The sequence below is a fragment of the Occallatibacter sp. genome, assembly GCF_049510455.1.
GTDB lineage: Bacteria > Acidobacteriota > Terriglobia > Terriglobales > Acidobacteriaceae > Telmatobacter.
On record NZ_JBEKYX010000017.1, the window covers coordinates 1 to 50,958 of the forward strand.

A 50,958-nucleotide genomic window follows, 5' to 3' on the forward strand; every position below is an offset into this window, starting at 1 on the left:
ACCATTGTGGGCACGGTGGAGAAGCCGGTCTTTGTGGTGGATACAAAGGCTGCTGCGCACATCCTGGTCAAGCAGACGGCAAAAGGCGTTGTCTCCGCAACCGGGAATGCGATCAGCGGGCTCTTCAAGAAGAAGAAGAAGGATGCGGACGAGCCGAAGTAGAGGGCTGAGCCTGTCCTGAGTTGATGGCATCGCAAGCATTGCAGCGGTGAAGTTTCGCTGCCTTCTACAGTATAGTATAGGCGTAATTTAGGAGACTCTATGCAACTCCGTTCGCTTGCCCTAGCTGCGATTTGTGTGCTCGCCAGCATCTCCGTTACAGCTCCACAGGTTGTAAGCGATACTGACGAAGCAACTATGCGGCAGCACATTGAGCATAAAGCTGAGCCGGTTTATCCTGCGCTCGCTAAGGCTGCTCGGGTTCAGGGAACAGTAGTGCTGTCCGTGCAGGTCAATACAAGCGGCAAACCAGAAACCGTTACAGTATTGAGTGGCCCTCCAATGTTGCGTCAGGCTGCCATTGATGCATTGCACCAATGGATATTTCAACCTTTTGTACAGAACGGCAACGCGGTTGCCACTAAGGGACAAATTTCAATCGCATTTGACCTGGGCAAAGATGCTCCAACGCCAGACGAGAAGAAGACCGCGCAGGAGTACTTCCCTGTCTCAAACGAATGCATCAAGCTAGCCTCGCAGCATACGGATGTGGCCAAGGCCGCTGATACCTGTAACCATGCAGCGCAGATTGCCGAGCAGTTTGCTTCCGATAGGCGATTCATTGAAAAACGGTCATCATTTACATGGGCGGCATGGGCTGCTGCATACAACAACGACCCCAGCACTTCATTAACCTGGGCAAAGAAGGCCGTCGAAGTTGTTCGGCTTGGGCACGATGACAACTCCGGCAGTAATGCCGCCTATACGGTCCTCGCCCTTGCCGAAGCCAAGACGGGCGATCCGGCTTCGGCTGATAAAGATTTCACGACAGCGGAAGATTTTGGAAGAAAGGCCATTGCCTGGGCCAAACAAGTTGGCTTTAAGCATGGCGATTCTTACAGTCGCAGCCTGGATCAGGATCTGCGTATGCACGCACAAGTGCTTCAGGCGCTGAGCCAGCCCGAAGAGGCACAGAAGAAGCTAGACGAAGCCACAAAGCTTCAGTAAGTGCCGTTTACTTTCGGGCCTCAGTCGTCAGCGCTTCAGCGATGTGTATGGCTTCGCGACGTCCTAGCTGCGCGATCTGTTCGCGGCAACTGAATCCATCGGCTACGATGAGTGTTTCTTGAGTGGCAGACTCGATGGGGCCGAGCAAGCCGAGGTTTGCGATGGTTTTTGAGACTTCGTACCGTGGATGAGCACGCGCTTGCCGGTGAGTTTGCCTGCGACAGATTGCGGCGCTTTGGCGGCTAGCCAGTCGGCGAGAAGCCAGACGTTCTCTCTTAACTTCGCTGCTCGTGGATCGTTGGGGAAGAGCTCGGGTAACTCGTCCTTGAAGACGCTGGCGCAGCTTGGTTCCAGGAAGATAAAAGGTAGGTTAGAGTCGATCTCTGGGGCAAGCCGCGTGAGTACGTCTGACAGGTAATTCTTAGCCGCGTCGAGCAGGCCGAAGTCGTAGAGTGGACGTCCGCAGCAGAAGTGGCCGTGTGGTATTTGTACATTGAAGCCCGCGTCCGACAGTAGTGACTCGGCGGCTGTGAGAGTCTGCGGGTGGTAGTAGTTGTTCCAGGTGTCGGGCCAGAGGGCGACGGTTCCCGCAGAGGCTAAAGCCCCATCCGTTTTATTGCTGCTTTCGGCACGGCTAAAGCCGTGCCTTGACACAAAGCTCTTCTGTGCCAGTCGCGGCAGGTCGCGTTCCTTTGCAATGCCTACGACACGCTTGATGAGTGGGCTTGTGAGCGAGCCATTGAGAATGGCATTGGTCAGGCCGGGTGTGATCGATCCCCACTTTGCGAGCTTGTCTGCGAAGCCGAAGACGTAATGACGCAGCGGGTGCGGTTTGTTTTTATAATGCTGAGCGAGAAACTCGGATTTGTACTGCGCCATGTCTACCTGCACGGGGCATTCGGTCTTGCAGGCTTTGCAGCTCAGGCAGAGGTCGAGCGCTTCATGCACGGCGTGGCTTTCGAAGCCTTCCGAGCGCAGATCGCCGGAAAGCATCTCCCAGAGCAGGCGCGCGCGTCCGCGGGTGGAGTGCTGCTCATCGCCGGTGGCGCGGTAGCTTGGGCACATCACGCCGCCTTCGGCTTTGCGGCATGCGCCGACGCCGACGCAGCGCTCGGTGGCGTGTTCGAGTGATCCGGAATCCTTTGTGAAAGCGAAGTGCGTGGTGAGTGGGGTGTGTGGCTGCAACGGGCTGTGGCGGAGGTTCTCAGCTGGGTCGTAGACGCGGACAGCATCGATGAGCTTGCCGGGATTCATGCGGTTGGCCGGGTCCCAGAGCATTTTGAACTCGCGGAGAGCTTCCATGATCTCGGGGCCAAACATTTTGGGTAGCAATGCTGCGCGGGCCTGCCCATCGCCGTGTTCGCCGCTGATGGAGCCGCCGAAGCTGAGGACGAGATCGGTGGCGCGGTCCAGGAATTCTCTAAAATCGCGAATGCCTTTTTCGCTGCGGAAATCGAAGTTAATGCGGAGGTGGACGCAGCCCTGGCCGAAGTGGCCGTAGAGCGCGCTGCGGTAGCCGTACTCGGCCATGAGGGTGGTGAGTTTGCGCAGGTACGCGCCGAGGTGCTCGGGTGGAATGCCGGCGTCTTCCCAGCCTTCCCAGCCTTCGGGTTCGCCGGGGACAAAGACGGTGGCTCCGAGGGCGGATTCGCGGACGGACCAGACGCGCCTGGCTTCATCGGCGCCGTAGATTCGGGCGGAAGGCACGACGGGCCAGGATTGTGCGGCGCGGACCAGGGCTTCGGCTTTGGATTGCGCTTCTTCCGGAGTCCATGCGCCCATTTCGACTAACAGGAAGCCGCCGCCTTTGGGCAGAAGGCCGACGTTTTCGACGGCTAAATTTTTGCGGCGCATGAAGCTGAGCAGCAGGTCGTCCATGCCTTCGAGGCCGATGGGTGAGTGTTCGAGCGCCTGCGGTACGGCGTCCGCGGCGAGGAATGCGTCGGGGAAACCGAGTGCTGTGAGCACGCGATGTGGCGGGCTGGCTACGAGATTCAGCGTGGCGGAGAGGATGGTGGCGCAGGTGCCTTCTGAGCCGATGAGGGCGCGGGCTACGTGGAAGCCGTTTTCCGGGAGCAACTCGTCCAGGTTGTAGCCGGAGACGCGACGCGGTATGCGTGGAAATTTTTCGCGGATGAGTGGGGCGTAACGGTCGCGAATGCGGGCCAGGCCTGCGTAGATTTCGCCTTCACGGCCGCCGCCGCGGATTTTTGCGGCTAGCTCTTCATCGCTCGTTTTGCCGACCGAGAGTCGGGTGCCGTCGTAGAGAACGATGTCGAGGCGCTCTACGTTGTCGACGGTTTTGCCGCCGAGGAGGCCGTGGACTCCGCAGCTGTTGTTGCCCATCATGCCGCCGAGGGTGCAGCGTGAGTGTGTGGCGGGGTCGGGCGCGTAGGTGAGGTGGTGTTCTTCGGCGGCTTCGCGCAGACGGTCGAGGACGATGCCGGGCTGAACGACGGCTAGCCTGGTCAGCGGGTCAATTGAGGCCAGCCGGTTCATGTGCTTCGAGTAGTCGAAGACTACGGCTACGTTGGTGCATTGGCCGGCGAGGCTGGTTCCACCTCCGCGGGCCAGTACGGCGGCGCCGACGGAGCGGCAGGCTGCGAGCGCGGCCTCGACGTCGGCGGCGTCGAGGGGCAGGATGACGCCGACGGGAAGCTGGCGGTAGTTGGAGGCGTCGGCGGCATAGAGGGCGCGGGAGCCCATGTCGAATTTGACTTCACCTCGAACGACGGCTCTGAGCTGTGACTCAAGCTCCCGGTGGGCGGCGAAGCGCTCGTGGTCCAAAGGCTGCTGGTTGAAGATCGCAAAAGGCGAAGTGCTCACGTAGGCAATCGTAGATGACGGGAGGGCGTTTCGGCTCTGGTTTTTGCAGTCTCACAGCTGCGGGAGCTACCGCTGTGCGGCGGTTAGGCATTGACCGCAGGCGGCGGATTCAGGCGCTCCTTCGCACGCCTGTTGAGCCTGAGGCGGATCCAAGGCACCACAAAGAGGCCCAGGATAAATGTGAGCGGAACAATGATCCACGGGAACTCGACGAACCAGTACCGCAGGTGCTCCCACCAAGGCAGATTGCCTACGTGATAGAAGCGATCGCCCACGCGATAGGACGTAAAGGTAGTCCCATGCAGCACGCTCACCGATTCGCTGATGTCGCTTGCTTCCGACACTTTCCAGAACGCATCCGTAAACGGCGCGGCTGACTCGCTCTGCTTGAGCGTAATCGTCACCACGGATCGGTTATGCGTCCACGGAGACTCTATGCCCTGGATAATTGCATCCGGCAAGCTGCCCACGCTCTCAATCACTCCGCTGCGGCCTTCGTCTTTGCCCAGCTTCCACCACCATTGCGGGCGCAATTCGGCCAATTGCCACCATTCATGTTCAAGGGCGTGAAAGATGCCGCTGGAATCCTGAACGGTGTAGCCGTTTTGATGTACGGCCACAGGCAGCTTGTCATTCAGCTTGTCGAAGGCAGGCTGATCGGTAGCAGTGCCCAGCACAAGGTAGTCCGCATCTTGTCCCAGTTCGGATGGATCAGCCACCTGCACACGCACGGCGGGGTAGCCGGTCCTCTCGCCAAAGTAGCCCATCAGTGAAAGGTAAAGTCCTACTTCCGATCCAGTTGCCTGCGAAGGAAGCACAATCTTTGTCTGCGCAAGATCGGCATAGCGGGTAAAAGGGAAGCCGGCGTTGGAAAAGAGTTCAAGATTCGGCATTGCCGCCCAGTGATAGAGCCCCTTGATGTCCAGATAGGAGTCGCGCAAAATGGCGCCCTGCAAATTGATGGGCGGAGTGTCCTGGCAGTTGCCCTTCTTGACAATCTGGAAATAGAAATTGAAGAGCATGGTGTTGGCGAAGGGCCGCATATTCACCAGAGGTACCGATACCTCGTTGGTGAGCTGCTTGTGCGGATTGTCCTCATGCGGCATGGGGAGTTGCTGCACCATTAAGCTGTTGGCGTCGATGCGCAGCGTAGACTCATTGGCCAGTGCCACGGCGTTATAGCGGTAATTCACGCGCATCGGCAACACTTTTCGGTCGCCGAAGTACAGGTCTGGTGGTACGCGCAGATACACCGCCACGGGAGCGGATCCATCACTCTGCAACTGTGTCGTGCTTGAGTAATCCCAGAAAGGAACGTTGCGGTTCGTCGGCAGCCATAGCGGAGCGTCGTCCGCGCCGCGCGGATCGGGTAACTTGAACTGTCCTATCTGCGCGGTATCTCCCTGCAATGTCAAGCTGCCAGTGGCAAGCGCCTGCGCCGCGATGAGCAATTGCTCCGGACTTGTGCCCGCCACAATCAAAATCTTGCCGTATTGGTCCACCGGGTTGGTCCGCATGGCCAGTACCGGTCCATTTACCTGCAGGTTCAGCCCCGGTGGAAGCGATTGGGCATTCTCCACCAGCAGCACCGCGTTTCCCTTGGGAAAACTCGCGCCAAAGATGACCGGAAAATTCAGTGGCTTGGATTTGATCTGCAGGCCGAACCACGAAGCCACAACGCCCGCCGCATTGAGAGACGGCTTGTCTGGCTGCGAAGCAAAGACCACGGGAATAGTCGCGGTGTCTTTGCCCACCGAGCCGTCGTAGAACGGTAGCGGCAAAATCTTCAGGTCATCGGCCACATCCGTCATCGCGCCGGAGAGCTCAACGCGGCTCGTATTCTCTACCCGGCTCCATAGCGCGGAATGCGACGGGTCTTCGCACTGCATCGTGTAATGAGCAACGGACTGAAACCGCAGCACATTGTCGCGGATGATCATTTCAGCAGGCAGAGGAATCTCCGCGTCGATCTCCTTCTGCATCTGTCCGGTACTCTGTGGAACCGGGAGGGTTGCCACAAGCGTGCCGTTCAGCATGACATTCAGGTGGCTAAGCTGCGGAATGAGGCTGGGAGAAAACGCATAGTGCAGCTTGAGCACGGCTTTACTCACCACGGCAGTTTGCGGCAGTGAGAATGGAATGCTCTGGGAGGCATCCATCCCGCGAAAAATAATCGCCTGCGGCACGCCAACGTCCTTGAGCGTGAAAGAGCTTGAATAGACGCCGCTATTCGCCGTCGAGGCGCCCGGCGCAGTCATCTGTCCAAAAGCCGGCCTCAGCGGAGGGATGTATGGAGCCTGTGCGCTCGCAGTTCCGGCTACCAGCATCAGAAATCCTAGAAGCGCTGCGGCCGCGGCAGCCTGCTTCTTTCTCGGCAACCAGCCAAACAGCGCCCAGTAAACACCGCGAACCGAAAGTTTCATCAGGCGTCCAAAGCTGTGCATGGGCCGGTCTGTTTTGCGATACTCCATGCGGCTCAGCCACGCGTCTGCATCCCCATAAAGCACCAGAGTCAGCAACTCGTTTTCTCCCTCCGAAAGCGATGCAAACGTAACTCGCACATCCTTATCTTTCGCGACTACGACCTGCGCCGGAAATACTGCTTCTCCATCGCGCTGCGGAAACACCAGCTTGACCGGCGTGTCGTCTTCGAATGCGGGCATCTGCGGGACAGTAAGCCGCGCGCCGCCCAGCGATAAATCCACAGTTTCGCCAGCCACTCTGGTGCCGTCTGGCAATTCAATCGCCACCCGCTTGCGGGTATTCACGCGCACATCCCCGCGCGTTTGCTTCGACTCGTACGCCACTGCGTTAGCCGTACCCAGAATCACCATGTTGAAGAGAATCCAGATGATGTTCATCACGATTGTGCCCGGATGGCCTGGATTCAACCAGAAGAAGCGGATGGGCGCCATCAGCAGGCCAAGTACGTTCAGCAAAATCAGAAAGACATACGGCCGCGCAATCACCGAATCGAAGTAGCTCTTGTCGACGATCCCGCCCTTCGCCGTCACGTTGAACTTGCCCAGCTTGGGATTGATCAGCGCCAGCAGCGTAGGCCCGATAATGTACGGCGCCAGAACCGTCTCATACACCTCGTTCCAGAAGGAGTAGCGATACTTGCCCTGCATGCGGAAGTTAGCCAGGTTCGAAAGAAACAAGTGCGGCGCGGCGTAGACCAGAATCGCAGCCCAGTAGCCAGGGATATTGATGCATCCCAGAACCATGTAAATCAAAGGCGATGTAAGAAAGATCAGCCGTGGCCCCGCATACAGAAAGTGAATCATTGCGTTCGTGTAACAGAGCCGCTGTGACGCGGCCAGCCCTTTCTTGAAGAGCGGATTGTCAGTGCGCAGAATCTGAATCATGCCGCGTGCCCAGCGAATGCGCTGCCCCACATGGCCGGCCAGGCTGTCCGTCGCCAGCCCTGCTGCCTGCGGAATGTTGATATACGCCGTGTTCCATCCAAGGGACTGCATCCGCAGCGAAGTGTGCGCATCCTCCGTCACCGTCTCCACAGCAATGCCGCCAATCTCGTCAATCGCTGTGCGTCGCAGAATCGCGCAGGAGCCGCAGAAGAAGGTGGCGTTCCACAGGTCGTTGCCGTCCTGAATCAGGCCGTAAAACAGCTCACCCTCATTCGGAATCTCCAGGAACGAATGAAGATTTCGCTCAAACGGATCAGGCGAGTAAAAAAAGTGCGGCGTCTGCATCATTCCCAGCTTCTGGTCCTTCTGAAACCAGGCAAGCGTCATCTGCAAAAAGCTGCGCGTGGGAATATGGTCGCAGTCGAAGATCGCCGCGTATGGCGAATTCATCGTCTTCAGCGCCGCGTTAATGTTGCCGGCCTTGGCGTGCTTGTTGTCATTGCGCGTAATGTAGCCCACGCCTGCGCTCTCGCAGAACTCCCGGAACGCCTCGCGCCGTCCATCGTCCAGCACAAACACATGCAGCTTGTCATGCGGATAATCTATGTTCATGGCCGCAATCGCCGTAGTGCGGACGATAGTCAGATCCTCGTTATACGTAGGAATCAGCACATCGATATGCGGCCACTCGTCTATATCGTCCGGCATGGCGATAGGCGGGCGGCGCAACGGTCGAATGGTCTGAAAGTAGCCCAGCGTAAGAATGACAAACGCATAGAACTCTGCCGAAAGCAGAATCAGCATGAAGATGATATTGAGGACGCCAATGCCCCGGCCATTCGTCGCTATCGCCACCCACACGGTCGTGACACGCCAATAAGCGTAGCGCGCCGTCGAGATCAGGGAAGCCAGCATCAGCGCAAGCGTAATCGCCTCCGAGCCGGAGATGCGATGAATCAGATAGCCCACAAGAATCGTAGCGATGGCCAGAATCGCCTGCTCCGGCCACAGATACACCATGGAGATGCATTCCCAGGCCAGCCCCAGAAGTGCGCAGTAAATAAGCAGCCTCAGCAGCATGGCCCAGTAGCCGGTCTTCTCGCCTACGGAACCCCACTGGTTCACAAGGCGCGTCGTCGTTGTCGTCATGCTTCGCTCCACCGTCCTGTGGTTCTCGCAAGTTGAGCCACCGGAGCGGCCTTTTTGAGCCATAAGGCAAGTTGCAAAAATTCCTGCGCAATGGCGGATTCTCCGGCATAGTCGGTGACCGTCATACGTTGGGCAATTGCTTCAGAGACCTTCGGGCTGCGGCGTATTGTGATCGGTAAAAGCCGCTCGCCCACTTCGCGTGCAATCAGCTCGCGACCGCTTCGTTCACGCTCGCTCTCTATGTCGAACTTGTTTGAGACATACACCGGCAGCGGCGCCACCACCCCCTGTTTGTCCATCATGCGGTGATAACCCTCAATCCGGGGAATGCTCATGATCGAGTTCAGATCCGTCAGCAGCGGCACTACAACCACCGCGCATAGTGGAAAAATCTCAGGTATCAGGCTGAACGATGCCGGGCCCAGATCGAAGATCGTCCTCTGCACAGTCTGCATGGCGGGCCTCACCTCGTCTTTCAGCCACTCGCTCGTTGGGCTCTCATTCCCAATCACGTACATCGGTTGAGATCCCGGCTCCGGCGAAAGAAAAGTGCGCATGCCACCGCGGGTGTCCTCCGCGCCAAAGTAAAACGGCAGCAGTGTGCTTCCCGAGGTGTCCACCAGCAGCACGCTCTCATGTTGCGCGCTCAGAATGCGTCCGATATTCGCCACAAAGGTAGTCTTGCCCGTTCCCCCCGCAATGGAGCAGATGGCAATCGCCGTCTTTGGTGTGGTCGATGGCTTGCTGCTGCCCTCACTCCACACCGGCCGGGCCGGACTCCGTACCGGCGCGCTCGGGATCGTAACCGGCGCTCTGGACGGCGATGCTGTTCGTACCCGCGGCGCAGGTTCAGCCTGGGGCGCAATCGGCTTGGCCGGTGCGGTCGACAACTGTGGCTCTTTTTTCGCCGCTTCAGGAGCCTCTGCGGCCGCAGCGGTCGAACTCTCGGTTACTTCCGCCAGCGGACGCCCAGCCATCTTGGACGGGCGCGAAAAGCTGCGGTAGTTTCCTTCTTCAATATGCGCATACGAATATAGCTTGGCGACGTCTTTTGCCAGGCCACCCTGCGGAACTCCGCTCAGTACCTCTTCATCAGGTGTCACGGGCCAGCCTCACACTACGGTTTAATTACGCAGAATCATACGAATACAGGCAATCTAATCCGTTGGATGCGAAAAATCCGTCATGTGCAATCCAGAATATACCGCATTCAGTGCCATCCAGGAGCAGGGCTTCTTCCCCGGCTCCGAAAACGATACGATCAATTTGCCACAGTCCGAGCCGCATGAGCCGTAACTCTGCCTGGGAATCACGTCTTGGAACTCAAGCATCTACGGTCGTTCGTAAAGGTCGCGCAGTTTGAAGAAGGAGATAGTTCACATGATTTTCACAACGGAATCGGAAGTCAAAAACCCCGAATTCGAACCCGTTCAGAAGCCCCTTTCACGCCGCTTGTTTGTCGGAGCCGCCGCGCTCGCCGGCGCGGGACTCTTCGGCGCGCCGGTCCTTGCGCAGACCCGCACCGAGCAGCTCGCGGGCCGCAAGGGTGACAACACCAGCGATCCCGGCCCCGAAAACAAAAGCCTGCTTGAGCAGAATCCCAGTGCCAACAATCCGCCCTTCACCGATCACGGCAATCCCGGCCCCATCTGGTACTCGTTTGATCTTGCGCCCAAGCGCATGCAGGGCGGCGGATGGACCCACCAGGTCACCCAGCGCGAGCTGCCGCCATCCCACGATCTGGCAGGCGTGAACATGCGCCTCACCTCCGGCTCCTTCCGCGAGCTGCACTGGCATACCGCCAACGAGTGGGCCATCATGCTCACCGGCAAAGCGCGCATCAGCGTCATGCAGCCCAATGGCAAAATGTTCCTCGAGGATGTCGAAGCCGGCGATCTCTGGTACTTCCCCGCGGGCTATCCGCATTCCATTCAGGGCCTCGGCCAGGACGGCTGCGAATTTCTCCTCGTCTTCGACGAAGGCAATTTCTCTGAAGATGACACCTTCCTGCTCTCCGAGCTCCTCGCGCACACCTCGCCGGAAATCCTTCAGAAAAACACCAGTTGGCCGCGCGCGCAATTCGACAAGCTGCCGCCCACAGAGCTCTATATCTTTGAGGCCTCGCTGCCCGATTCACTTGAAGCTGAAAAGCGCTTCCTCGGCGAGAATCTCGAAACCGAAAACAAGTACACCTTCAAGATGAACGCCATGCAGCCCACAATGAAGACCGCCGGAGGCGAAGCGCGCATCGTCGATTCCACCAACTTTCCCGTCTCCAAAGGCATTGCCGCTGCCATGGTCACCCTCAAGCCCGGTGCCATTCGCGAGATGCACTGGCACCCCAACGTCAGCGAGTGGCAATACTGGATCCGCGGCAAAGGCCGCATGACCGTTGTAACCACCGGCGCCAAAGCCCGCACCATGGACTTCAACGCCAACGATGTCGGCTACGTGCCAAGCATGGCCGGTCACACCATCGAAAACACCGGCACGGAAGACCTGGTCTTCCTCGAAATGTTCAAAACAGCCCGCTACCAGGATGTCTCACTCAACCAATGGATCGCGCGCATGCCAAACAAGATGGCGGAAGCGCACCTCAAACTCGACCGCTCCATCATCCGCCAGGCTCCGCAGGACAAGAACGTCATCCTGCCGCGCTAATCCCGGAGTACACCGGAGTACATGGGTGAAGCGTCACCGCATCAGGTGGCGCTTCGCCTGTTTTACGCCCCGCGATACGGGCTCAGCCTGAAAGTGGTTCATTGACATTTCCGACATCTTGCTCGCTTTGCTTTCGTTAATTGGCCTGATGTGATGTTCTTTCTCTACAAAAGCGCACAGCCGGCCTGGTGGTAGCATCCTGCATGTCGAATGCATCGAGATAGAAATGCATCAGCCGTTTTCCGCCTTTTCCATAACCGCACGGCTTGACATTACACAGTCACTGAGACGCAGCCGTACTTCAGGCGAAGGGAAGAACCTGCGGTCGTTTTTGCTTTTGCTCTTCGCTCGCTATCGCAACAGGTGGGGTAGCGTACCGCACCCTCGCAACAAATCCTTGCCCAAATATGCAGAATTTTATATATTCCATGTGTGGATCGCCCCGTTAAGCGTCTTTTCTTCCGAGGCAGTTCTCATGACGATCTCGGCAGTTTTTCTGAGAGCGCTCGTTCTGAAGCCGGTTATCAGCTTTATCTGGTGCAGCAGGGAACCGACCCCGACGATTGGAAGCCAATGGGTACTGTCGGCTCTGGCGTTCGTGAAATCCGAATTCGCGACAAGAGCGGAGCATTCCGTGTCATGTATGTCGCAACCTTCGCTGAAGCGGTCTATGTTCTTCACTGCTTTCAGAAGAAGACGCAACAGATACGCCGGCAGGACCTGGAACTGGCTCAAAGCCGCTACAAAGAATTGGTCAAGGAGTTACGCGGATGAAAGATGAAGGATTCGACAATGTGTGGGATGCCATCGAACCCGATCCCGCCAAAAGAGAGAACCTGAAGCTGCGCTCGGAGCTGATGTTCAGGCTTACAAATCACATCAAGCGCGAAAAATGGACGCAAGCCGAAGCCGCCAAGCGCCTCAGCGTCACCCAGCCCCGCATCTCCAATCTCATGCGCGGCAAAATCAACTCCTTCGGCCTCGACATGCTGGTAAAAATGGCCACCGCCGCCGGACTCCGCATCACCCTGCGCGTAAAAAAGGCCGCCTGAAAGCCTGCAAAAATTTTAAAATAGTTTGCACAAGATTAACCCCATTTGTGCTCCACACATAATGAGCACAAAAAGGCCCGATGACCCCCCTCTTCGCTTTTCTGGAGGGAGCGTGAGGCTTCAGCCTCACGAATAAGGCCAACGGATTCAAGAGGGCTTCAGCCCCGGGTCCTTCCTTAAAACCGCCAGACTGACTTTGTCGGCAATCTGAGGCTCCGCATCTCTGCGGAGCCTGTTTTTGCGCTTGCTTTTGGAGTGGAGAAGCTAGCGTGCGAGAGCGGCTTCAATGGCGGAGGTAACCGTCTGGGAGTCAGGCGTGATGGCGGGCTCGAAGCGCGCTACTGGCTGGCCGTTGCGGTCGAAGAGAAATTTGGTGAAGTTCCACTTGATGTCGCCGGCGAACTGAGGGTCGGTCGAGGCATCGGTAAGGAAATGGTAGAGCGGGGTCTGGTCGTCGCCTTTGACGGAGACCTTGGACATCATGGGAAAGCTCACGTTGTAGTTGCGTGAGCAGAAGGTCTTGATCTCTTCGTTTGTGCCGGGCTCCTGCTGCGCAAAGTTGTTCGCGGGAATACCGACAATGACCAGGCCTTTGTCCTTGTACTTTTCGTACAGGGCCTCAAGGCCCTTGTATTGCGGGGTATAGCCGCAGCGGCTGGCGACGTTGACCAGCAGTACCACGCTGCCTTTGTAGCTCTCAAGGCTGACGGGCTGGTTGTCAATGGATTTTATGGTGAAGTTGTAAATGCTTTTCTGCTGTGCAGGTAGCGCAACTGAGGCAGCGCACAACGCGAACATTAACGCTAGTTTTCTCATGGGACCTCCGCGGTCGATATGGGGAATTATTATCATGCGGCGTGTGGTTAGACTGTCATCAAAATGTCAAAAAACCGCCTGAACACAGCAATGTGAATGCAGCAGTTTTGCTAATTACTGGCGCAGCTCGACGATGGTAGCTCCCTGACCGCCCTCAATTTGCTCCGCTTCCGCAATCGTTGCCACATGCGGATGGCCCTTGAGGAACTCCCGCACGCCGCGCCTCAAAATCCCCGCGCCGTGCCCATGAATGATGCGTACGCGCGGCAGTCCGGCCAGGAACGCGCGGTCCAGATACTTCTCCAGCTCCTCGGTTGCCTCATCCACCGTGCGGCCAATCAGGTTGATCTCCATGCGCATGTCGTCCGTGTTCGCGCTGGTAACAGAGACGACGACGTTGTTTTGCTTCCGTGCTGCCGCTAATGGAGTTTCCTGTTTTTGCTGCGGCTTTGGTTCGGCCATCTCATCGCGTTTTACGCGCATTTTGATGGGGCCGAGTGCGACTTCAAAGACGTCTTTCTCCACTTCACGCTGCACCACGGCGACTTTGTTCATTGCTTTGAGCAGGACCTTGTCGCCGGGCGCGATATGGCGCAGCAGGTGCGGCTGGGCGTTGGCATCGCCCTCATCCGCGCCGGTGCGATGCGCCACAACGGTCTGATTAAAGCTCTCCTGAAACTCGCGCCGCAGCCTGGTCATGCGCCGCTCGGCTTCTTTCGATAATTTCTGCTGCGCCGCGCGGTCTTCAATCGCACGCACATTCTCGCGCATCTGGAACTCGAACTCCTTGAGCAGAGACGCCAGCTTTTGTTCCAGCTCGCGCGTCTGCTTGCGAATCTCGATGTCCGCCTCGCGCTCCAGCCGTTTGCGCTCCTGGTTCAGCGCGTACTGCTGCTCGCGCGCGGCTTTGCGTTCAACTTCGAGTTGCGCGAGCTCATTGTGCAGCTTGTCGAGGAAGCGAGCGAGGTCTACTTGCTGCGAGCCGAGGCGCTCGCGTGCTGCTGCAACGATGCGGGCATCGAGGCCGAGGCGCTCGGCTGTGGCGATGCCTGCGGAGGCGCCGGGGACGCCGAGACGTAGCTGATATGTGGGCACGAGGGTGCGCTCGTCAACTCCGGCAGCGGCGTTTATCACGCCGGGGGTGTTTGCGCCGTAGACCTTGAGTGAGGTGTGGTGGGTGGAGATCAGTGCCCATGCCTTCGCGTCGAGGAAGAAGCGTGCTACGGCTACGGCGAGAGCGGAGCCTTCTTCGGGGTCAGTGGCGGAGCCTAGCTCGTCGAGCAGGACGAGGGAGTGTGAGTTGGCGAGGCGCGCGAGGCGGTCCAGATTGGTGATGTGTGCAGAGAACGTCGAGAGGGCTGCTTCTATGGATTGCGCGTCGCCGATGTCGGCGAGGAAGGCGGTGAGGATGGGGAAGCTGGCGGTTGCGGCGGGGACGGGAATTCCAGCCTGCGCCATCATGGCGAGAAGCGCGGTGGTCTTGAGGGTGACGGTTTTGCCGCCGGTGTTGGGGCCGCTGATGATCATCTGTCTGGCGCTGCCGGTTAGCTCCAGCGTGAGTGGGATGATCTGGCCGTTGCCCGTTTCATTTCTTGCAGCCCGGAGGCGCTTTTCGAGCAGTGGGTGACGCGCTTCTTCAAGGTGGAGTTTATCCGGGCTAAGGACCGGACGGATGCAGTTGAAGTCTCTTGCGAAGCGGGCGCGGGCTTGCAGTGTGTCTACGCGGGCGAGCACGCGAGCGCCTTCGGTTAGCGCGTAAGCGTGGGTGCCTACCTGGCGGGTGAGGGCGACCAGGATGCGATGGATTTCGGCCTGTTCTTCTTCCAGGAGGCGGACGAGCTCGTTGTTCTGCTCGATGGTTTCGAGGGGCTCGACGTAGACGGTCTGGCCGGAGGAGCTTGCGCCGTGGACGACGCCGGAGACGCGCCGCTTGAGCTCGCTGCGGACGGGGATAACGAAGCGGTCGCCGCGGATGGTGATGACGTCGTCCTGCGTGGCGCCGTCGCTGGAGAGCTTGCGGAGGGCGGCACGGAGGCTCTGCTCGATGACGCGCTGCTGTTGCTCCTGCTCGCGGCGGATGCGGTTCAGTTCGGGTGAGGCGTCGTCGGTAAGGGTGCCGTCGGGCATGAACTTGCGCTCGATGGACTCGGCCAGCGGCTTCAGGCTCATGGTGAGGCCGGAGGAGAGCTCGGTCAGGCCGGGAAGCTTGCCTGCGAGGCGCGCTGAGGGCTCACGCAGCAGGCCCTGCCATGCGGCGATGCTGTGGGCGAGGCGGGCGATGGACTGGAACTCCGGGGCTTCGAGCGCGGCTTCGGGGATCTGGGCTTTTGCGGCTAGCTGCGTTGGGTCAAAGAGGCCGCCTAGCGGGACGGAGACCTGCTCTTCAAGCAGCAGGCGTAGTTCGGCGACCAGGCCGTGCTCGCGGGTGATCCATTCTTCGCTGGTAGAGGGGACGAAGGCCAGGATGCCTTCTCGGCCCACGGTGGAGGATGCGTAGCCGGCGACTAGCGCGAGCAGGGGCTGCCATTCGAGGGCGGCGTAGTCGGCGTGGGCTACGGGAGACGGGATGGGTAACAGCAAGGGCACATGGCTATTTTAGGGTTTGGCTGAGCTGCCTTCTTAGTTGGATGGATGGCCCACAGAATTACTGGACTCACAGATTCTGCGGGGAGCGAAAATCGTGTGTTTTTTGTTTTTCGTAAATTATTTATTTTCAAGTAGATAAAGGTAATTATTAGCAGGACAATGGGCGTCAAAAATACGCTGGACTCTCCACTCCAAAAGCAAGTGCAAAAACAGCCTCCTAGAGATGCGGAGCCTGTTTGGCATGCGCGAGTTTCTCGAGAGCCATTCGCACGTGGCGACGATTGCGAGAGCGGAGCAGATTGAAGGCGGGCAGGGAGCAACTATTGTCGAGCTGCGACAATAGTTGCAACGTAGCTACATTGTAGCTATGATTTATAGTGCGTCATCAGGAAAGACAGAAGCATGAACAACAGGCATTTCGATTGGGATGACGCGAATATCGCCCATCTTGCCGGGCATGATGTAAAACCCGAAGAGGCGGAACAGATTATATTGAACCGCCCCGTGGATTTAAGTTCTGAGATTCGTAATGGCGAGAAACGGTGAGCACAGATCGGTGAAACAGATGCCGGACGAATCCTCATCATTGTTTCTACAATGCGTGGTGATCGGCTACGCGTTGTCACCGGCTGGCCGGCAAACAAAAATTATCGGCTCTACTTCTCATCGCAGAAAAGGAACGGCAATGTTGGAAGAACTCAAAAATAAGACATTCGCAAGCGAAGCCGAAGAGGCTGTCTGGTGGAAGGCCCATGAAGATGAGCTTCTTGAGGAATTCAAGAAGGCTACAAAAGAAGGCCGCGTGGGAATCGGCACGGCAGCGAAACACATAGCCTCGCGCTCAACTTCGATGCGTATCCCTAACAACGATATTGCAATAGCTGAGAAGCAGGCGGCAGAACGCGGACTGCGCTACCAGACTTATCTGAAGATGATTATTCACGAGGCTTTGCTGGCAGAAGAAAAGCGTAAGTCGAAGGTTGCTTAAAGTTCGTGCTATCCCAGGTCTCAAAAGCGAGACCTGGGGCACCCGGAACGGGTTCATCTCAATTCCTAACTTCTTACTATGTGAATAACTAGAGTTCGTTCGTCATTTTGCTCCATGATCTGAGGTTGACAAGCGCATGAACGCAAAAACTCATGTTTGCCATTCCACGGCTCACTATCTTGATAAGGCAGAACATGTACATCCTCATCATGGTAAAAATCATCCTCATTAAAATGAGCTTAGAGCTTAACCAATTCCATTTGTCCTGTCTTCAAATGCTGGGCACAAGCTACCCATGGAATCCTACCTTCGCTAGAAATAATATGATGAACGACCGATTGACCTGTTTCGTGATCCCAAATTTTGCCTCTTAATTTCCCTCTCCAGCGTGGTTTTCGACTCCTGCCGTAAATCGTTAAGCCGAACCAAACTGCAGAGGCCAAAATAAACCCGAAGGCGAAAGAGTCGATGATTGGCTTGGTCATGCCAGAATTATCGCTCACATGCAAACGTTGTGACGGAATCGTTCAGTAGCAAAACAAAGAGGCAGGACTTCTCAGCCCAGCCTCTTTTTGTTCTGCGCCGAAGGCGCGGTCAGTGCCACCTCAGGTGCTTACGCCATCGCTTCGCGGCTCATAGGTTCGAAGTGGAGCTGGTTTGTCTTGCGATCAACATCGATCCTGACGTGCGCGCCATGAAGGACTTCGCCGTCGAGGATCTTGATCGCCAGCGGGTCCTGGATCATCCGCTGCAGTGCGCGCTTCAAGGGCCGTGCGCCGTAGGCGGCATCTGAACCTGCGGCAAGGATCAACTGACGCGCGGGTTCCGACAGCTCGAAGGAGATCTGGCGGCTTTCGAGCAGCTTCTGCAGATCTTCCAGGCGAAGGTCAAGAATTGCACTGACCTGCGCGTGACCCAGCGGCCGGTAGATGACGATGTCATCGACGCGGTTAAGGAACTCCGGACGGAAGTGCTCGCGGAGCACGCGCATGACGGACTCACGTGCCATGTCGAAATCCTGTTCGCTCTTGAGCGCGTCGCCTGCAAGCATCGCAGCGCCGAGGTTCGAGGTCATGATGAGCACTGTGTTCTTGAAGTCCACAGTCCGGCCCTTCGAGTCGGTCAGTCGTCCATCATCCATCACCTGCAACAGCACGTTGAAGACATCCGGGTGCGCCTTCTCGATTTCATCGAACAGGATCACGGCGTAGGGGCGGCGGCGAACGGCTTCAGTGAGCTGGCCACCTTCGTCATAGCCGATGTAACCCGGAGGCGCGCCGATGAGACGAGCCACGGCATGTTTTTCCATGTACTCGCTCATGTCGATGCGCACCATCGCCTGCTCGTCGTCGAAGAGAAATTCGGCGAGCGCGCGGGCGGTTTCGGTTTTGCCTACGCCTGTGGGGCCGAGGAAGATGAACGAACCGATAGGTTTCTTCGGATCGCTCAGGCCGGCGCGTGAACGGCGAATCGCGTTGGCCACAATAGTCAGCGCATGATCCTGGCCGATGACACGCTCGCGCAAGCGCTCTTCCATGTGGACGAGCTTCTTCACTTCGCCTTCCAGCATGCGGGTGACGGGAATGCCCGTCCACTTGCTGACGATTTTGGCAATGTCTTCCTCGTCAACTTCTTCCTTCAACATGCGGGCTGTAGATTCACTCGCAGCACCGTCCTGCACGGCATTGAGCTTCTTCAGCTCAGCGTCGAGCTTGGGCAAATCACCGTACTGAATCTGCGCGGCGCGTTCCAACTGACCTTTGCGGGTCTGCTCTTCGGCTTCAAAACGCAGCGACTCGATCTGCTTCTTGAGGTCACTGATGCGCGTGATGGCGTCGCGCTCTGTGGTCCACCGGGCACGGAGCGCGGTGATCTTTTCCTTATTCTCAGCGACTTCCTTCTCAACCACACTCAGGCGGCCGCGGCTGTTCTCATCGGTTTCGCGGCGCAGCGCTGTGGCCTCGATTTCAAGCGAGGTGGTTTCGCGCTCAAGCTGATCAATCTCCGTGGGAACAGAACCGATCTGGATGGCGAGCGATGCAGCGGCTTCATCGACAAGATCAATGGCTTTGTCGGGCAGGAAGCGGTCGCTGATGTAGCGGTGCGAGAGCGTGGCCGCTGACACGATCGCAGAATCCTTGATGCGCACGTTGTGATGGGCCTCGTAGCGCTCTTTCAGGCCGCGCAGAATGGCAATAGTGTCCTCGACGTTAGGCTCACCGACATAAACAATCTGGAAGCGGCGCTCCAGCGCGGCATCCTTCTCGATGTACTTGCGGTACTCGTTAAGCGTGGTGGCGCCGATGGCGCGCAGCTCGCCGCGCGCCAGCGCCGGCTTGAGCATGTTGCTCGCGTCAATTGCGCCCTCGGCAGCGCCCGCGCCGACAATCGTGTGCAGCTCATCGATAAAGAGAACGACTTCGCCGTTTGATTCTTCGATCTCTTTGAGGACGGCCTTGAGACGGTCTTCAAACTCGCCGCGATATTTCGCGCCGGCAAGCATGGAGCCGAGATCGAGTGAAATGACGCGCTTGTTTTTGAGAATCTCCGGCACGTCGCCGGAGGCGATGCGGCGCGCAAGCCCTTCGACGATAGCTGTCTTTCCCACGCCGGGCTCGCCGATGAGCACCGGATTGTTCTTCGTGCGGCGGCTCAGAACCTGGATGACACGCCGAATCTCCTCATCCCGGCCAATCACCGGATCGAGCTTGCCGCGGCGGGCGAGTTCCGTGAGGTCCTTGGCGTATTTCTCAAGTGCCTGGAACTTGCCTTCTGGATTCTGGTCTGTCACGCGCTGCGAACCGCGCACGGCGGTGAGCGCCTTCAGGATGGCGTCATGCGTTGCGCCGGCGGCTGCAAGCTCATCGCGCGCGGCATCGTTCTTCTCTCGCGCGATGGCGAGAAGCATGTGCTCGGTGGAAAGGTACTCGTCCTTGAAGTTGTCGGCTTCTTTGAAGGCCTGATCGAGAACGTGGTTCAGCGCGTGGCTGATGCTGGGCTGCGTGTTGGAGCCGGAAACGCGCGGCAACTTGTCTTCAACCTGGTGCAAGTCATTGGTGAGGCGCTCAATGGGCGCACCAATCTTTTCCAGCACCGCGGGCACCACTCCTTCGCGGTCTTCCACAAGCGCGAGCAAGAGATGTACCGGCAGAATCTCCGGATTGCCAAGATCGGCGGCGCGGTTCTGCGCCTGCTGCATTGCCTGCTGCGACTTGACGGTAAATTTGTCCCAACGGATGGACATGAAACAGCTCCTGGCTTCTGGCCGCTAGCTACCAGTTGGATTATCGGTAGCCGGCGCTGCAGCCATTCATAAAAATTAAATGCTCGATATTCAGGCCGGACAGGTTTCACACCAGCCTTTTCATCTGATGAAACTATAGCATAAATGATTCATAAAAGATGAGTGATATACGCTCATATTTTGGCAATAGCAAACCAGAAACACTCCGGGCCTGCCGGCGGAGTTGCACGGCAGGCCCGGATAGGTTTCGCCTCTGAGAGGCGCTGATTTACTTCTTCTCAGACGGCTGATTGGCGACCTGGAGTTCGTTGTCGACGCTGAAGACTCCGGAAACCGTTTTGGCGCGAATGCCGGCGGCATCCTTGTCAGCCTGAGTGTCCACTGCACCGTAGAGGGTGACGTGTCCGCCGGAGACCTGGATGCGGATGGGCTTGGCCGGGTCAATGGCGTACTTATTCAGCATGGCGAAACCGTAAACCGCCCGGTATGTAGCCTGGCGGATGCCGTCATCCATAGGCGAAGGCGGATTCACAGTGATGTTGTCTACAACGTCCTTAACACCCTTGGTGTTCTCCACCAGGCCAACGGCGGATGCCGCATCTGTGGGGCCCCAGGCATAACCGCCGAGCGTGACCACACCATTCTGCACTCCCACGGAAATAGCGTTAAAGGGAGTCGTGCGGTAGCCCACGCGATCCCATGAGACGGCCTTGACGAGCTTGTCCTGAAGCTGGGCATCTGGAACGTCGGGGCCGGCAACCTCAATCTGATTGCGAACGCCCACAATGCCTTTCACGTGGGTGGCTTTCTTATCGGCTCTGGACTTGGAATCGTACAGATCGACACTTCCGGTCAGTGTTGCTTCGCCCTTCTGCACGGAAACCCGCACACCCTTGAAGCTTGAATTGTTGAGAGCCTTCTGCACGGAGGCCTGAAGCTCTGTGTCGCTCTGCTGCGCAAAGGCAGCCGGAATGGAGAGAACCGCGGTCAAAACTGCCGCGAAAAAGAATCGAGAGAAAAGCTTCATAATTTGCAATCTCCTTACTATTCAATTCGATGCCATTTTAAGCGAAAAGGCTGCTTGGAGCGCCCCGAATGCGGCTGCGCCACTATAACATACACGCAATTTTGAGGAAAGTTTCGTGAATGGCAGGTTACGGAACACGGCGCCACGAGCGCAACATCAAAAACCTGTTTCGCTATGGCGGCCACCGGGTACGAGGCAGTTAATATAGGAAACGCTGAAATATCCACTGACTAAGTGTTGCTTTTGAGGTCCGATGAACCAGTCTAAGAAGTTGATTTTCATTGTTGCGCTTCTCTGGAGCAGTGCGGTGGCGCACTTCGCGTATGCGCAGGCTCGCCCCCAGGATGCCGCTCTGATTGCCCGCCGGAATGCGATCGAAAAGGAACTCGAATCGATTGCCATCATCGACCGCAAGGTAATGGTGCCCATGCGCGATGGCAAGCGCATGCAGGCGGATATTTACCGGCCGAAAGATGAGTCGAAAAAGTATCCCATCATCTTCTCCCGCACTCCCTACAACTTCAATTACTGGGATGTGGAGTTGGGCGCGCCCCGCGACATGTCTGCCGAACTCGATGCCGTCAAACGCGGCTACATCTATATCGAGATGAACGAGCGTGGCCGCTATTTCTCTGAAGGCGACTACGATATCCTCGGCGTTCCGCTCACTGACTCCGACGATGAGTTGGACTGGATGAGCGCACAGCCGTGGGCCACAGGAAAAGTTGGCCTCATCGGCTGCTCTTCCACGGCCGAGTGGCAACTGAATGTAGCCTCGCGCGGAAACAAAGCGTTGACCGCCATCATTCCGGAGAGCTTTGGAGCCGGCGTTGGCAGCGTTGGGCCCTATTACGAGCAGGGCAACTGGTTTCGCGGCGGTGCGGTGCAGATGCTCTTTGCTACCTGGCTTTATGACTACGGCCTGCAGACGAATGACGCCAAGCCGAACTTTCCTTCCGGCACCTCGCAGCAGGCGCTGGTAGCTGCGGCGAAATCCTGGGATCTCGCCGCGCATCCGGCAGCCGTCGATTGGTCCAAAGCTCTATGGCATCTGCCGGAGAAGGACATTCTGGCCGCTGCGGGCGGCCCGCGCGGCATCTACGCGGACTCGACACCCTCTGGCCAGCCCGGCATGATCGAGCGCGCACCGAATGATCCCGCGTGGTACAAGGGCGGACTGTGGCATGACAACCAGCGGATTAACATTCCTGGCCTCTGGCTCATGACCTGGTATGACGTCAGTGTCGCGCCCAACCTTGCCGCTTACAACCATGTTCGCCAGACTGCTGACCCGGCGGTTGCCGACGAGCAGTATGCCGTCATCGCTCCTATGCCTCACTGTAGTTACAAGCGCGCCACCGAGCACACCATGGTTGGCGAACGCGACATGGGCGATGCGCGTCTGGACTATGACGCACTCACCTGGGCATGGTTTGACCGCTTCCTGAAGGGCGAAGAGAACGGCGCGCTGACAAAGACGCCTAAAGTGCAGTACTACACAATGGGTTTGAACAAGTGGCAATCCTCGGATGTATGGCCGCCGGCCAATGCCAGGCCCGTTACGTTTTACCTCACCAGCGCTGGCCGCGCTAATTCGCTCAATGGCGATGGCTCGCTGGCGCCTGCTGCATCGGTCAAGGATTCTCCTGATAGCTTCACGTACGATCCCATGAATCCCGTGCTCACACATGGCGGCGGCTTCTGCTGCATGGGTACGGATCTGAAACCGGGAGCAATCGACCAGCGCAGCACCGAAGCGCGCAGCGACGTGCTCGTTTACAGCACCGATCCTCTGAAGCAGGGGCTTGAAGTCAGTGGTCCCATCGATGTAACTCTCTACGTCTCCAGCGACGCGAAAGATACGGACTTTACGGTCAAGCTGGTTGACGTCTTTCCCGACGGCACCGCATTCAACATCGACGACAACATCCAGCGCGTGCGTTATCGCGAGGGCTACGACAAGCCGCCCGTGTGGATGGAAAAAGACAAAGTGTACAAAGTTGCCTTCCAGCCCATTCAGACCAGCATTTACTTTCCGCCCGGCCATCGGCTTCGCATTGAGGTCAGCAGCAGCGACTTTCCCCGCTTTGACCGCAATCTGAATACGGGTGGAAACAACTTCGATGAAACACAAGGCGTGGTGGCGCACAACCAGGTGCATCATTCCTCTACGTATCAATCCAGCGTCACTCTGAGCGTTGTCGCGCACTAAGGGCTACGGGAGCGCACATGGGCAAGCTGGCTGATTACGAGTACCTTACCTTTGCCGTAACGCTGGCCGTTCTATGGCTGGCGGTGGAGGCGGGCGCGTGGATTGCGAGGCGGGCGGGACCGAAGAGAAAATTCGAGCGCGGATACCTGGGGCAGGCGACGGGCGCGAGCATCACCATCCTGGCGCTGATTGTCGGCTTCAGCTTTTCGGCTGCGATGGACCGGTATAACCAGCGCAAGAGTTATGAGCAGCAAGAGGCCAGCGCCATCAGCTCGGAGTATTCGCTGGCAAGGCTGCTGCCAGCGGCCGATGCGGCGCAGATGCGCGCGCTTCTGGTTCGGTACATTGAGTTGCGTATCGCGTTCTTTGAAACCGCCGACAGGATGGAGCGGGCCTCGATCCGCGCCGAGCGGCTGAAGCTGGAAAGCGAGCTTTGGCCGATTGTGGAACGCAATGCGGGGACGAGCCCGACGCCGATCATGGGGCAAGTGGTGGCGGGCCTGAATGCGGTGACCAGCCAATCGGGCTACTCGCAGGCTGCCGCGCTGGACCGCATTCCCAACGGAACCTGGACGCTGATGGCAATGCTGGCCGTGATCTGCTGTGTGCTGATGGGCTACGACACACCGGGACGGCAGCCGCTCATGCTGCGCCTGGTGCTGCCGCTGATAGTGGCTCTGGCCTTCTTCATGATCTCGTCCCTCGATGCACAGCGGCGAGGCGTCATCCGCGTGCATCCGGAGAACCTGCTGCGGCTGCAGGAGGATCTGAAGGCGGGGCCAAAGCAGTAGGCGGCGTTGCGCCGACGATTTTGGTGACTTGCGTAGGCAGAGAAAACGCTGCGCCTGCGGACTCAACAATGCCGAGGATTCTGAGGAGCAGGGACTCCTGCGCCTCATAGAAACGGACAGGATTTTCGGCAAAGACGTAGGCGGAGATTTCTATATCGTCTGAGAACGACCGGATGGCGATGAAGTTGACGCGGAAGGTGGCGGTTTCAACCCCCGGGTCGTCTTCAAGGAGCCTGCGGATGCCGCCGAGAACAGCTTGCATCTGCGCGGCCGTGGTGTCGTAACGCAATGCGAGGACGTGGTAGAACCTGTATTTGTCGCGCAGAGTGTAATTCTCCACATTCATGATGGAGAGCTGGCCGTTGGGGATGGTCACGATGGTGCGCTCGAAGGTGCGGATGCGCGTGGAGCGCAGGCCGATGTCGAGAACGTGGCCTTCAATGAGGCCGATTTTGCATTGATCGCCAATGCGGATGGGGCGATCCGAGATGATCATGATGCCGCCAAAGAGGTTTTCCAGGGTCTTTTGCGCGGCGAAGGCGACGGCAAGGCCGCCGATGCCGAGGCCGGTCAGCGCGGCGGTGAGATTGACGCCGCGCATATCGAGCAGGATGAGAATGCCGATGGTGACTGCGCCGATCTGCGAGAGGCGGCCGATGAGACCGGCAAGGGCGATCTTGTCTGTGGATTGAAGGCGTTTGAGCCTGGTCACATAGAGTTGCGTGAAGCTGCCGATGGTGCGCGTGAAAAACCAGGTGACTCCGATGATGATGACGACAAGGCCGACGTTCCTCCAGAGTGCGCGAGAGAGCACTGAAGGCAAATAAGTCCCGAAGACGAACAACACAATGCCAATGAGAAACAGGCGAAGCGGTGAGTGGATGCTTCGCACATGCTCGTCGGCTGTATCTCCGGCCAGGTGCCGGGCAAGCTTCACGATGATGGGATGGAGGAGCTTATTGAGCCAGGAAGCAATGAGCAGAACGATCGGAATGGCGACGAGCAGGACGAGCCAGCACCAGATCGGCACAGCCAGGAAACGAGCCCGCAGCCAACCGGGCAGTTTCTGTTCGAGCGGCGAGGGCTCCGTGAGGCTGTCGTGGGCGTCGGGAATCTGCTCGAGGGTGGCGGCGGAGAAAAGCCAGACGGGAGGCTCATCGCCCTGCTTGACGCGGTCCAGCCGGATGGGAAGCTTGCCGGTGGCAGCCGATGTTAAGCCAACCTGCTCCTCGTTTGGCTGCTCGGGATTGGCCTGACTTCCTTCAGGCTTGCGGCTGAGCCTGGCCAGGTCAATGGAGGCATCGCGATCAAGAACATCTTTTAGCTGCTCGGCGAGTTTGCGGGCCATTTCGCCGTGCTGCCGGGTGTCGAGATACTGTACGGCGGTGTCGTAGTCGTCGTTGCCGGCGGCCTTGATGAAACCGAGCACAGTGCCGCGTGGCGTAGCGCGGCCGAGGGGATCGTCGTTGCCGGCATTTTGTGCCGAGGGTGCAGGGGGCTCTGCGCTTAACACCGGCGAGACGGGTGCGGCTGCGGCTTTACCAGCTCCGGGCGCAAACGGAACTTGGGCCGGGACAAGCCCGGCAAGCAGAAGAACCGGAAGCAGAGCCGGAAACAGCCGGAGCGCGATGAAAGAAGATACCCGCATTGTGCGTCAGTGTAGCGGAAAGCAGGGGATAGGGAACAGGAAACATAGAGAAGCTCAGTCTCTCAGTTTGAATTGCTTTGTAACAGGGCACGACTTGAGTCGTGCCGAAACGGCCATGAAAATGAAATTGGGCTTTACAGCTTGCGGAAAAACTCAAATCGGACCAGCTTTGTAACAGGGCACGAGTTTACTCGTGCCGCAACTATCGCAAAATGAGTCTGGCCTTTAGGCCCTGCGAATGTTTGTTCACCAAACCTGCCTTTTTCCGCAACCTGCTTAGCCCCCGAAACAGTTTCTTCAAACTGAGACACTACAGAGAGAAGCTCAATCTTCGCCAAAAGTAGTGAGGCGCGATTCGCTCAAGTCCAGTTCACGCTCGATCCTGCGGAGCACAGTATCGTTGATGCGGCCTTGATTGCGGAGGCCGACGGCGGTGTCGCGCTCGATGCGCAAGGTTTCGAGAGAAAGCTCCGTGTAGTCCGTGTGCTTTTGTGCAGCTTCCTGATTGTCCAGATCGAGGCTGGCCAGATGGTTCTGGTAGTGCTCGATGAGGTCGTCATAAATCTCCTCGTTGCGCATGTTGTCGCGCTCGCGCGCCCCGGTGAGGTGGGTGAGCGCAGCGCCGGCTACGATGCGGCGGGCCTCCAGCTCTTCGCAGTTTGGGCCGTCTGTGCCGGAGAGACCGAGCCAGCGCACAATCTGCGGCAGCGTAAGCCCCTGGAGCACCAGCGTAACGAAAATCACGCAGAAGGTGAGCAGCACAATGGCATTGCGATACGGGAAGGGCGAGCCGTCCATGAGCACAATCGGCAGGGCGAGCGCGCCGGCCAGCGAGATGACCCCGCGCATGCCGGTCCAGCCCACCACAAAGACTTCCCTCGGACGCGGTGGGCCCACGCGGCGGTTGAGCACACGCGTATTGACCCAGAAGGAGAGGTGTGAGCCCGGAAGGACCCATGCCAGCCGCAGGACAATCAGGATCAGGCTGAAGATGGCGCCGTCCAGGACAATCTTTCCCAGGCCGTACTCGTGAATGGAGCCGCGGATCTGCGGGAACTGCAGGCCGATCAGGACGAAGACCACGCCGTTGAGGATGAAGGTGAGCGCCTCCCAGACGCTCCAGAGCTTGAGCCGCGTAGCGGGCGAAAGGAAAGTTGCCGATTTGACCGTTAGATAGAGGCCGGCGGTGACGACGGCCAGAACGCCCGAGGCATGAACCTCTTCCGCCGCCAGATAGATCACGTAAGGCGAGAGAATGCTGAGGGTGATCTCGATGGTGGCATCTTCCAGCCGGCGCTCGATCTTCTCAATGACCCAGCCAATGGCGAGACCCACAAGGATGCCGCCAACGGTGAGCAAGAGGAGCTTCAGAAGGCCCTCTGAAACGGTGGGAATGCGCTGATCGACAATGATTTCGCGGGCGAACTCGAGGGCTAAGAGGCCGGTGGCATCGTTGACGAGGCTCTCGCCTTCAAGAATGTCCACAATGCGCTCCGGCAGGCCGATGCGGCGCGCAATGGCGGAGGCGGCAATGGCATCCGTGGGCGCGACGACCGCGCCGAGCAGCATGCCGAGGCGCCAGTCAAAGCCGGGAAAGACGAACGGCGCAAGCAGGGAGACACCGAGAACAGTAAAGCCGACCAGGCCGAAGGCGAGGAAAAAGATGGTGACGAGATTGGCCTTGAAATCGCGCCAGGAGGTGTTCCACGCCGAGGAGTAAAGCAGCGGCGGCAGGAAGATGAGGAAGATCAGGTCCGGATTGAGCTGAATGTGTGGAATGCCCGGTACAAAGCTGAGCGCAAGGCCGCCGAGGACCATGACGATGGGATACGGCGTGGAGAGCTTGCGCGCAAAGATACCGAAGATCACGACAAAAATCAGCAGCAGCAGAAAGGCTATCTCTACGGCATGAATCTCGCTCATGGGCGTGCTCCGGTCCGGCGGTACCGTCCTTGCATGTGAGCATAGCTGATGACGGCTCCGGTATCATTACCGTCATGCTTCGAGTAAAACGGCTGGATGAGGGCGCCCGCCTGCCTGTTGTGGCGCACCCGGGAGAAGACCTGGGCTACGATGTCTTTGCGCTCGAAGGCGTAACGCTTGCTCCGCACGCCACGGTGCGCGTTCGCACGGGGATTGCCGTAGAGGCCAGACACCCCGAAACCGGCGCGCCGCTCGGGCTTTTGGTGCGGGACCGCTCTTCCATGGCCGCGCGTGGAATTGCCGCGACCGGCGGAGTGATTGACGCAGGGTATCGCGGGGAAATCCTCATTTTACTGACGAACCTCGGCCAGGCTGGCGTCGAGCTCAAGGCCGGAGAAAAGATCGCGCAGATGATTCCGGTTCCAGTGCTGACAGGAGTGGTTGAGGAAACCGAGACGCTGGAAGAATCGTCGCGTGCGGAAAAGGGATTCGGGAGTTCGGGCCGGTAAAACCGTGCGCTAGCCGCAAAAATGTACTTGACTGAGCGTACCATTTTTGGTACTCATAGTGAGGCTGCCTCTATTGAAACGACTACCCGCCCGGTTCTATCGCTCAGACAGCGGACGAGAACCAGTTCGGGAGTGGCTTCAGGGGCTCGATGCTGCCGACCGCAAGGTAATCGGCGAAGACATCCAAAGATGTTGAGTTTTCCTGGCCGATAGGCATGCCGCTGGTGCGTTCATTGAGCCGTGGCGTTTGGGAAGTTCGGAGTAGTCTGCCCGGCGGTCGTATCGCCCGCGTCCTGTTCTGCGTAAGGCCGGATTGCATGGTGCTCTTGCACGGGTTTATGAAAAAGACCCAGGCAACGCCTCAACAGGAAATAGACCTGGCATTGAAGCGCATGAAAGGAGATCGCGCATGAAAAAGAAGAACATTGGATCTACGTTCGATAGCTGGCTTCGGGAAGAAGGCGTCTACGAAGAGGTAAGCGCCAATGCCATCAAGCGCGTTGTAGCGCGGCAAATTGCATCCGCAATGGACCAAAAAGGGCTGACTAAAGCCGAAATGGCCCGGCGGATGAACACCAGCCGAGCTTCTCTCGACCGGCTTCTTGACCCTGAAAACAGCTCCATCACTTTGACCACGCTTCACAAGGCGGCGAGCGTGGTTGGCAGGGAAATTCGTCTGGAGCTCGTTTAACGCGCTGAGCCACGCCACGGCGGCAATCATTTTGGAACCAAACACCCCAAAAAGCCGTATCCTGATACAGACGATTCTTTTCGGCCATGGTTGAGGCTTGGTGCATGCGCACCCGGCAGGGAGTTCCAGAGAGCGAACGATGCAATGGATTGAAGCATTTCGACTGGCAATGGCGTCGCTGTGGGGCAATAAGCTGCGCTCGATACTGACGCTGCTTGGAGTCATCATCGGCGTCGCGTCGGTGATCACCGTGGTCACGCTGACCAACGGCGCAAAGCAGTTTGTCACCTCCAAGCTGAATACCTACGGCGCGGCGACAGTCACCGTAAACAAAATGCCTGACAACTTCATGACCATCGAAGAGTACATGGAGTTCCAGAAGCGCAAAGACGTGCTCTACGACGATTACAGGGCCATTCTGGGGGAATGCTCGCTCTGCGCATCCGTGGGCGCGCAGCGTACCTCCGTCGGCAAGGTGGTTTACGGCAAGGAGAGCACGACGGACACGACGATTCGCGGCTGGACCTGGACCATGCCCGCAATCTCAAATCAGAACATTACCGTGGGCCGCATCTTTACACAGACAGAAGACGATCATGCCTCGCATGTGGCGATCGTGGGCGCGGATATTGTAGATAACATGCTGGGCGCGGGTGATCCGCTGGGCAAGGAGATTCGCGTCGACGGCACGCCGTACACGGTCATCGGCGTGGGCGAGGCGCAGGGAAAGATCTTCGGCAGCAGCATGGATAACTGGGTATCGATTCCGCTGACGGCTTATCTGCACGAGTACGGCACCCATGCCACCATGAGCATCTATGTGGATGCGGGTGGGGGCGGTTCCGTCATGGACAACGTGATGGACCAGCTTCGAACGATCATGCGCACGCAGCGGCACCTCGCTCCGGGAGCGAAAGACTCTTTCACAATTGACACAAGCGCGACATTTCAGGATCTTCTCGGCAATATCCTCAACAACTTTGGCGCGGTCGTAGCCGCAATCGCGTCGATCTCGCTCGTGGTAGGCGGCATTGTGATCATGAACATCATGCTGGTGGCCGTCACGGAGCGCACACGCGAGATTGGCGTGCGGAAAGCGCTGGGTGCCAAGCGCAATGACATTCTGCGGCAGTTCCTGATCGAGTCATCCATGCTTTCCGCTCTGGGGGGGATTATTGGGATTCTTCTGGGCATTGGCGTGGCTAAAGGAATCACCTTGGCGATTTCCTTCCCGTCGTCGGTTGAGTTGTGGTCGGTCATCGCGAGCCTTTTTGTGGCGACGGCCGTGGGCCTGTTCTTCGGCATCTACCCGGCTCACAAGGCGGCGCAGCTTGATCCAATCACCGCGCTGAGGGCAGAGCTATGAGGTTTACTGATTCGAATGAATCCATCAAGCTGGCGCTCGACACGCTGCGCAAGAACAAGCTGCGCTCCGGGCTGACCATCCTCGGCATCAGCATCGGCATCGCCACGGTGATCCTGATTTCGTCCGCCATTAACGGGCTGAATACGAACATCGACAACTTTGTAAAGCGGCTGGGCACCAATGCGCTGTGGGTCTTTCACTTTGAGCCATTCGGCCAGCGGCCCACTACAGAAGAGCTCAATCGCAAGAGGCTTACGTATGACGACGCGATAGCGATCCGCAATCTGCCTTACGTGGCGGCAGTGGATCCGGAGTTGACGGACCAGAATTTCCAGACTGGCCTGGGAGGGCTTTCAGTCAAGGCAGGATCGCACCGCATCTCCAATACCATCGTGAACGGCGTCACTTCGCAGGTCACGCAGGTCAATGACATCCCTCTGGCCGAAGGCCGCATCTTCACAGACGCTGAGGCAGAGCGCGCTGCAAAGGTTGCCGTACTGGGCAGCGACGCGGCTGCGGATCTCTTTCCCGGCACTTCGCCCATCGGCCAGGATGTGGATGTGCACGGCACGATCTATACCGTCATCGGCGTGCTCGACAAACAGCCGCAGCCCTTTGGCAGCGGCCGCAATCAGAATGACAACTCAGTGTATCTGCCGCTCGAAACCTTCCGCCAGATTCATCCCGAGGTCAAGGACTACTGGCTGGTGGTGAAGTACGACGACCCCAAGCACAAGGAACTTGTAATTGAAGAAGTACGCGAGCTGCTGCGCGTGCGCCGCGGTCTGCGCGTGCAGCAGGATGATAACTTCGCCATCTTTGGTCCCGACTCACTGAGTCGTCTATGGAACTCACTCACCGGATCGTTGTTCCTCTTCATGATTGCTGTATCAAGCGTCGGTCTGATGGTGGGCGGCGTGGGCGTCATGAACATCATGCTGGTCTCTGTAACGGAGCGCACGCGCGAGATCGGCATCCGCAAGGCAATTGGCGCGACGAAGAAGAACATCCTGCTGCAGTTCACGCTGGAAGCGGTGACGCTGTGCGCGGTAGGCGGCCTGATCGGCATTCTCGCCGGCTCACTGTTTACGCTGATCCTGCACTTTGCTGTGCCGTTCCTGCATGCGGCGCTCTCCAGCACATGGGTCATCATCGCCTTCTGCGTGTCGGCGCTGATCGGACTGGTCTTCGGCATCTATCCCGCATGGAAGGCAGCAAGCCTGGACCCCATCGAGGCGCTGCGCTACGAGTAGAGCGGGTATCGAAGACAAAGGCGTAATCCGCAAACACGGGTTACGCCTCTTCTGTTTCTTCCAGGTTTCCGGTAGTGCCTCAATCTGAATTGCTTTGTAACAGGGCACGACTTTAGTCGTGCCGAAACAGCCATAAAAATGAAATGGGCTTTAGCCCCCGCGTTCAAACTGGCCCACTTCCGGATTCTCTGATGACTACTTTTTCCGGCTGGATGTCCGCGCATGCTTGTGCGCGACGACGCGGACAGGCCTGGGCGGCGGAGGTGGCAGCGGCGGCAGACCGGATACAGTCAGCAGAAGATTGTTGGCGGCGTAGAAGAGATTGATATGCGGGGCAGGCGCACCTTGACTGGGCGTTACAGGTTTGGGCTGGGCTTGATTGGATCTGTTTTGTTTGGGTCTGATGGGGCCATCGGTGGCCGCAAAGAAGATGGCTGCATGGCGCGCATGGTTGATCGCAATATAAGTTATAAAGCCGGCGCCGCCGCCCGTCTTTTCCACGATGTGCGAAGGACTGTCAGGCGGCTGTAAGTGAATCCACCCCAACCCAACGCCGGTAGGATCACCCGCATGATCCAGTCCCTGCTGACGCACAAGATTCGACGCCTGGATATAGACGGCCTGCGCTGCGGGGTCCTGCGCCTGCGCACCGTTCCCGAGCAAGTATCGAAGCCAGATTTCCATATCGCTCGCGGTCGAGTAAAGTCCGGAGCTGCCCGCTGATTCTTCCGTCGAAGTACACGGGCCGTCGTCCCGCGAGCCGCTATGGAGCAGCCGATTGCATTGAGCGGCAGTTGGAAAATAAGTTGTGTTGTACATGCGCAGCGGCTTGAGCGTGCGCGCGGAAAGCAGCGCCGCATACTGCTGGTGAGTAGCGGACTGCAAGGCATCGCCCAGAAAATCGTACGCGACATTGGAATAGAGCGCAGCAGTGCCGGGAGTGAAGCTGAGATGTTGATCTGGCAGCCAGCGCCAGCGCGTAGCGTAATCAGGAAACGTGAAGTGCGGGGTGTTGCGAGGAGCGCCTGCAACCTCACGCGGCAGGCCCGACGTGTGCGTGGCAAGATCCGAGAGTGTGATGGCTCGTACGCGCTTGGGCACTACCGTGCGCGACGGAGTAAACTGCTGCAATGGGTCCGTGAGCTTCACCGTTTTGTTGGCAACGAGCTTCGTCAAGAGATCCGCAGTGAAGATCTTCGTGAGCGAGCAGATACGCACCACGGAATCCTGCGTAGGCAGTTGATGGGAGCCGGTAGCAGTCTCACCATAGCCATGAAAGAAGACCTGATTGTCATGCACGATGACAAGAACCATGCCGGTGGCGCCGGAATCACGAAATATCTCATCGCCGAGCGTGGCCATGGTTTGAGGATCGTAGAGCGGCGCGGGAATCTGCGCGAAGACAGGTACAAACGAAAAGACAAGCAATGACGCCAGAAATTTGAAGAGGAATTTCATCTGTGTATTGAGAATAGATTAAAGCTTTCACTGCTCTTTGATTTCGTAGGGTATGGCAAAGCGGCCAATCTGGATGATCGCGCGCTCACTTGGCGGCCAGATGTGCAAGCTTTCGACGGGTTGCGTTCCGGTAATATGTTTCGCTTCCGCAGTACCCACCAGCACTCCAGTCTCCGCGATGTGAAAATGCACACTGAGCGCCTCGCCAGTCTCCCCTTGTGTCCAGCCAAATGCATACTCGCCGGGCTTGAGCGCCACGCCGCCGATTTTGATGGGAGCCTGCACAACAAGGTAGTGCGAATACTTCCCTTCCGCGGAGTAACCCGCAGTAAGCAGCACCACTCCGGCAATGAAGCGCCCGTGCAAATCCACAATGCCCGTCGCAGTGCGCATCTCGGTTTCAATGTGTTCCTTCTCCACCGTGGCGCGCGCCGGCAGAAGCGATGCAAGCTGAGAATCCGAGGCCTGCCGCCATCCGCCGTGCTGTGCAACGACACCGGCGCTCAGCAATACAAGAAGCAGAGCAGCCGGAATCCATCGTCGAAAAAACCTCACTGGCGCTGCCTCCGCAGGGATTCGAGCGGAACAATGCCGCGCTGAAGGGCAGCCGTGGCCGCCTGCGTGCGGTCGCTTACGCCAAGCTTTGAGAGCAGGCTGTTGATGTGGGTCTTCACGGTGGCCTCGGAGATCAGCAGCTCCACCGCAATCTCCTTGTTGCTCTTGCCATGCACAATTTGTTCCAGCACGTCCAACTCGCGCTGGGTGAGCTCTTCCGTGCCCACGCGCTCGGCGAGCCGCTGCGCCACGGCAGCAGGAATATGCTGTCTGCCCGCGTGTACGGTGCGAATGGCGGCGATCAGTTCCTCACTCGTCATACCCTTCAGCAGATACGAGCGCGCTCCTGCCTGCAATGCGCGATAGATGTCCTCATCGCCATCGTATGTCGTGAGCACAATGAAACGCGCGCCCGGCGACTCCATGCGAATGCGCTCGATGACTTCAACCCCGGAGAGCCGCGGCAGCCGCAGGTCAATCAGCGTAATGGCCGGCTGGTGCTTGCGGAACTGCGTGATAGCCTCAACGCCGTCGGCAGCCTGGCCGACAACCTCCAGCCCATCGGCAACGCTGAGCAGCGCCACCAGCCCCTGGCGCACCACGTGGTGGTCTTCTACGACTAAAACGCGAATCGCTTCGGTTGTCACGATTTCTCCTTTACATCCCTGGCCACATCCATAACCGCTTCCTTCCGCACCGGAATCCGCAAGCGAATCGCGGTGCCCTCGCCCGGCGCGCTCTCAACCTCCAGCACGCCGCCAATACCTTCTGCGCGCTCACGCATGCCGGTCAATCCATAATGCCCCGGAGGCGACTCAACGCGTCCGTCTGCCACCGGCGGCACAAAGCCCTGCCCATCGTCGCGCACTTCAAGCGCCGCTTCGCCGGGAATGTAATCCAGCCGCACCCACAGATGCGGCGCGCGGGCATGGCTCTTTCCATTATGGATGGCTTCCTGCGCGATGCGCAGAATCTCCTGCTCGGTGGCCGTGTCAAAAGCCCGATAAGCGCCATGAATATTGAAGCGCGCATCGAGCCCGTCGCCGCTTGCTTGCTCCACAATACGCCGCAGACGCACAGGCAGCGTGGTCTCGCCGGCATCCTGCGAGCGCAGCGCCCAGATCGACTGCCGCGCATCGGCAAGTCCTTCCCGCACGGTTTCGCGCGTCGAATCAAGCTGCTTCTGCGCCGCGTCAAGACGATTGCGGCGGAGCAGTTCGCTAAGCACCTCAAGCTGCACGCTCACGCCAACGTATCCCTGCGCCAGGGTGTCATGAATCTCACGCGCAATGCGGCTGCGTTCGGCAAGCACCGCGCCGAACTCGCGCTCAGCACGCCGTAAACGATAGCGCAGCGCGAGAATAATGACCACAATCAGCGCAAGACCGAGTACAACGTAAAACCAGATGGTCTGATAGAAGCGCGGCCGCAGCTCAAAGCGCAGTGCCGCGCCTGTCGTGTTCCACACTCCGTCATTATTGGCAGCCTGCACGCGAAAGGTGTACGTGCCCGGCGGAATGTTGGTGTAATACGCGGTGCGGCGCGCGCCCGCATCCGTCCATGTCTTGTCAAAGCCATCCAGCATATAGCGATAGCGAACTTTTTGCGGCGCGGTAAAGCTCATCGCCGCGTAGTCGAACTCAAAATGAACGCGCCCCGCGGCAACGCTGAGCAGCGGATCAGCTCCACGCAGCGCCTGCTCCGCATCATCAATGGTGAAGCGCTCAATACTCACAGGCGGCTGCACAGTATTCACGGGGAAATGCGCGGGATCGACGGCGATGAGTCCCTTGGGCGTAGCAAACCACAGCCTTCCATCCGCGGAGCGCCATGCTGCCGGATGCCCATTCGTAGACATCCCGCGGCTGCGAAGCCCATCGGCAATGCCGAACTCGATCCAGTTGGGACATGCATTCGTGCTCAAACCGGCAACATCGCAACGCGCAATGCCATTGCCTGTCGCAAACCAGAGATGCCCGATGCCGTCATCGAGAATCGCATGAATAGCAGCGTGATCCGAGCCTCCCTGCACAGGATGGAAGCCGCGCTTGTCCCAGAGATTCCATCCGCGATCCTCGGTGCCGATGAGCAGAGTGCCATCACTGCGCGGATGCAGTGCCGTGATCACATTGCTTGATAACCCGTCTGCCGTGGTGTAGTTGATGATCTTTCCGCCGCTCAGGCGCGAGAGCCCCGCAAGCGTAGCAATCCACAGATCGCCATGCGCATCGCGCGCGAGCGCGCCGACAAGGTCGCTGCCAAGCCCATCGGTGTGCGTAAAAGTTTTGCGCCGCGTCACCGCGCGCCCATCCGCGCTGAAGCTCCAGTGCGCCAGGCCGTGCCGCGTACCAATCCACAGCGAGCCGTCGCGATCCGCAAGCAGCGAGCGGATAAAATCATCCGGCAGGCCATCGGCTGAAGTGAACGAATCCACCGCGCTGCCGCGAACGCGGTTCAGCCCATCCGGCGTGCCCACCCACAGCGCGGGAATGTCGTCCGGGCCTCGCGCCGGAGCAAGCGAGAGAATCACCTTGCTCAGCAGCACATCGGGCACAACGTAGGATGTGGCCAGGCCAGCGCCGTTACCCTGGTCTTCCTTTGCAATCCGCAGCGCGTTAAGGCCGCCGCCGTTGGTGCCAATCCAGAGCTTGCCTGCGCCGTCTTCTACAAGCGCCGTTGTCTCGTCCGAGCTGAGGCCCTCCGGCGAACCAATGCTTGAGAATCGCTGGTCGCGCAGCACATGCAGGCCGCTGGTCTCCGTGCCAATCCACACGTTGCCCTCGCGGTCTTCAAACAAGCTCACGATGGAGGCGCTCGCCAGCGGGTCCGTGACGGGCAGCTTATCCACTTTGAATTCAGGCTTGCCGTCGACGATGCGCGCGAGGCCGCGATTGGTGCCAACCCACAGCACGCCTTCGCGATCCGCAAACAGTGACTGAATGCGCGAGCCTGGAAGCTCAATGTCGGTGGAGAATTGCGCTACCTTGCGCCCGTTGCGAAGCAGCTCCAGCCTGCCTCGGTTCGCGCTGGCAATTTCGCCATTGGGCAGCGCAACAGAGAGATTCCCGGCGTCCTCTATGACCGGCATATCTTCCATGGGCGGCAGTATTTTTCCGCCGCGAATGCCCACCGTCCCGGCCACAGTTTCAATGATGGCCATACCATTTGCAGCCATCACAAGCGCGTGGATTGCATTTGCGGGCAGTCCATCGGCGGTGGTGTACACAGTAACCGCGCCGTGGTCCAGCCGTGCCAGCCCCTCGGCGCTGCCGATCCACAGCGCGCCATCCGATGCAGCCAGCAGGCAGCGAACATCGTTATCCGGCAGCGCGGGCTTTGAGCCGCGATCAAAGACGGCAAACTGCACGCCATCAAAACGCACCAGCCCAGCTTCGGTCCCCAGCCACAAATAGCCATCCGCAGTTTGCGCAATGGCGTGAATGGTGTTCTGCGGCAGGCCATTCTCCATAACCCAGCTCTGGCGGTTCATGCTGCTGAGCGGAGTGCTGGGAACCAGCGCACCGGCAGATGCAGCCGGCAGGAGCATGACAGCACAGAGCGAGACGCAAAAACGCGGGATGCGCCACAACAAATTGGCTCGGAACGAATTGGCTCGGAAAAAGCTCAATGTGCTGCCACAAGGGTATCGCTTTGGCACCCCATTCGGGCGTGCCATTGCGAATCACTCCTTCTATTTCCGCGCTGATTTCGCGCTTATGAGGGTCAACCTTTGGGTGGACCCCGGCCTCACCCGTGCGGCCCATGACGCCGTTCCCGCCGCAGGCTACTCTGGGGTTGTCTCCTGAAAGCCTCACACAAGATTCGTGAGTCTTATTTGGGCGGCGCCTTCAAGGCTGCCGCCCTTTTTCATTGGTACTGAAATCAATCTGTCGCGCGCCTCAATTCTTCTGCGCTATCTGCTTCTCCGGCTTGAGCGGCAGCGTTGCCTCCAGCGTGCCGGTGCGGTTCGTCGTCATATCGCGCACGGCAACGCGGATGTATGTTGCGTTCTCCGGAACCTCAAGCTCCTGCTCCGCGCGAAAGACCGGACCCTGTTTCTTTCCATTCGCATCTGTGGTTGTGCCAGCGCCGGCGGGGGTGCCTTGGTTCAGCACGCAGTTCAACGTTGCTCCCTCTTTGTTGAATGCCGATACTGCAAATTCAATCGTAGGCGCTGTGCCGGGAACGGATTCGATGCGGCGAAGCTCAGGATCGATAACGCCATAATCGATGCGATACTTCTGCAGCCGAACGGGAGGCAACGGCTTGAGCTGCTTGTTCGGCTTGCGCGTGCGGAAGAACGCAGGCGAGTCTTCTAGCGACGCCATCTCCTTGTCCGTTGCTATATGCAATGACCCCACAGCCGTTAAATGCGCGCTGAAGAGCAGGTCATGCACCATCGGCGCGCCGTGCTCCATGTTGGCATAGAGCGTATCCTCGGCCTTGGCCTTGAGGAACCGCTGCTGCACAACATCTTTCTTGTGCAGCTTGTCGATACTATCGTCGTTATCGGGCACGGCGTAATACACCGTGCGATAGGCGATCTTCCAATCAGAATGATTGCCCGCGAGCTTCACCCCTATATGGCGTGCGTCACCGTTGAAGTCTTTCTCGGGCGCATAGGTCAACGTGTAATAGCTCTCCCCGTGCACTACGGCCTTGTCGATCAGCTCATGCGTGAAATTGTTGCTGTAATACGCTCGGCCTCCGGTAGACTCGGCAATCATATCCATGATGCCGTCCTTTCCAAGGTTCCCGGTCACACCGGCCACATCAATCGGATAGAGTGCCATCTGGGTCTTCATCATGTTCGAGTATGTGCTCTTCATGATGTCCGCAAGCAGGCTGCTGAAATCCAGCGTCTGCGGTCCGCCGCCCCCGGCGCTCGGATTATTAGGCGCGCCTCCTCCCGACATCTGATTCGACCCCACCAGCGATGGCCCCACCGGAATCGGAAATTCCGACGAGAACCACAAAAGATTCTTGCGCCCCGGTATTCCGCTCATGTATTCAGCAATCCAGTTCAGGTTGCCCAGCGCAGCGCGCGCATCCAATTTTCCGTAAACGCCGCCGTAAATAAAAACCTGCGGAATATGCGGCCCCGGCCCGTTGCCCAGAAGTGCCTGCTTGATCAGATCGTGGTCCGTGGTAAAGCCCTGCAAGATATGCATACGGTCCGTATTCAAAATCAGCATCATCCGCGTACCCGGCTGCGCGTTGTCCACGAATTTGAGCAGCTCGTTGTGAAAGCTCATCTGGTCATCCTGGTCCATGTTCAACATGTCGAAGTATAGGATGTAGAGTGGGCCGCGCTCTGGCGTGTCCGGAATATTGACAAAGGTGTTTGCAGGCAGTGTGGGCACTTTGGGCGGGTTGTAGCTGTCCTTGGAGCCATCGGTGACATCGAAGGACCTGATCTGCTGCGGCACATTGCCTTCTTTGATCTCAAAGTCCGCGGCAGTCAGCCCCTTCACCGGCTTTCCCTGCTTGTCGAGCACAACAACGTCAACAGGAATGCGCCGCACTTCCAGCCGCAGAGTCGGCTCCTGCTCCACCATTCGCACCACCGGAACCTGCTCCGATGCGCCAGGCGAGGCCGGCGCAGGCGTGGTCTGCGAAAAGGCAGGCAAAGATGAGCCAGCCAGAAGGATCGAGACAGCGGCAATTGCAGTTGCGGAAGACATGCCGGAAATCCTTTCACTGCTTAGTGATGATTTCAAGCCAATTTTTGATGCCTCAATTCTTTTGCGCCATCTGCTTCTCCGGCTTGAGCGGCAGCGTTGCCTCCAGCGTGCCGGTGCGGTTCGTCGTCATATCGCGCACGGCAACGCGGATGTATGTTGCGTTCTCCGGAACCTCAAGCTCCTGCTCGGCACGGAAGACCGGACCCTGTTTCTTTCCATTTGCATCTGCGGCTGCGCCGGCGCCCGCGGGCGAGCCCTGATTCAGCACGCAGTTCAACGTCGCACCCTCGTTGGTGAATGCCGATACTGCAAACTCAATCGTAGGCGCTGTGCCGGGAACCGATTCGATGCGGCGAAGCTCCGGATCGATGACTGCATATTCGATGCTGTATTTCTGCAGGTGAACAGCAGGCGGCGGCCTGAGCGGCTTGCTGTTGGGCTTGCGCGTGCGAAAGAACGCGGGCGAGTCCTGAAGCGCCGCCATCTCGGCATCGGAGGCCATGTGCAGTTTGCCCACAGTCGTCAAATGCGCGCTGAAGAGCAGGTCATGCACCATCGGTGCGCCGTGCTCCATATTGGCATAGAGCGTATCCTCGGCCTTCGCCTTCAGGAATCGCTCCTGGATAACGTCCTTCTTGTGCAGCGTGTCCAGAGCCTTGTCGTCATCCGCCACGGCGTAATACAGCGTGCGATACGTAACCTGCAGGTCGGGATGGTTCCCCACCAGCTTCACCTGGATGTGGCGCGCGTCGCCGTCAAAGTCCTTCTGCGGCGCATAAGTCAGCGTGTAGTAGCTCTCGCCGTGTACCACGGCCTTGTCGATCAGTTCACTGATGTGATTGTTGCTGTAATAGGCGCGGCCTCCAGTGGATTGGGCAATCATATCCATCTGGTCAAACTTCACAAGATTCCCTGTCGAGCCGCCCAGATCGACTGGATAGAGCGCGATCTGGCTCTTCATCATGTTTGCGTAAGTCGTCTTCATGGCGTCCGCGAGCAAACCGGACAGGTCGAGCATCTGCGGGCCGCCTCCACCGGCGCTGGGGTTGGCAGGCGCGCCGCCCGACGCCATCGCATTGGACCCCACCAGCGAGGGCGAAACCGGAATTGGAAACTCTGACGATAGCCAGATCAGGTTCTTGCGCCCCGGTATGCCGCTCATGTACTCGGCAATCCAGTTCAGGTTGCCCAGCGCCGCGCGTGCATCCCATCTTCCATAATTGTTGCCGGAGGTAAAGACCTGCGGCACATGCGGTCCGGGGCCCTTGCCCAGAATTGCCTGCTCGATCAGATCGTGGTCCGTGGTAAAGCCCTGCAGAATATGAATCCGGTCCGTGTTCAAAATCAGCATCATCCGCGTGTCCGGCTGCGCGTTCTCCACAAAGCCGAGCAACTCCTTATGGGAACTCATCTGCTCATCCGGCGTCGTGTTCGTCATGTCGAAGTACAGGATGTAAAGCGGGCCACGCTCCGGCGTGTCCGGGATATTGACGAACGTGTTAGCAGGCAGCGTGGGCAGCTTGGGCGGAGTGTAGCTGGCTGCGGAGCCATCCGTAACGTCGAAGGACTTGATGGCCTGCACCTCGCCGCCTTCTTTCACCTCAAAATCTGCCGCCGTAAGCCCTTTCACCGGATTGCCCTGCTTGTCGAGCACGACCACGTCAACGGGAATACGCCGCACTTCCAGGCGCAGATTGGGCTCCTGCTCGGCTGTGCCGGAGGAGGCCGGCGCAGTCTGCGAGAGGATGGGCAGTGCTGATGCTGCAAGAAGAACCAACGCAACGGTGATTGCCGTTCTTGAACGCATTCACAACTCCTAAATTGGTCGATCCGGTCGAAGGATCGGGCAGTGTCTCAATTTGAATTGCTTTGTAACAGGGCACGACTCTACAGCTTGCGAAAAACTCAAATCGGACCAGCTTTGTAACAAGGCACGACTTTAGTCGTGCCGAAACGGCCATAAAAATGAAATTGGGCTTTAGCCCCTGTGGCAGTTCCTTCAAACGGAGACACTGCCGAAGAATCACTATTTGCCCGACGTTTGGACTCGGCATTTGGACTCGTCCCGAGGCTCGAAATGCGCGATTTTCGGAGCTTTATTCCATGTCCGTATTTTAGTACGAACCCGATGCAACGAAAGAGGTTGCGGAAAATACTGCAATCCTTTACACAACTGAAATATATGGTTGATGTGCTGCATTGGATACTGAATCCAATGTTTTCCTCCTCGGTTTCCCGTTGCCTTTTGATCGCCTCGATTGCGTCAGCCACGCTGACGCCCGCAACCGCATTGGCGCAGTCTGCCACTGCGGTTCTTCCCAACGGACGCGAGATTCGTCCGGCTGGCAAGTGGATCCAGCTTGCGCCGTACCCGTTTACGTTGGCGGTTCGGCCCGACGGCGGGCAGATTGCGATTCCGTCAATCGGATTTCCGTTTGCGCTGAACGTGGTGGATGCGCCGCAGTCCGCAAATCCCACCGCCATGCGTATGCCGAAGGGCACAAACAAAAAGCCGGAGATTGAGGTGCATGCGGGGCTGGCCTACTCGACGGATGGAAAGCTGCTGTATGTAGCCACAGGCGACTCCGGCAAGGTAGCGGTCTATCGCACAGCCGATTGGAGCAAGGCCGGGGAACTCTCGCTGGACGGCTCAACCGCTGGCAGTGCGTACAAAAACAGCTTTGCAGCCACGCTTGTGGCTTCAGCGGATGGAAAGACGCTCTTTGTTCTCGATCAGGGAAACTGGCGCGTGGTCATTCTGAGCGTTGCGGGTGAGGACGGCACGCGGCTGGAGCAAATCGCATCGGTTCCCACGGGCCGCTATCCGTATGCGCTGGCGCTGGCGCCGGATGGCAAGCGGCTGTATGTGACCAACACCGGGCTCTTCGAGTACACAGCGATCCGTAATTCGGACGGAAGCCCTCGCGACGCGGAACATGACCCCGGCCTGCGCTTTCCTCCCTTTGGATACCCATCCAAAGCCGCGCGCCAGGGCACGGTGGTGGAAGGCAAAAAGGTTCCAGGACTGGGCGATGAGAACTCGGCCGAAGGCAGCTCCCTGTGGACTTACGACACCAGCAATCCGGCCAGCCCGGCGATTACGGCGAAGCTGCGCCTGGGTGCGAAGATTACCGAAGAACGCGGCGCGACGATCGGCGGAGCAGCGCCTACAGGCGTAGCCGCCAATGCAACGGCGGTATATGTGGCGCTGGCGCACCAGGACGCGGTGGCGAAGATAAGCGCGGACGGCAAAACGCTGCTTGCGCAGACGGAGCTGTCGCCATTTACCGCGCCTGAATTCAAGGATGCCAATGGCCATCCGCTGCGCGGCATAATGCCGAGCGGCATCGGCGTGCAAGCGGGCCGAGTGTACGTGGCTGAGTCCGGCATCAACGCAGTGGGTGTGCTCGATGAAACCAATCTCCGCGTGATCGAGCACATTCCGGTCGGCTGGAATCCGTCAGCGCTCGCCTTTTCGCCGGATGGAAAATTCCTCTACGTAACCAACGCCAAGGGCAAAGGCGCGGGGCCGAATGGCGGAAAGAACTACGATATTTTTTTACCGACCTACGTTGGTTCGCTCGATTTCGGAAGCCTCTCGATTCTGGAGCTAAGCGCTCTGCGCGATGCGGAAGCTCTTACGAAGACCGTCCTCGACACCAATCTGGTTGCATCCCGCGAGCGCGCGCAACTGCCGCATCTCAAGCATTGCTTCCTGATCGTCCGCGAGAACCGCACTTACGATGAAATGCTCGGCGACGTTGCCGGCGCAAATGGCGATCCCAGCATTGCGCGCTTTGGGCTGGACGGCTGGACGGAGGAGAACAGGCAGGTAAAGCATCTCAAGGTCACTCCGAACCTGCACGCCATAGCCGCGCGCTTTGCCATCAGCGACAACTTCTACGTGGATTCGGACGTCTCCGCCGATGGGCATCGCTGGGTGGTCGGCGCCAATCCCACGCCGTTCTTCAACACGGCATGGACTTCAGGCTACGGCGACAGACGTAAAGGCGGCGGCGAAGAGCCCGGCCGCCGCGCCATCTTTGGCGGAGCGGATGCGCCCATGCCCGAAGATGAACCGCAGTTCGGCACCCTGTGGGAGCACATCGCCAACTCCTACAAATCCGGCAAGGGCATTCTGAACTACGGCGAGAGCCTCGAAGTCGAAGGCGGAGACGAGCGCGATGGAACCTTCCCTGAAGGCCAGCGGCTCTACCTCAACTCGCCGATTCCGCGCCCCGTCTTTGAGGCGACCGACCGCAATTTCCCCACCTTCAACCTCGGCATTCCCGACCAGTTGCGCTTTGAGGAGTTCAAGAAGGACTTCAGTGAACGGCTCGCGAAAGGCGAAATTCCCGCGCTGATTGTGATCCGGCTGCCCAACGACCACACGACACGCGCGCGCCCCGGCGACGGCTACCCGTATCGCGTCTCCTACGTGGCGGACAACGACCTGGCGCTGGGAAAGATTGTGGAGTATCTCTCCACCACGTCCATCTGGCGCGACTCCGCGCTCTTTGTCACCGAAGACGACGCGCAGGCCGGCGTGGATCACGTCGATGCCCACCGCAGCATTCTCGGCATTGCCAGCCCGTGGCTCAAGCCCGGCGCTGTTTCGCACTCGCATACTGACTTCGGCTCCATCACCCGCACCATGGACGGGCTGCTCGGCCTTGGCCCCATGAATCTTGAGGACGCACTCGCCGGCTCGCTCACAGGCATCTTTGAAACTGGACCCGATGCGGCGCCGCACATGGAGCCATTCACCGCTGTTCCCTCCGATCCGCGCATCTTTGCCCCGGAGAACGCGAAGATCGCCAAGCCGAAGACCAAACGCGAGGCAGCCGAGCTGCTCGACATGGACGATGCGGATGAAATCAGCAAGCACCTGAACAGCACACGGTCTACTCTTCGCAAGCCGGATAACGACTAAGGAAACTCTGATTAAGTGGCACGAACGGTAGGTCACGGCTTCAGCCGTGACATAAATGCATCAAAATCAATGCGGCTTTAGCCGCTGAGGTATGCTTCACGGACTTAATCAGACCTTCCCTAACGGCATATCCATCTCGATCGCGGAAGCCGGCTCACGCAAACGGAATGTGGCAATCCTGTTTGTGGCCGCCGAATTTTGCACAGAAATTACGGGACATGACTGTTGTCCTTGACTTTGCGCGCTTGCGTTTACACGCTGCTCACATGCGGTTCATGCGTCAGTAATCAAGCTTCTTTACGCTGATTGCAGTTCAATCAGCCTGAATCTGACGCAACACATACTCATACCCTCCCTTCCACAGGGATATATAAACGTGGCGCACCGATCTGGCCCTGGCTTCATTTCTCGATTGGTGCCGGAGCTCCAAATCTACAACCCACTCACGAAACACAGTCAATACTTTTGAGGAGGCAGTCTTCCATGTCTGAAAGGAAATCGAACTTTATGCGGTCCTGTTCGAGATTATTCGTCTCGCTCGGGCTGCTTATGGCTCTCGTGCTCGCATGTCCATTCGCGCGCTCGCAGGCAACACAAGGCTCCATCATCGGCGTAGTGAAAGATGCCAAGGGAGCCGTAGTTCCCGGCGCGCAGATCACTCTGACCAACACGGACCTTGGCGCCATCCGTGTCACCAAATCGACCGGCACCGGAGACTACTCCTTCTCCGACGTCGTCGCTGGCCACTATACGCTGGTCGTTGAGTTCCCCGGATTCGAGAAGTTCGAAATCACCAATCTCAGTCTCGAGGTTCGCCAGCAGCTCCGCCTCGATGCCCAGCTCTCCGTTGGCGCAGTACAGCAGCAGGTGCAGGTTTCCGGCGACGTCGTCTCGGCCATTCAGACCGACACGCCCACAATCAGCGGCACCTTTACCGCCGATGATGCCAACGGCCTCCCCGTCAACACCCGCGCCAGCGCCAGCGGCACCTCCGCGGCCAACATCTTCGCGGCGCTCCCCGGCGTGCAGGCTGACCCATCCGGCCTCTCGCTCCAGGGCGCTCTGCCTTACCAGATGGACGTCACCGTAGACGGCGTAACCACCCTGAACGCCGCCGGCGGCGGCTTCATCACAAACGCCTTCCCCTCTACCGAGGGCATCAACGAAATCCGCGCCGACGGCGTCCTCGCCAATGCGGAATTCGGCGATCCCGCGCAGGTCGTCGTCACCACCAAGGGCGGCACCAACAAATTTCACGGCTCCGCATTCACCTACTATCAGGACAACAACTGGAACGCAAGCCCCTACAGCTACACGCCCTTCACCAAGCCGTCCTATCACGGCACCACCTTCGGCGGCTCCTTCGGCGGCCCCGTCATCCTGCCGAAATACAACGGCACCAACAAAAGCTTCTTTTTCGTTGACTACGAAGGCTGGCGCTACCCCGCGAAAACCCCTCTGTCCGAGGTCGTGCCCTCCACCGGCATGGTACAGGGCGACTTCTCCGGCTACTCGGACGCGAACGGAAATCCCATCACTCTCCGCGATCCCAACACCGGCGCGAACTGCGGAAACAATCTCGCGAATTGCGGTCTGAGCATCAATCCCATTGCCGCCGCCACTCTCAAGCAGTTCTACCCCACTCCCAATATCGGCAACCCCGCCACCTATGTCGATAACGGCGTGCCCAACTGGACGCAGAACGTAGACATCAGCGCGCATTCCGACCAGTTCGACGTCCGTGGCGACAAATACTTCGGCTCCAACCAGAAGTTTCTTCTCTGGGGCCGTTATTCCCAGAAGAGCTTCCCCACCGTTTCGCAGGAAGAGCTCCTCGTTCCCTCCTCGCAGAACGTCAACACCAACAAGGTGCTCCGCGTCGATACGAACTGGACCGTCTCGCCCAACCTGATCAACGAAGGCGGCTACGCCTTCACCCGCGTCTGGACCGGTAAAACCAACCCCTTCAACGGAAATGCGTGGACCAATGGGGAAGGCTTCGTGGGACTGCAGAATCTCTACTTCAACGGCGTCCCTGAGATGGACTTCAACAACATCCAGGCCCTCGGAGTGGATCGCCTCACCAGCCTCGGCAGCTCCATCACCAGCATCTACAGCGACACGCTGATCTGGACCAAGGGCCGCCATACCATGAAGTTCGGCGGCGACGTCCAGACCCTCGGAGCCCAGAGCGCCCTCGGCTTCAACGGCGCTGACAACTACGGCACCTACTATTTCAACGGCGGCGGCAATAGCGTTGGCGTTTACACCGGCATCGACTTTGCAGACTTCCTCACCGGCATTCCCAACGCTACCTTCTACGACGTCGTCTCCCAGGACAACAATGGCATCTCACAGCATTACCATGCCTTTGCCCAGGACGACTGGCGCGTCAGCCAAAACCTCACCCTCTCCTACGGCATCCGCTATGAGCTGCACCCCGGCTATCACGACAAGGGCGGCGACATCGGCAACTTCGATCCGTCCCTCCCGCTCGCCGGTCGCTCCATTTATATGAAGGGCTTCCAGAGCCTGCTCGCGCAGCCCTTTCTCCAATCGGCCAACGCCTGCGATCCCGACGGCGTGAATGACACGAATAGCGCTGTGGTCAACGGCGCGCCCTGCATGCCGGTGCTGAATAACGTGGCTGCCGGTTACCCCATCGGCCTCAAGAAGTATCCTCATCTGCGCTTCATGCCCCGCTTCGGCGTAGCGTATCGCCCGTTTGGCAATGACAAGACCGCCATCCGCGCCGGCTTCGGCATGTACAACATCAACTTGCTGGGCTCCAACTTCTACTCCCTCACAGGAACACTGCAGGCCTACACCCAGCAGTACAACAACAACCCCACTGCCTCCTGCGGCGGCGCGCCCTGCAAGCCTACCTGGACCTGGCCTACGGTTTACGCTGGCTCGGGCGGCGCGGCAGGCGTCGGCGCCTACGGCTCGGACTACTTCGGCACCGCCAACTCCGCAAACTGGAAGGACCCCTATACCGAACAGTGGTCTCTCAGCATTGACCGCGACCTCGGCCAGGGCTATGCCGTTCGCGCATCCTACATCGGTTCGGAGACCCATCAACTCATCTGGGCTCCAGATGAAAACACGCTACCCTTCTCGACCACTCTCTCGGCCTACAATGCCGACTACTCCCAGCGTCTCTTCCCCAACTGGGGCCGCATCAACAACCGCATGACGGGCGCCAACGAAAGCTATCACTCGCTCCAGCTCGCGGCTTCGCACCGCCTCCAGCACGGCATCGAGTACAACTCCACCTTCACCTGGGCCAAGAACCTGGCCGATAACCAGGGTCCAGCCAACGGCGGTTTCGCAGGGGAAAGCGGCGGTAGCCGTGCCACCTCCGTCATTGACCGCGCGGCAGATTTTGGCGATGTCTTCGGCACCCGCCGTCTGCGCTGGAACACCACCGGACTCTACGACCTGCCCATCGGCCGCGGCAAGGCCTTTGGCGGCGGTATGAATCACATAACGGACACCTTCATCGGCGGCTGGCGCCTCTCCAGCATCTTCACCTTCCAGACAGGCAACTACAATGTGCCCTACTTCCCGGATGGAGAGGGCGACCCCTCCGGCACAGGCTCCGGCCTCGACGACTCGCTCGAAGGCTGGGATCCCTCCCACCGTCCGCAGTACGCTGATCAGGTGTCGGGTGTCAGTTGGAAATCCGGCGCCAGGAAACGCACCATGTGGGTCAACCCCTCGGCATTCACCTGCCCAGGAGATCCCTCCTGGACCCCTGGCCACGGCTGCTACACCGGTGCCGGCTTCAACGCAAACGGAACTCAGCGCCAGGCCTTTGGCCCCGGCTCCGAGCATCCGCTGCCCATCGGCCGCTTCGGCAATGCCCGCAATGGCGTCGTTGAAGGTCCCGGACTCGTCAACCTCTCCACTGGACTCAACAAGGCCTTTGCCATTACCGAGCGTTATCGCCTCAAGATTGAAGGAACCTTCACCAACGTCCTCAACCATGCCAACCTCGGCGACCCGGACTTGAACCTCAGTTCAGCCAGCTTCGGCATCATCGGCGGCACAATCGGCTCTGACTTCGGAGGCGCGCGTACGGCCCAGATCGCGGCAAGGCTCGAGTTCTAATCTCCAACGCAACACAACAAAGCGGCGTGGACCTCACAGTCCACGCCGCAACTTTTTGCGGAAAGCCGGGTGCCCCTGGTCTCGATTTTGAGACCAGGGGAAGCACTCCCCTCAACCCACTACGGAAGGATGTCGTCCCTGCTGTGCATCTTTCAGTCGGAGCCAGGAACCCGCTTTCCCTTATCCCTTGTCCCTTTTTCCCCGCCTTTTCCCTCATTACCAAAGTCCAATACCCTTTCGTACCCAAACCCCCTCCAAATACTTTGCACAAAATTACCCCCATATATGCTCTACTCATAATCAGCAACAGGAAAAGCCCGAATCCCAACGGATTCGGGCTTTTCCTGTTGCTCAATCACGTCGCGGCAGTAAAAACTGTCTCAACCCCGTAACTTGTTGATTCCATGAAATAGAGGGATGAAAAGGCGAACAAAACAATTCACCCTGATTTTTACCTGTAAGCCTATTAAAAAGAGAACCTTACATCGGACAATACCATTTTTTTATTTTTTTTTGGTAACCTCTTTCAGTTAATTAAGTGGTAACCCCCTGTCTGCTTTCCAACGGCATAGTAAAGAAACACCGCAATCCCAGCCGGGGAAAGCGGCTTTTTGCTTTCTCGTCGAACAGGACTGTGAACCGGCCCACCGAGCTGTGAATCTGTGAGCCGGAAAAAGGGTGCAAGCCAATGCAAATCAACAATTTACGCGAGCCATTCCCCACAGTCTCACAGCAGCATGGCATCTCACGGGAACTGTGAAGCCGCCTATAACCGAATGAAAGAAAAGAACTTACGGAAGAGCGCCGCACAAGGTAGTTCACTCAACTGTGAAGCTGTGAGATAGAAACGCTCAGCTCTCCAGATACTCCCAGAACGAGTCCACCAGCTCCGCCCCATGCTCGTTGAGAATCCGCCGCGCAGCCCGCTCAATCTCCTCGATCATTCCATGCAGATAATCCCGCGAGCGGGAGATCGCCGCAATGCCAATCGTCGCCGACTGCCAGGTCGTATCCTCATCCATCTCCGCCACAGAAGCATTGAAGCCCTGCCGCAGTTGGTCCTTCAGCGAGCGCACCACCTGCCGCCGATCCTTGAGCGACCGCGAATGTTCGATACGAATTTCAAGCGTGAGCTGAGCAACAGGCATAAAGAATGGTAGGCCGGGGATTTATCCCCGGCAATTCGATTCACACAAAGATTACGGGCCTTTAGGCCCTCCGGTCTGCGCTTTTCCCGAACTTATTCCGCCAACTGCGCCAGTTGTTTCTCCGTAGGCTTCGGCGTGAACAAGCTTACGACAATCATCAGCACAACAGCCACGAACAGCGCAGGAAAGATCGCATCGCGAGCGGCGATGACAGCGGGCAGGTTGTTATGCACTGCTTTCAAATCCCAGGTAAGCGTCACCAGCGTGCCGCCGGCAATGGCAGAAACCGCGCCCCACGACGTTACGCGCTTGGAATAAAACGCCGCAAGTACGACAGGCGTGAGCGCAGCGGAATAAATGGTGTAGGCCCACAGCATCTTCTGCAAAATGCTCTCCGCATACACGGCCTGATAGAGCGCCCAACAGCCCAGCAGCACCACAGCCAGGCGCGAAACAATCAGGACTCGCTTGTCTGAAGCGCCCGGCGAGATGTAGCGCACAAATACATCGTTGACGAGATTTGTCGCCGGCGAAAAGAGATAATTCGAAGCCGTCGAAATCACCTTGGCAAAGACCGCGCCCAACAGCAGCGCGCCCATCAGCGCGGGCAGCCCATGCCGCGCCGTATATGGAATGATCTCGCGCGGATGCAAAGCAACTTCTCCGGTGGGATAAAGCGCGCGGCCAAAAACCGCAATCGCCACAATCAGTGTTTCCAGAACCAGCGTGCCCACAATCCATCCGCCCACGGAAACCTTCGCGTCGCGCTCAGACTTGGCAGAGAAGAATTTTTGATACATCACTTGGTTGCCCAGCATGAGCAACAGCGTGGGCACCAGAAATTCAAGGCCCTTGATCACACCAAAGACCACCGGCTGCTCTACTCCGTGCGGGTCGATGCGGAAATTCCCAAGCCAGGTGAAGTACGCGGGCGGCAGCGATGTATGCAGCCCCGCCCATCCGCCGGCCTCAGCCAGCAGCCACGGCGCGGCAATCACGCAGATCACCGTCACCAGCGAACCGATCGCCACATCCATATATGCCACAGAGGACATACCAGCGAGCGCCGTAGAGACGATGACGAAGGCCGCAATCAGATATGTGCCCATCTGCGCAGAGATGGTCTCCGGAAAGATGAGGTGCAGCACATCGCCGCCGCCCTTGAACTGGTAGCTGGTAATGCCCACGTAGGCAAAGAGGATAGCGAAAGTGCCGAGCACGCGCGCCGTCTGGTTGTAGCGCGCCTCCAGCAAGTCCGGCAGCGTGAACTGCGCAAATTTTCGCGCGCGTGGAGCAATGAAATAAATAAGCAGCAGCCCAAGCCATCCGCCGGCAGGTTGCCATAGAGCGGCAAAGCCGTTCTTGTAGGCATTCTCAGCTCCGGCAAAGAGCGAACCCGCGCCGATCCACGAGGTAAGCAGCGTAAGCACCAGCACCAGCGCGGGCAGTGAGCGCCCGGCCACCAGGTAATCGTCTTTGGTTTTCACGCGTGAAGTGCGATAAAGCGCGACGGCAAGCAGCGCGACAGCAATGACCACCAGAACCACAACGTACAGAACAGACATGCAGGAGCCCCCACAGGCAGAATTCGCGAGTATACGCTTCTCGATGCAGTGTACCGAATCGAAGGAGCTAGCCTGTCAGCCGGAGCGCGGCAAGCGTGCAGCTCGCCACACATTGACCCAAGCTGTAAACCCTTGTTAAACTGATTCTGCGGGGTGGAGCAGCCCGGTAGCTCGTTGGGCTCATAACCCAAAGGTCGTAGGTTCAAATCCTACCCCCGCAACCAA

The 50,958-nt window shown here is 58.4% G+C and carries 33 protein-coding genes and 1 tRNA gene; 17 read left to right on the forward strand and 17 right to left on the reverse strand.

Annotation, left to right across the window (positions count from 1 at the left end; genetic code table 11):
• Window positions 1-261 precede the first annotated feature (261 nt).
• Window positions 262-1,167, forward strand: coding sequence for an energy transducer TonB (locus ABSG47_RS04970; RefSeq protein ID WP_424167191.1), 906 nt, complete (start codon window positions 262-264; stop codon window positions 1,165-1,167).
• Between the two features lie 102 nt (window positions 1,168-1,269).
• Here the strand turns inward: ABSG47_RS04970 and ABSG47_RS04975 are convergent, their stop codons facing one another.
• The 3 genes from ABSG47_RS04975 to ABSG47_RS04985 form a co-directional block, all read right to left on the reverse strand.
• Window positions 1,270-3,993: an FAD-binding and (Fe-S)-binding domain-containing protein gene (locus tag ABSG47_RS04975; protein WP_424167193.1), complete on the reverse strand. Its 2,724-nt coding sequence runs from the start codon at window positions 3,991-3,993 to the stop codon at window positions 1,270-1,272.
• 83 nt (window positions 3,994-4,076) lie between these two features.
• On the reverse strand, window positions 4,077-8,510 hold the full coding sequence (gene bcsA / locus ABSG47_RS04980; RefSeq protein ID WP_424167195.1) for a UDP-forming cellulose synthase catalytic subunit: 4,434 nt from the start codon (window positions 8,508-8,510) through the stop codon (window positions 4,077-4,079).
• A complete protein-coding gene (locus ABSG47_RS04985; RefSeq protein WP_424167198.1) occupies window positions 8,507-9,613 on the reverse strand; it encodes a cellulose synthase operon protein YhjQ/BcsQ in 1,107 nt (368 codons plus the stop codon). Before ABSG47_RS04985 ends, bcsA begins: the two co-directional genes overlap by 4 nt.
• 277 nt (window positions 9,614-9,890) lie before the next feature.
• Here ABSG47_RS04985 and ABSG47_RS04990 point away from each other — a divergent pair, with 277 nt between their 5' ends.
• From ABSG47_RS04990 to ABSG47_RS05000, 3 genes are all read left to right on the forward strand, one after another.
• Window positions 9,891-11,171 carry a cupin domain-containing protein gene (locus ABSG47_RS04990; protein WP_424167201.1) on the forward strand — a complete coding sequence of 427 codons (1,281 nt, stop codon included), beginning with the start codon at window positions 9,891-9,893 and terminating at the stop codon, window positions 11,169-11,171.
• Window positions 11,172-11,603: 432 nt separating this feature from the next.
• Window positions 11,604-11,945, forward strand: coding sequence for a type II toxin-antitoxin system RelE/ParE family toxin (locus tag ABSG47_RS04995; RefSeq protein WP_424167204.1), 342 nt, complete (start codon window positions 11,604-11,606; stop codon window positions 11,943-11,945).
• A complete protein-coding gene (locus tag ABSG47_RS05000) occupies window positions 11,942-12,223 on the forward strand; it encodes a helix-turn-helix domain-containing protein (RefSeq protein ID WP_424167207.1) in 282 nt (93 codons plus the stop codon). The genes ABSG47_RS04995 and ABSG47_RS05000 overlap by 4 nt, the downstream gene beginning before the upstream one ends.
• A 264-nt stretch (window positions 12,224-12,487) precedes the next feature.
• On the opposite strand, the gene ABSG47_RS05005 is transcribed toward ABSG47_RS05000, so the two are convergent.
• Window positions 12,488-13,039: a glutathione peroxidase gene (locus ABSG47_RS05005; RefSeq protein WP_424167210.1), complete on the reverse strand. Its 552-nt coding sequence runs from the start codon at window positions 13,037-13,039 to the stop codon at window positions 12,488-12,490.
• 114 nt (window positions 13,040-13,153) lie between these two features.
• Window positions 13,154-15,625, reverse strand: a complete 2,472-nt coding sequence (locus ABSG47_RS05010; RefSeq protein ID WP_424167213.1) for an endonuclease MutS2 — start codon at window positions 15,623-15,625, stop codon at window positions 13,154-13,156.
• Between the two features lie 241 nt (window positions 15,626-15,866).
• Between ABSG47_RS05010 and ABSG47_RS05015 the strand changes: the two genes are divergently transcribed.
• Both ABSG47_RS05015 and ABSG47_RS05020 read left to right on the forward strand, forming a co-directional pair.
• Window positions 15,867-15,968, forward strand: coding sequence for a Smr/MutS family protein (locus ABSG47_RS05015; protein WP_424167216.1), 102 nt, complete (start codon window positions 15,867-15,869; stop codon window positions 15,966-15,968).
• A gap of 222 nt (window positions 15,969-16,190) precedes the next feature.
• A complete protein-coding gene (locus tag ABSG47_RS05020; protein WP_424167219.1) occupies window positions 16,191-16,613 on the forward strand; it encodes a hypothetical protein in 423 nt (140 codons plus the stop codon).
• A 613-nt stretch (window positions 16,614-17,226) separates the two neighbouring features.
• Here ABSG47_RS05020 and clpB read toward each other — a convergent pair.
• On the reverse strand, window positions 17,227-19,857 hold the full coding sequence (gene clpB / locus ABSG47_RS05025; protein WP_424167221.1) for an ATP-dependent chaperone ClpB: 2,631 nt from the start codon (window positions 19,855-19,857) through the stop codon (window positions 17,227-17,229).
• A gap of 268 nt (window positions 19,858-20,125) precedes the next feature.
• The gene (locus tag ABSG47_RS05030; protein WP_424167224.1) at window positions 20,126-20,884 is read right to left on the reverse strand and encodes a BON domain-containing protein; all 759 of its coding nucleotides are present in this window, start codon (window positions 20,882-20,884) and stop codon (window positions 20,126-20,128) included.
• 253 nt (window positions 20,885-21,137) lie between these two features.
• Here ABSG47_RS05030 and ABSG47_RS05035 point away from each other — a divergent pair, with 253 nt between their 5' ends.
• Window positions 21,138-23,096, forward strand: a complete 1,959-nt coding sequence (locus ABSG47_RS05035) for a CocE/NonD family hydrolase (protein WP_424167227.1) — start codon at window positions 21,138-21,140, stop codon at window positions 23,094-23,096.
• 17 nt (window positions 23,097-23,113) lie between these two features.
• Complete coding sequence (locus ABSG47_RS05040; RefSeq protein ID WP_424167230.1) at window positions 23,114-23,887, forward strand: bestrophin-like domain; 774 nt, start codon at window positions 23,114-23,116, stop codon at window positions 23,885-23,887.
• On the opposite strand, the gene ABSG47_RS05045 is transcribed toward ABSG47_RS05040, so the two are convergent.
• Together ABSG47_RS05045 and ABSG47_RS05050 are read right to left on the reverse strand one after the other, a co-directional pair.
• The gene (locus ABSG47_RS05045) at window positions 23,820-25,535 is read right to left on the reverse strand and encodes a mechanosensitive ion channel family protein (RefSeq protein ID WP_424167233.1); all 1,716 of its coding nucleotides are present in this window, start codon (window positions 25,533-25,535) and stop codon (window positions 23,820-23,822) included. The two genes, ABSG47_RS05040 and ABSG47_RS05045, sit on opposite strands and share 68 nt — an antisense overlap.
• A 324-nt stretch (window positions 25,536-25,859) precedes the next feature.
• Complete coding sequence (locus ABSG47_RS05050) at window positions 25,860-27,458, reverse strand: Na+/H+ antiporter (protein WP_424167236.1); 1,599 nt, start codon at window positions 27,456-27,458, stop codon at window positions 25,860-25,862.
• A gap of 35 nt (window positions 27,459-27,493) precedes the next feature.
• On the opposite strand from ABSG47_RS05050, the gene ABSG47_RS05055 reads away from it, so the two are divergent.
• The 5 genes from ABSG47_RS05055 (at window position 27,494) to ABSG47_RS05075 (ending at window position 31,277) form a co-directional block, all read left to right on the forward strand.
• The gene (locus ABSG47_RS05055) at window positions 27,494-27,967 is read left to right on the forward strand and encodes a dUTP diphosphatase (RefSeq protein WP_424167238.1); all 474 of its coding nucleotides are present in this window, start codon (window positions 27,494-27,496) and stop codon (window positions 27,965-27,967) included.
• Between the two features lie 215 nt (window positions 27,968-28,182).
• Window positions 28,183-28,380: a type II toxin-antitoxin system RelE/ParE family toxin gene (locus ABSG47_RS05060; RefSeq protein ID WP_424167240.1), complete on the forward strand. Its 198-nt coding sequence runs from the start codon at window positions 28,183-28,185 to the stop codon at window positions 28,378-28,380.
• Window positions 28,377-28,658 carry a helix-turn-helix domain-containing protein gene (locus ABSG47_RS05065; protein WP_424167243.1) on the forward strand — a complete coding sequence of 94 codons (282 nt, stop codon included), beginning with the start codon at window positions 28,377-28,379 and terminating at the stop codon, window positions 28,656-28,658. Before ABSG47_RS05060 ends, ABSG47_RS05065 begins: the two co-directional genes overlap by 4 nt.
• A gap of 139 nt (window positions 28,659-28,797) precedes the next feature.
• Window positions 28,798-30,024 (forward strand): ABC transporter permease, encoded by a 1,227-nt coding sequence (locus ABSG47_RS05070; protein ID WP_424167245.1) that lies wholly within the window; start codon window positions 28,798-28,800, stop codon window positions 30,022-30,024.
• On the forward strand, window positions 30,021-31,277 hold the full coding sequence (locus ABSG47_RS05075) for an ABC transporter permease (RefSeq protein ID WP_424167247.1): 1,257 nt from the start codon (window positions 30,021-30,023) through the stop codon (window positions 31,275-31,277). Before ABSG47_RS05070 ends, ABSG47_RS05075 begins: the two co-directional genes overlap by 4 nt.
• Window positions 31,278-31,472: 195 nt before the next feature.
• Here ABSG47_RS05075 and ampH read toward each other — a convergent pair whose 3' ends face one another.
• Genes ampH through ABSG47_RS05095 form a run of 4 tightly spaced genes read right to left on the reverse strand, consistent with a single transcriptional unit; the run spans window position 31,473 to window position 36,837 of the window.
• The gene (ampH, locus tag ABSG47_RS05080; RefSeq protein ID WP_424167249.1) at window positions 31,473-32,735 is read right to left on the reverse strand and encodes a D-alanyl-D-alanine-carboxypeptidase/endopeptidase AmpH; all 1,263 of its coding nucleotides are present in this window, start codon (window positions 32,733-32,735) and stop codon (window positions 31,473-31,475) included.
• A 27-nt stretch (window positions 32,736-32,762) separates the two neighbouring features.
• The gene (locus ABSG47_RS05085) at window positions 32,763-33,290 is read right to left on the reverse strand and encodes a hypothetical protein (RefSeq protein WP_424167252.1); all 528 of its coding nucleotides are present in this window, start codon (window positions 33,288-33,290) and stop codon (window positions 32,763-32,765) included.
• On the reverse strand, window positions 33,287-33,937 hold the full coding sequence (locus ABSG47_RS05090; RefSeq protein WP_424167254.1) for a response regulator: 651 nt from the start codon (window positions 33,935-33,937) through the stop codon (window positions 33,287-33,289). Before ABSG47_RS05090 ends, ABSG47_RS05085 begins: the two co-directional genes overlap by 4 nt.
• The gene (locus ABSG47_RS05095) at window positions 33,934-36,837 is read right to left on the reverse strand and encodes a ligand-binding sensor domain-containing protein (RefSeq protein ID WP_424167256.1); all 2,904 of its coding nucleotides are present in this window, start codon (window positions 36,835-36,837) and stop codon (window positions 33,934-33,936) included. The genes ABSG47_RS05090 and ABSG47_RS05095 overlap by 4 nt, the downstream gene beginning before the upstream one ends.
• Between ABSG47_RS05095 and ABSG47_RS05100 the strand changes: the two genes are divergently transcribed.
• Window positions 36,836-37,096: a hypothetical protein gene (locus tag ABSG47_RS05100; protein ID WP_424167259.1), complete on the forward strand. Its 261-nt coding sequence runs from the start codon at window positions 36,836-36,838 to the stop codon at window positions 37,094-37,096. The genes ABSG47_RS05095 and ABSG47_RS05100 overlap by 2 nt on opposite strands.
• A gap of 93 nt (window positions 37,097-37,189) precedes the next feature.
• On the opposite strand, the gene ABSG47_RS05105 is transcribed toward ABSG47_RS05100, so the two are convergent.
• Window positions 37,190-38,974: a VWA domain-containing protein gene (locus tag ABSG47_RS05105; protein ID WP_424167261.1), complete on the reverse strand. Its 1,785-nt coding sequence runs from the start codon at window positions 38,972-38,974 to the stop codon at window positions 37,190-37,192.
• Between the two features lie 52 nt (window positions 38,975-39,026).
• Entirely contained in the window at window positions 39,027-40,781 is a 1,755-nt protein-coding gene (locus ABSG47_RS05110) for a VWA domain-containing protein (RefSeq protein WP_424167264.1), read from the reverse strand.
• Window positions 40,782-41,189: 408 nt separating this feature from the next.
• Between ABSG47_RS05110 and ABSG47_RS05115 the strand changes: the two genes are divergently transcribed.
• Together ABSG47_RS05115 and ABSG47_RS05120 are read left to right on the forward strand one after the other, a co-directional pair.
• On the forward strand, window positions 41,190-43,907 hold the full coding sequence (locus tag ABSG47_RS05115; protein WP_424167266.1) for a bifunctional YncE family protein/alkaline phosphatase family protein: 2,718 nt from the start codon (window positions 41,190-41,192) through the stop codon (window positions 43,905-43,907).
• Window positions 43,908-44,414: 507 nt separating this feature from the next.
• On the forward strand, window positions 44,415-48,020 hold the full coding sequence (locus ABSG47_RS05120) for an outer membrane beta-barrel protein (RefSeq protein WP_424167269.1): 3,606 nt from the start codon (window positions 44,415-44,417) through the stop codon (window positions 48,018-48,020).
• Window positions 48,021-48,871: 851 nt separating this feature from the next.
• Here the strand turns inward: ABSG47_RS05120 and ABSG47_RS05125 are convergent.
• A complete protein-coding gene (locus ABSG47_RS05125) occupies window positions 48,872-49,168 on the reverse strand; it encodes a DUF503 domain-containing protein (protein WP_424167271.1) in 297 nt (98 codons plus the stop codon).
• A gap of 92 nt (window positions 49,169-49,260) precedes the next feature.
• Complete coding sequence (locus ABSG47_RS05130) at window positions 49,261-50,733, reverse strand: sodium:solute symporter family protein (RefSeq protein WP_424167273.1); 1,473 nt, start codon at window positions 50,731-50,733, stop codon at window positions 49,261-49,263.
• A 147-nt stretch (window positions 50,734-50,880) separates the two neighbouring features.
• Between ABSG47_RS05130 and ABSG47_RS05135 the strand changes: the two genes are divergently transcribed.
• Window positions 50,881-50,957: transfer RNA gene (locus ABSG47_RS05135), tRNA-Met, on the forward strand.
• Window position 50,958: the final 1 nt, after the last annotated feature.

Coding starts and splice junctions, on each gene's coding strand:
- ABSG47_RS04970 (WP_424167191.1), top strand. CDS start 262: ATGCAACTCCGTTCGCTTGCCCTAGCTGCGATTTGTGTGCTCGCCAGC.
- bcsA (WP_424167195.1), bottom strand. CDS start 8,510: ATGACGACAACGACGACGCGCCTTGTGAACCAGTGGGGTTCCGTAGGC.
- ABSG47_RS04990 (WP_424167201.1), top strand. CDS start 9,891: ATGATTTTCACAACGGAATCGGAAGTCAAAAACCCCGAATTCGAACCC.
- ABSG47_RS05000 (WP_424167207.1), top strand. CDS start 11,942: ATGAAAGATGAAGGATTCGACAATGTGTGGGATGCCATCGAACCCGAT.
- ABSG47_RS05005 (WP_424167210.1), bottom strand. CDS start 13,039: ATGAGAAAACTAGCGTTAATGTTCGCGTTGTGCGCTGCCTCAGTTGCG.
- ABSG47_RS05015 (WP_424167216.1), top strand. CDS start 15,867: ATGCGCGAGTTTCTCGAGAGCCATTCGCACGTGGCGACGATTGCGAGA.
- ABSG47_RS05020 (WP_424167219.1), top strand. CDS start 16,191: ATGCCGGACGAATCCTCATCATTGTTTCTACAATGCGTGGTGATCGGC.
- clpB (WP_424167221.1), bottom strand. CDS start 19,857: ATGTCCATCCGTTGGGACAAATTTACCGTCAAGTCGCAGCAGGCAATG.
- ABSG47_RS05030 (WP_424167224.1), bottom strand. CDS start 20,884: ATGAAGCTTTTCTCTCGATTCTTTTTCGCGGCAGTTTTGACCGCGGTT.
- ABSG47_RS05035 (WP_424167227.1), top strand. CDS start 21,138: ATGAACCAGTCTAAGAAGTTGATTTTCATTGTTGCGCTTCTCTGGAGC.
- ABSG47_RS05040 (WP_424167230.1), top strand. CDS start 23,114: ATGGGCAAGCTGGCTGATTACGAGTACCTTACCTTTGCCGTAACGCTG.
- ABSG47_RS05045 (WP_424167233.1), bottom strand. CDS start 25,535: ATGCGGGTATCTTCTTTCATCGCGCTCCGGCTGTTTCCGGCTCTGCTT.
- ABSG47_RS05050 (WP_424167236.1), bottom strand. CDS start 27,458: ATGAGCGAGATTCATGCCGTAGAGATAGCCTTTCTGCTGCTGCTGATT.
- ABSG47_RS05060 (WP_424167240.1), top strand. CDS start 28,183: ATGCCGCTGGTGCGTTCATTGAGCCGTGGCGTTTGGGAAGTTCGGAGT.
- ABSG47_RS05065 (WP_424167243.1), top strand. CDS start 28,377: ATGAAAAAGAAGAACATTGGATCTACGTTCGATAGCTGGCTTCGGGAA.
- ABSG47_RS05070 (WP_424167245.1), top strand. CDS start 28,798: ATGCAATGGATTGAAGCATTTCGACTGGCAATGGCGTCGCTGTGGGGC.
- ABSG47_RS05075 (WP_424167247.1), top strand. CDS start 30,021: ATGAGGTTTACTGATTCGAATGAATCCATCAAGCTGGCGCTCGACACG.
- ampH (WP_424167249.1), bottom strand. CDS start 32,735: ATGAAATTCCTCTTCAAATTTCTGGCGTCATTGCTTGTCTTTTCGTTT.
- ABSG47_RS05100 (WP_424167259.1), top strand. CDS start 36,836: ATGACAGCACAGAGCGAGACGCAAAAACGCGGGATGCGCCACAACAAA.
- ABSG47_RS05095 (WP_424167256.1), bottom strand. CDS start 36,837: ATGCTCCTGCCGGCTGCATCTGCCGGTGCGCTGGTTCCCAGCACTCCG.
- ABSG47_RS05105 (WP_424167261.1), bottom strand. CDS start 38,974: ATGTCTTCCGCAACTGCAATTGCCGCTGTCTCGATCCTTCTGGCTGGC.
- ABSG47_RS05110 (WP_424167264.1), bottom strand. CDS start 40,781: ATGCGTTCAAGAACGGCAATCACCGTTGCGTTGGTTCTTCTTGCAGCA.
- ABSG47_RS05115 (WP_424167266.1), top strand. CDS start 41,190: ATGTTTTCCTCCTCGGTTTCCCGTTGCCTTTTGATCGCCTCGATTGCG.
- ABSG47_RS05120 (WP_424167269.1), top strand. CDS start 44,415: ATGCGGTCCTGTTCGAGATTATTCGTCTCGCTCGGGCTGCTTATGGCT.
- ABSG47_RS05125 (WP_424167271.1), bottom strand. CDS start 49,168: ATGCCTGTTGCTCAGCTCACGCTTGAAATTCGTATCGAACATTCGCGG.
- ABSG47_RS05130 (WP_424167273.1), bottom strand. CDS start 50,733: ATGTCTGTTCTGTACGTTGTGGTTCTGGTGGTCATTGCTGTCGCGCTG.